This is a genomic window from Pseudomonas sp. RA_15y_Pfl2_54, assembly GCF_963971015.1.
In the GTDB taxonomy this organism is placed as follows: Bacteria; Pseudomonadota; Gammaproteobacteria; order Pseudomonadales; family Pseudomonadaceae; genus Aquipseudomonas; species Aquipseudomonas baetica_A.
This window is the reverse complement of sequence record NZ_CAXAPN010000010.1, coordinates 1-57,671: the sequence shown is the minus strand read 5'-3', so window position 1 is coordinate 57,671 and position 57,671 is coordinate 1. Positions and strand designations below refer to the sequence as shown.

Genomic DNA, 57,671 nt, shown 5'->3' with positions numbered 1-57,671 from the left:
ATGCCTATGCCGACGTGCCGAAAGTCAGTCCGGATGCCTCGGTCGCTACCTTCTGTTCCTCCAGCGGTGGCTGGTTGCCGCTGATCTGCACCATGAACCTGACCAACGCCACCGGCGCCATCCGCGAGTTGTTCGACCTCGATCTCGATCAGTTCAACGAGCTCGTCGCGCAAGCGCCCATCGGCGCCGAGGGCGTGAGCATGCTGCCGTTCCTCAACGGCGAACGCGTCCCCGCCCTGCCCCATGCCACCGGCAGCCTGCACGGCTTGACGCTGGATAACCTCACCCAAGCCAATCTGTGCCGCGCTGCCGTCGAAGGCACCACGTTCGGCCTGCGCTATGGACTGGATTTGCTCCGGCACAATGGTTTACAAAGCCGCAGCATTTGCCTGATCGGCGGTGGCTCGAAAAGCGCCGTGTGGCGGCAGATCGTCGCCGACATCATGGACACCCCGGTGATCTGCACCGAACAAAGCGAAGCCGCTGCCCTTGGCGCGGCGATTCAAGCGGCATGGTGCAAATCATGGTCGAACGGCCACGAAGACACACTTGCCGACCTGTGCGAGCGCTGCGTGAAGCTTGACCTGAGCAGTGAAACCCTGCCGATTGCCACCAACGTCACAGCGTTCCAGCAGGCCTATGAACGCTATCAACAACATGTCGCAATCCTATAAAGAGCTAACAATTATGTATTTGGTGTGTGGCGAAGCCCTGTTTGATTTCTTCAGCGAAAACGATGCCAGCGGTCTGGCCTCGAAAGTGAATTTCAAGGCGATTGCCGGCGGCTCGCCGTTCAACGTCGCCGTCGGCTTGCGCCGCTTGGGCGTGGATTCGGCCTTGTTTGGCGGACTGTCCACCGACTACCTCGGCCGCCGCTTGCAGCAAGTGTTGCAGGAGGAAGGTGTGCGACCGGACTATCTGGTGGACTTCGCCGCGCCGACCACCCTGGCGATGGTCGCCGTCGGAGCCAATGGCTCGCCGCATTACAGCTTTCGCGGTGAAGGCTGCGCGGATCGGCAACTGAGCCTGACGCACCTGCCGACGTTGGGCCCCGAGGTGCGCGGCCTGCATGTCGGTTCGTTCTCACTGGTGGTGCAGCCGATTGCCGACACCCTGCTCGCCCTGGTCCAGCGCGAAAGCGGCAAACGCCTGATCACGCTCGACCCCAACGTGCGCCTCAATCCCGAGCCGAATATCGATCTGTGGCGCGCACGCATCGCCACACTGGTGCAACTGGCGGATCTGATCAAAGTCAGCGATGAAGACTTGAGCCTGCTGTACCCCGGGCAGGACCCGCAGCGCGTCATCGAAGGCTGGCTGGAGCATCGCTGCCAAGTGGTATTCCTGACCCGGGGCGGTGACGGCGCGACGGCCTTCAGCCGCGTCCATGGTGCATGGTCGGTGCCGGCCAGTTCGGTAAAGATCGCCGATACCGTTGGCGCCGGCGATACCTTCCAGGCCGCGCTGATTACTTGGTTGACCGAACAAGGCCTGGATTCGGTGGACGGCGTGCAACAGCTTGCGCGCGAGCAGATTGACGCGATGCTCAAGTTTGCCGTGCAAGCGGCGGCGCTGACGTGCAGCAAGACCGGTCCGGATTTGCCCTATCGTCACCAATTGAGCTGAGCGCGTAGACTGTCGCCCTTTTTACGCGCAAGACGGGATAACGGCTTTTGAATTCAGGGCAGACGATTGGACTACTGATACTCGCGGCGTTATTGACGGGTTGCGGCACCTCGCCGCCCCGTTCGCCAGAAAACATCTGCGAGATCTTCCGCGAGAAAAGTGATTGGTACGACGCAGCGCAAGTCACGCAAAAACGCTGGGGCGTGCCGATCCAGGTGCCCTTCGCCATCATGTATCAGGAATCCGGCTACCGCTACGACGCCAAGACCCCGCGCAAATACCTGCTCTGGGTAATCCCGTGGGGCCGGGTGTCGACCGCCTCGGGCTACGCCCAGGCCAAGGATGAAGTCTGGTCCGACTACCAGAAAAGCACCGGCCGCAACTGGGCCGACCGTGAGGACTTTGATGACGCTATCGATTTTGTTGGCTGGTACATGGACAAGACCACGTCGATCAACGGCGTATACAAATACGACGCTTACGGCCAGTACCTCAACTACCACGAAGGCTGGGGTGGCTATCGGCAGAAAACCTATGCCAGCAAGGCGTGGTTGATGGCCACGGCGGGCAAGGTGCAAAGTCGTTCGAATGTGTATGCCCAGCAATATGCCGGCTGCAAGGAGGACTTGAATCGCGGGTTCTGGAGCCGATTCTGGCATTGGCTGTAACAACGCCTTCGCGAGCAAGCCCGCTCCCACAAGGATCTCTGTTTATGAACACCCGAGAAACCTGTGGGTGGGGGCTTGCTCACAAAAACGCCGGATCAAACACTACAAATCTGAGGTTCACAACACCCAAAAGTTGTAACTCACCATCAACCGGGTCTCATCCACATCCCAGGCAAACTTCTCGTATCGGGTGCGGTAAGTCGTTGACCTGCACACAGTTGACCAGATACGGGTTGCTGCCATCGAAGTAAGGCATCGAGTTGTCGTCGTTCATGCGCGGCCAACCGCCACTGAGCGTGTGGCCGTCGATGGAACCGACTCTTTCGGCGCCGCTGTCGGCACTTTTGATCAGACGTACATCGGCCTTTAACACGCGCGGTGTACTTGTCCCGTCGCGACACCACGAGGGTCAGATCTTTCACGTCGTTGGACGTCAGCATTGCACCGTTGAACATGGTTGATGGCCGATGGCTTTGACGTGCTACAGGCAACTCTAGTCTGAAACTGACTGGTAATTCTCATGCGCCCGGTCAGTTGAATACGCGTAACCGTCGCGGGCATATCGGCTAAAACGCCCGATTTCATTAGGCCAAATGGCCCAGCTAAGGGTTTCCCCCATACGCTGCCACGCCCCTCACTACGGCATTTGCGCCTTGAACGAGTCAGCCTAATCCGACATCATCCGTCACCTGCTTATTCAACGGACGGAACTCTAGGCATGCTGGACGCCAACGCAACCCACATCACCCTCACGCTTGAAGGCGCCAACGCCGACCTGCAAGTCCTCAGCTTCACCGGTCGCGAAGCCCTCAACGAACCGTTCCGTTTTGACCTCGAACTGGTCAGCGCCCGCCCCGATCTGAAGCTCGAAGAGCTGCTGCACAAGCCCGGTGTGCTGACCTTTGGCGCCACCGGCGAAGGCAAGATCCACGGCCTGGTGTACCGCATCGAGCAAGGCGATTCCGGCAAAACCCTGACCCGATACAGCATCAGTCTGGTGCCGCAACTGGCCTACCTGCGCCACAACCACGACCAGCAGATCTTTCAGCAACTCACAGTGCCGAAGATCATCGCTCAGGTGCTGGAAGATCGCGGCATCCTCGCCAACGCCTACAGCTTCCAGCTCGGCGCCGAGTACCCCGAGCGTGACTACTGCGTGCAGTACGACGAATCAGACCTGCACTTCATCCAGCGCCTGTGCGAAGAGGAAGGCATTCACTTCCACTTCCAGCACAGCAGTAGCGGCCACAAACTGGTGTTCGGCGACGACCAGACCGTGTTTCGCAAACTTAAAGCCGTGAGCTACCAGCAAGACTCCGGCATGAGCGCTGACAAACCGGTGATCAAGCGCTTCAACCTGCGCCTGGAAACCCGCACCACTCGCGTCAGCCGCCGCGACTACGACTTCGAAAAGCCGCAGATCCTCCCCGAAGGCACGGCAACCAGCCCCTTCGCCCCGGACCTCGAAGACTACGATTACCCCGGCCGCTTCACTACCCGCGAGCGCGGCAAGCACCTCTCGACCCGCGCACTGGAACGCCATCGCAGCGACTACAAACTCGCCGAAGGCAAAGGTGACGAACCGACCCTCACCAGCGGCCACTTCCTCACCCTCGCCGAACACCCGCGCGCCGAGTGGAACGATATGTGGTTGCTGCTCGAAGTCTTCCACGAAGGCAAACAACCGCAAGTGCTCGGCGAAAACGTCACCAGCGACGTCACCGACAACAAAAGCGATTTCCACCAGGGCTACCGCAACAGCTTCCTCGCCACCCCGTGGGACGCGCACTACCGCCCTGCCCTCGAACACCCGAAACCCAAAGTCCTCGGCAGCCAGACCGCCATCGTCACCGGCCCGGCCGGCGAAGAAATCCACTGCGACCAGTACGGCCGCATCAAAGTCCAGTTCCACTGGGACCGCGACGGCCAGGCCGATGACAAAACCACCTGCTGGATGCGCGTCGCCAGCGGCTGGGCCGGCGCCGCGTACGGCGGCATCGCCATCCCGCGCATCGGCATGGAAGTCCTCGTCACCTTCCTCGAAGGCGATCCCGACCAGCCACTCGTCACCGGTTGCCTGTACCACAAGGAAAACGTCGTCCCCTACGACCTGCCGGCGAACAAGACCCGCAGCACCTTCAAGACCCTGAGTTCACCGGGCGGCAAGGGCTACAACGAATTCCGCATCGAAGACAAAAAAGGCGTCGAGCAAATCTACATCCACGCCCAGCGCGACTGGGATGAAAACATCGAGCACGACCAGAAGATCCGCGTCGGCAATGAACGGCATGACACCGTTGAAGCCAATACGCTGAGCGAATTCAAGGTTGAAGAACACCGCATCACCCATCTGGACCGCATCAGCGAAATGCGCGCCGACGAGCACCTGACCGTCGGCGTGACCCAGCACGTAAAAATCGGCACCGCTCAATTCGTCGAAGCCGGCAGCGAAATCCACTACCACGCCGGCGACAAGGTCGTGGTAGACGCCGGCATGGAACTCACCGCCAAGGCTGGCGGCAGTTTCGTCAAGGTCGACGCCGGCGGCGTGACCATCAGCGGCGCTGAAGTGAAGGTCAATACCGGCGGCGCGCCTGGCGTGGGCACCGGGATCGGGATTTTGGTGCCGTTGATTCCGGGGTTGGCAGCGGCAGACATCGCCGGAAGGCTGATGGAAAAAGCCAAGGCCAACCCGACGTGGCTTGAGTTGAATTTGCACTACGACAATCTGGAACCGGTGCCGGGCGCGTCTTATCGCGTTGATTTCGCCGATGGCTCGACCCGCGAAGGCGTGCTGGACGATGACGGCTTCGCCCGGTTGGAAGACGTGCCGAAAGGACCGGCCAAAGTCTATTACGGCGAAGATCCGCGGCCTTTTGATCGCGAACCAGTGAAAATCGTCCAAAGTAGCGATGCAAAGGTCAATGAGGACATCCGAAAACTTGGACTCGATCCAGACAACGTTGATTTACAAGCACTAGTGGAGAAAGCCGCAGGGAGGCTGACATGAGTGAAGAAGCGCAAACTGAAGACCGTACAGCAGCTTATAAAGAGGCAGCAGTCGAACTTGCGAAGGGTATTGCCTTAGGAGCCGTACCCTTTCTAGGTCAAGCGATCGACGCGTACGACACAGTAGAGTCCTCTATCGTCCTCTACAATGCGGAAACTGCAGACGGTAAAGATGAAGCAAAATTTGATTTGCTCCTTGCAGTTATCGGCTGGATTCCTGGACCAGGTGATGGTCTGAAAAAAAGCATGCGCATAGTCAATAAAGATCCTCAGCGTTATGCCCCGGTTCTATTTGATTTGTTGCGTTTTGTATTGCAAGAGTGTGGTATCAAAACAAGTCCGGAGGAGTTGCTAAAAGAAGTATTCAACGCGTCGAAGCTCCGAGGTGAGCTTGACGACATCATTAGCGCAGTAAAAGGTTCTTCAGCTTTCCAAAGCCTGCCCAACTGGACTCAATCCGCAGTTGTCACCGTACTCGCGACCGCTCGCGACAACATGCCAGAAATGATCGGCATTGTGGAAAGGCGCTTAACAAAATGGAAAGGGATGCAACGCAATAGTTCCGCATTATCTTCAGGATCTACCCACCCCAAGAGGGTAGAAAAACCTGCTGGCAAGGACGCGACCGTAGCAAAAAATGGCAAAGACGGTCCAAGTTCCGCTCACTCTAACCAGCCTGCTAACACGAAGCTAGCCGTTGCCACCGCAGACATCCTCAACGAGGGCTTAGGTGTGTGCGGAGAGCACATCGCAGACTATATATGCGCAGAGAAATTTGGCTGGGGAAAAAAGTGGGACGGTCATGATAAAGGTTCAGAAGGCAAATGGCTGGACGGGAAACCGAACGGCGATACGCTTGGAAAGTTGTCAAAAGGTGGCAACCCCAAAGCTAGACATGTTCTATACAAACTTACAGATGGGGCAAATGGAACCGGAATCGACTCCATCTGGCGAGCGAATCCAAGTACAAACAATAATAAAAAATTCGCTATAGTTGAAGCGAAAGCTAGCAAGCGGGAAGACGCGCCTAAGTTTCTTCAAAAAATTGAGGGTTCAAAACCAAAAATTGCTTCCAAGCTAGGACTTTCCGGGGTTCTGGATCCTTCTGAACTTCTCGAACCGATTACGGATGACGCAGATCAGAATAAACCCGCTAAACAAAAGGCAGGTGGAAAAGCTGGCGGAAAAGCCGGAGGTAAATCAGGCGGAAAAACCTCAAGTGACAATGCGAAAGCTACTAACGACAAGAACACTCCGAGTGGCAAAAAAAATAAAAAAACAGATGAAAAGTCAAAGAAGCACATAGTTCAGATGAGTCGCGCATGGATAACATCAAAGCTACCATTGGCGATAAAAAATATTGAACTACGAGAAAGCATCATGAAGTCCTATAGTCGCCACTTATTTTTTACTCCTCTTTATCATAAGAGCCTCAGCCCCAAAGCGCATGCCGACGCTCAGCTGGCAAATTCACATGAAGAAACTCACCGCGATCACGACGGGTTTCATTATGGCGAGGAAGAAGTAAGAGAGGCCGTTAATAAACGATTAGCCTCATTACGAAAAAAATATGGGAATTTGGACGTATTAAAAGAAGAGGCTAGAATACCAGCATGAACAGACGCCAAAAATTCATTTTCGACTCTTACTATCAAAAATCCATAAAACTTTATGACGAAACAGAATCCCGCTGGAAAAATGAAACCATGCAGGCAGATAACCCTGCGCAGGAAAAGGCTCTTCGCACAGGCTACTTTAAAGAATCTGCATTCAATGCACTACTGATAAGCTATACCGCAGGGGAACCAATAGAAACACTACTCCCAAGGCTAGAAAAGCTTATAACTTGCTATGAAATCTATCAGAATGCTTTAGCTTTGGAAGACGGCGAACCTGACATTTCACCATTAGCAATAGATGATTGGCCTGAGCAATACGAAGAGTGCGTCCAAGTTATCAGCCTGTGTATATTGCTGCATCAAACAGATTTGCTTATCCGCTTTGTTAACTTAATTGATCGCGCAGGATATGCACACGAAGATACTTTATACGAAGATCTTCTGCGCAAAATTCTTCCTGGCCGGTCAGATCTTGATGAATGGTATCACGAACTTTATTCGCCGCTAGTGAAAGCAATTTACGCTGATGACGAAAACGAAGCGAGCGACCTGCTACTTGAATACTGTAAAGAATGGTACCCCGCTTTCGGAAAACTACAAACCAACTGGCATGATAGCCACTTAGACATAGAAGATGATGATGGAAACTATGTTGGGTATTGGGCTTTCGAAGCCGCTGCTGTCGCATTTCTTTACGGAATAGATGATCGCAAGATCAGTCATATGGTCTACCCTAAAGATCTAGTCGAATACGCTAGAAACTATCAATCATCAAGCTCCTCACAAACATCTCGAGTGGATGCGGGAAAACCGTGCATAAAGTCAGGCTTTTGGTTCACTCCCGCTCAAAAGGATTCTCGCCGTTACTTCAACCAAGGAGAAATCATGCCAAAGTTTGATAATTCTGCTTGGGGCGACACGATCTGGTATTGGTCTGGCGAAGAATAAGCTGCTCTACCGTTCGCTCGGCGCTAATTTTCCGGCGCTGAGCGAAGAATGCAAAAGAGCAAAAACACACTTGGACATAGTCTCAGAACCATCTTGCACACGACATCTACACCCCCCTCGTCCTAGCCATCTACGAAGAAGATAAAGACGAAGCCTCAAATCTATTAAAAAGATACTGCGAAAGTTGGTATCCGGCATTCAAGCAAGCTCCATGGCATGATTCGCACAAACAAGGTGACGAAGGGAGTTACTGTGGTTATTGGGCTCTGGAAGCTGGGGCTGTAGCGTTTCTGTATGGCATTGACGACAGCAAAATTGATCACATGGTCTACCCCAAGGATCTCGTCGAGTACGCGAGATCGCAAGCCAAAAAGCCTTAAATCTAAACTACGATATTCGTCACGGACATGACACTTGAAAATACGGCAGAAATATCTTACTGAATTACATTACGAAAACTTCCTGACAAACTACGAAGAAGAATTCGAATTCTGGAAGGACAAACTATTCACAGCAGACTCTCCTGAACAAGAGAAGTCTCTACGAGCCAGGAATTTTAAAAACCTCCACTTGGAGCACGTCTTTATGCTCTACACCGCTGGAGAGGACATACAAAGTCTGGTTCAGCCTCTGAAATTGCTGATTGCCAGTTATGAAGAACTCCAAAAATATCAGGCCACTTATGAACAGATACCTAACATCACTCCTCTGATTATTGATGACTGGCCAGATGAATATGAAGAATGCCTGCAAGTCATAAGTTTGTGCATCTTGTTGCACCGCACTGATTTGCTAAAACGTTTTGTCTTTTTAATCGACAGTGCAGGATATGCCGGCACGGACACTCTTTACGAAGACTTGCTGATCAAGGTTTTACCTGAGCGGGCGGATATCGATCAGTGGTATCACGATGTTTCCACGCCGCTGATACAGGCCATTTACGCTGAAGATAGGAATGAGGCTTCCAGTTTTCTAAGCAATTACTGCGAGAACTGGTATTCCGCCTTTGAGCAGGCGCCATGGCATGACACGCACCACGACGGCGAGGAAGGCAGTTACGTCGGATATTGGGCTTTCGAAGCGGGTGCCATTGCTTACTTATACGGCATCGATGACAGCAAAATAGACCACATGATCTACCCTAAGGATTTGGTCGAATATGCCAGAAACCATCAACTTTCTAATAATCCAAGGGCGCCCGTTTAGATGCTGGCCTACCCTGTAGTCATGACAGGAAATTGGTTTACGCCGGCGCAAACCGACTAAAGCAAGTGGAGGTGTAGAGGCATGAAAAATAGACAAAAATTCTTCAGCGAGACTCATTACAAGAACTTTCTGAGAGAGCACGACGAAGTTATAGATTTCTTGGGAACAAACACCTTTGAGTCAGACTCCCCTGAGGAAGAGGCAGCACTTCGCTCTCGGCATTTGCAAAAGTTCGCGCTTGACCGGCTTTTGGCGGCTTATACTGCGGGCGAAGAGATCACTTCATTACCTCCCCTCCTAAGTGACTTGATTGACAAGTACGAGACCAGACAAGCAAAACTTGCGATATTCGAAAACACTCCTGAAATATCACCACTCGCAATTGATGACTGGCTCTACCTATATGAAGAGTGCGTACAAGTTATAGGCTTCTGTGTGTTACTGCATCGTACCGACCTTCTTAAGCGCTTTGTAAAACTAATGGACGATGCGAGCTATGTCGGCAGTGATACTTTATTTGAAGACCTGCTAATTAAATTATTACCCGACAGAAAAGATGTGGACCAATGGTTTCACGATATCTATACCCCTTTAGTTCAGGCCATCTACGCAGAAAGCAAAGAGGAAGCATCCTCGCGCCTAGAGCAATACTGCTGCAAATGGTATTCAGCATTTGAACAAGCCCCATGGTACGACTTACATCTGCAGGGAGAAAATGGAAACTACGTCGGTTACTGGGCTATAGAGGCTGGAGCTATTGCATTTCTATACGGGATAGACGACAGCAAAATCGACCACATGATCTACCCCAAAGATCTGGTCGAATACGCTCGCAGCCAGCAACCACAATGAGCTTTTCGAATGCCGCAGCCCCTCAGCCTGCCCTCTTTCGACGGTAGGCTTTTTTGAGGGGTGAACTCAAGCAGGCGCTTTCCAGTTCAACATTTGCTGCTGCGCGACCTGGAGCAAGTCATTGCCATCCTGCGTCAGCAGGTAAAGCGCATGGGTAATGTGTGGGATGTCCTGCACGTCGGCGTGCTTGAAGCACAGGCAATGCATGGTTTCGAGCAGGTCGGCGGCGGCGCGGATGCGCTGGACGGCGGCTTCGAGGATGTCTTTCGGGTTGGCTTGGGTGTCGATGAGCAGTGCCGGGGTTTCGGTGACGTTGCTGCTGAGGGGGAGATAGCGGTTTTGTAGCATTTTAATTATTGGCATTCTGAGTTACTCAACTGTATTAGAAGGTAACCGCCATAGCCGTGACCAAACGGTGGGAGGCGGCCGTGTACAGGCTTGGTCAACCGAGAACAGTTCAAACTCAGCTCGCCCGAAGGCGTCCTGCACACAGCCGCCACAGCAATGCACTTCACGGATCGTGAAATCCGAACGGTGCAAATGATGGCACATATGCAATGAACTTTTCTCAGGTGACCAAACCCGAACCACTGATTTTGCAGCGGCAACCGACAATAACTGTCCCGCTCCAGCCGCCGAAAGCAGACAAGGCACCAGCCTTTGTAGGAATTCGCCAAACGTTCCTGAGAAAACCGCCGCACTCCCTGACAGCCGGCGTTCAGCTCGGTTAACCATCTCTTAACGCCGTGGTCAAAAACTCTACTGAACTGCACGCCCTCAGCCGTTTTGGCTGTCGCCCAGTGCGGCAGGTTCGGGTGCATCACGCCGAACTCTAGAACCGCCACTCGGGAGTCCTTTCATGAACATTTGTCCTTTATTGCTCACTGCCGCCCTCGCCTGCACCGCGTTTGCCGGGCTGGCCCAGGCCAATGACACCTCTGCCACTTCCAAAGCCGTGCCGTATGAGTACGGCATGCCGCTGCATGTGGCCAAAGTGGTGTCGTTGACCGAGCCGCCAACGCATCTGTGCAAAGTGGTCACGGCCGATATGAAGTACATCGACAATGCCGGTAAGCCTGAGGAAATCAGCTACCGGAAATTGTCTGACGCATGCAACTTCCAGAACTGACAGAAACGTCTGATTTGCGGGTTTGCGGTAGGCGTGGGGAGTTTCGGCGGGTATGCTCGGAGCCCTCCCCACTGCCGCAAGGATTCGCCATGCAGTTGTCGTTTCGCACGTTGTCGGGCTTCACGTGTTCGTTGTGTTTTTTGCTGGCGCTGGCCTGGGGCGTTTTCCCGCAGAGCCTGCTGGCGATCTGGAGCATCGAGTACTCCGAAGGTGCCGGATTTGTCGCACGGCGCAGCGCGGTGCTGTTTGCAGCGTTGGGCGTGATGTTTTATCTGGTGCGCAAAGCGCCGGTGTCACTCGCGCGTAATGCCCTGAGCAACGGGTTTATCGTCGGTTGTTTTGGTTTGGCGGTGCTGGGTTTTGCGGAATGGCTGAACGGTCATGCCGGCCCCGGGATTTTGCTCGCGGTGCTGGTCGAGTTCGCGCTGGGCCTTGGTTTTTTGCAGGCCCGGCGCGTGACGGTCGAACTGGGTGAAACAGTGCGTTAAACGGCTTTTGATCGAGGACTGTAATGATGTGGCGTCGCTTGTTGCGCCAGATCCGAGCGCAATCCGGCAATGAGGTCGTTGATTGCGCGAGCGCCATTGAGGTGGCTGGCATCGATGCCGCTGACGAGCAGGTCGACCTGATCGGTCTGGTGATCGCCGAAGACCTTGACGGTCATCGACAACTCCGGCGACAGCGTGCATTGGCAACGTTTCGGCAGAAAACTGCTTTCAATGATATTGCGTAGTTCCAAGGCAGACAGAAACATGGTGAAACTCTCCTTAATAATGAAACCGCCAATCAACGCTTCACGCTGACCGTTTTTACTGCCCCTGCACGGGTGGATCCCCGCTATTTCCCTGGGCGCGGCAAACGGTTGTACGGCGAAATGCCTCTTGGAGTGTAGGCGCCCGAAGCCGGTGCGCCGCACCAAACAGAGGCATAAAACGTGCCTTTCATCGGATCGTTTTGCCCCTATATAAATCAAGCACTTGGCGAAGAGGCCAGTATTTGGCCAGTTGCAAAATGCAAGAAAAGGCCTGCCAGGCCCTGCAAATTGCAACTCGGCGTCGGTTTGCATTCGACGCGCGTGAGGGTAAGAATGCCGCTCAACCACACTACACCCGCAAGGAGGCTCCCATGGTTTCTTTCCGCGCCTGCGCGACCACCGGCCTGATCATCGCCAGTCTGTCCACGTTTGTTCACGCCGCCAAACTGGAAGATGTGGCGCCGTATCCCAAGGCAGAAACCGGCTTCACCCGCCAGGTCATTCATCTGCCCAAGCAGGATCAGGAAGAGAACTTTCAGGTCGAAATCCTCGCGGGTAAAACCCTTGAAGTGGACTGCAATCGCCAACACCTGGGCGGGGTGCTTGCCGAGAAAAACCTCGAAGGCTGGGGCTACCCGTTCTATCGACTGGAAAAGGTCAGCGGTCCGATGAGCACGATGATGGCCTGCCCTGCCGGGATCCCGAAGAAACGCGCGTTCGTGCCCGTCGTCGGTGACGGCTTCCTGCTGCGTTACAACAGTAAACTGCCGGTCGTGGTTTATGCGCCCTCGGACGTCGAAGTGCGCTATCGCATCTGGTCGGCTTCGGACAAAGTCGGCACTGCCATTCAGGAATGACCTGAGCAAGGAGCGACATCTGTGATTACCTGCCACGTCAGATACGTGATCGACCCTTACCAATTGACGGAGTTCGAGGCCTACGCCAAGGCTTGGCTCGGCATTGTCGAGCGACTGGGCGGCACCCATCACGGTTACTTCCTGCCGTCAGAGGGTGCGAGCAATATCGCTTACTGCCTGTTCAGTTTTCCGTCGCTGGCGGATTACGAAAGCTACCGGCATATCACCCTGACTGATCCGCAAAGCAGCGCGCTGGTGCAATCACTGCTCGAGAAGAAGTTCATCGTCAGCTACGAGCGCAGCTTTCTGCGCCCCTTGCTGGCTTGAGCGCTTACGCCGGAACGCCGCATGCAGCGGCGCGCTCGGCGACGTGGCGCAGGCTGTCGAAGTTGATGTTGGCACCCGAGTCGATCGCCACGAAGGTCTGATCCCGCACACCGCTTCGCGCCACGTACTGTTTGATCCCGGCCACCGCCAATGCACCGGAAGGTTCGGTGATCGAGCGGGTATCGTCGTAGATATTCTTGATTGCCGCACAGAGGTCGTCGTTGCTGACCGTGAGCACCTCATCCACGCAAAAGCGGCACACCTCAAACCCATACTCACCGATCTGCGCCACGGCCACACCGTCGGCGAAAGTACCGACATTGGGCAATACAACCCGCTCTCCGGCGTGCATGGCCGCTTTCAGGCACGCTGAATGTTCGGACTCGACGCCAATAATGCGCACTTGCGGGCGCAGGTATTTGACGTAGGCGGCGATCCCGGCGATCAAACCACCACCGCCTACCGGGATGAAGATCGCGTCCAGCGCGCCTTGATGCTGACGGAGAATTTCCATCGCTACGGTGCCTTGCCCGGCAATCACCTCCGGATCGTCGAAGGGCGAAACAAAGGTACGCCCGGTCTGCTCGGCCAATTGCAGCGCATGGGCCAGGGCAAACGGGAAGCTTTCGCCATGCAGCAGCGCTTCGGCGCCGCGACTTCGCACACCCAGCACTTTCAACTCCGGCGTTGTCGACGGCATGACGATGATTGCAGCGATCCCTAACTCCCGCGCCGCCAGCGCCACACCTTGGGCATGATTGCCGGCCGATGCGGTGATCACCCCGCGCGCCTTTTGTTCGTCGCTTAGCTGCACCAGTTTGTTGTAGGCGCCGCGGATCTTGAAGGAGAACGTCGGTTGCAGGTCTTCACGCTTGAGCAGGATGCGGTTGCCCAGTGCTTCAGACAACGCCGGCGCGGCCTGCAACGGCGTGCGTATGGCAATGTCGTAGACCGGCGCGGCAAGGATCTTTTTCACGTATTGCTCAAGCAAGGCTTGCTGGTCGGGGCTGTGCGGCATGGTCGTCTCCTGACGTTTTGATCAGAACCCCGGAGACAGAAAGTAAAAACCCGCCTCTAGGGCGGGTTGGGTGCTGCAGTCGTGAGCTAACCCGCCAAATGAGGAATGGCGGTAATAATGCTTGGCTGGCAGCGCAATACGATGGAAATCATGGCCTGAAAATTAGCCCGGACGTTGCTCACAAGTCAATGGTCAATTCTGCGTGGCAACGCTAGGCTGTCGATTGCACTCATCACTTCAAGGAACGAACGCATGATGTCTATCGCCCTGCCTCTCACCGCTTTGCTCGCGTTTACCGGTTATACGGTTTCGGTGATGCTTCAGGCTGAACAGTCGTTGATCGACTTCGGGATCAGCCTGATGTCGCGCCCCGATACCGCGCAGGTGGTGATTGATTTGTACCTGCTGGCGACGCTGGCCGGCGTCTGGATGGTCAAGGATGCCAAGGCGCGTGGGCAGTCAGGTTGGTCGGTGGTGCCTTACTTGCTGTTGACGGCGGTTTTCGTGTCCGTTGGGCCTTTATTGTATTTGGTGGTTCGTGGGGTTCGGGAGCGGAAGAAAATTGACGAGGCGGCTCAACTGAGCTGAACCGGATTTGGTGTTGATGCTCAATCAGCGTTCGCGGGCAATTCCCAAAGGTTTCAGTGTCAATTGCGGTGTTATGCCCATCAAGGCCCGCCGTCGCGGTCAGCCATTCACTGACTTGCCGCTTGCGGCGCAGTGATGCGCCCTGATCTTTCCTGGCAACTCTCCTGCGCCAAAGCTTCGGATCAACGGCAGATGCCCATAAGCATAGCGCCCGAATTCAGGCCTGCCTTGAACAGTCACTGACAAAGCAATGAATAAAATTTCGCTCTGTGGTGTTCAAAGTCAGACACAACCCTCTGTGGAGCCTTGCCCATGACTATCCGTTCCGTTATGTTCGCCGCCCCGTTGCTGCTGGCCGCAGCCCTGTCCAGCCATTTGGCGTTTGCCAATGGCGATGAGGGCGAGCCGGTCAAGAAGCCCGAATGCCCCAAAGGCCAGGTCCGGGACAGCAAAACGCAGAAGTGTGTGTTGCAAACCAGCAGCCTGTTGCCCGACGCCGATCGTACCGATTACGCCTATCGTCTCGCCAAGGACGGTCGCTACGAGGAAGCACTGGCGCTGCTCGACACCCTGCAACAACCGAACACCGCCAAGGCTCTGAACTATCGCGGTTACGCCACACGCAAACTGGGCCGTACCGATGAAGGTATTGGCTATTACCTGCAATCGGTGAAACTCGATCCGCACTACGCGCAAGTGCGCGAATACCTCGGCGAGGCCTATGTGATCAAAGGTCGCGTCGATCTGGCGCAGGAACAGTTGCAGCAGATCAAATCGATTTGCGGCACGTCTTGCGAGGAGTACCAGGACTTGGCTGAAGCCATCAACGATTCATCGAAAACCTGAGCATCAACTAGCGGAGGCGATCATCGTCAGCGATCAGGCATTCAGAACAGAACTCGGGCAGCACCTGGCGCGATTGTGGCGTTACGGTTTGTTGCTGTCGCGCAATCGGCATGTGGCCGAGGATCTCGTGCAGGCCACATGCGTGCGGGCGCTTGAGCGTTCTGCGCAGTACGTGACCGGCACGCGGATGGATCGCTGGCTGCTGAGCATTCTGCATTCGATCTGGCTTAACGACGTGCGCGCCCGACGTGTGCGTCAGGGTTCGGGTCAGGTCGATGCCGATGGGCGATTGGCGTTCGATGGCGAGTACGCAGCGCAGACTCACGTCATGGCGGCGCAGGTGATCCGCCGGGTCGATGCGTTGCCGGAAACCCAGCGCGAGACGGTGTATCTGGCCTACGTCGAAGGCCTGTCGTATCGCGAAGTCGCCGAGATTCTACAAGTGCCAATCGGCACGGTGATGAGCCGCCTGGCGACCGCACGCCTGAAACTCGCCGAATACCCGCCGTTGCAATCAGTGCCGAAAACCACCGAAGGAGACCGCTCGTGAACACACCTTCGGATGAGCAACTGGTGGCGTATCTGGACGATGAACTCGACCCGGATTATCGCCGCCAACTGGACCACGCCATCGCCGACGATCCGTTGCTCAACCTGCGCGTGCAGTGGCTGAGCCGCAGCAGCCTGCCGTTCAGGAATGCTTACGATGAACTGGCGCAACAGGCGCCACTGGATCGACTGCAAGCGCGGCTCGACGCCATTGCTTCGCCGCAAAAGCCAGGGCTGAGCCGACGCTGGTTTACCGGCGCGGCAGCCGCTGCACTGGTCGCCGGTGGCGTGCTGGCGGATCGTTTGTTTCTCGGCTGGCAGACGCAGCAAGCGCATAACTGGCGCGGTGTGGTCGGCGACTATATGGCGCTTTACGTGGTGCAGACGCTGGAGCACTTACCCACTGATGAGGCCTCACAACGCGCGCAGTTGCGCAGTATTGATGCAAGGCTTGGTCTGAGCCTTTCGCCAGCCGCGTTGAAACTGCCCGGCGCTGAACTCAAACGCGCACAAATGCTTGAGTACGACGGTGTACCGATTGCGCAGATCGTTTATCTGGATGCGGAACATGGGACGCTGGCGCTGTGTGCCACGCGTTCGAACAGCGGCGCCCGGCCGCTGGCACATGAACGTCGACATGAGATGAACGTGGTGTTTTGGACCGAGCAGGAACATGCGTGGATGCTGATCGGCCGCGAAAGTAGCGCAGGACTGGAAGACAAAGCGAATTTGTTGAGAAGTCGTTTAGCGGTATGAGAAAAACCGCTTCTATGCTGGAAAGTCATCTTCCAAGGAGTATTTAACCGATGCCGATTTCGTCTCGCACTGCGTTACTGGTGATCGACGTTCAAAACGACTTCATCCCCGGCGGTCACTTGCCGGTGCCTGAAGGCGGCCGGATTGTACCGCTGATCAATCGCATTGCCGGCAGTTTCAAACAGGTCGTCATTGCCCAGGACTGGCACCCGAAGGGTCATGTCTCGTTCGCCTCCAGCCATCCTGGCCATCAACCCTTCGAGGTCATTGAACTGCCTTACGGTGAGCAGACACTGTGGCCCGACCATTGTGTGCAAGCCACACCCGGTGCCGACTTCCACCCGGAACTGGACCTGCCCCACGCCCAATTGATCATCCGCAAGGGCTGCAATCCGGACATCGACAGTTATTCAGCGTTTCTCGAGGCAGACCGGCGCACCACCACGGGTTTGTCCGGTTATCTGAAAGAGCGCGGTATCGATACGGTGTACATGGTGGGCCTGGCGCTGGATTTTTGCGTGATGTTCTCGGCACTGGATGCGCGGGCGGCGGGGTTCAATACTTTTGTGGTGCTGGATGCCTGCCGGGCGATTGATCTGGATGGATCACTGGCGTCGGCGATGGATCGCATGAAAGGCGCCGGCGTCGGGTTGATTCAATCGACCGACCTGTTATGAACGGTAGGAGCTGCAGCACGCAGCGCCTACAGGCATTCGATGATCAGGCGTTGGTGGGTAGCCACAGGCGGAATCGCGCCCCACCCAACGGCGAAGTCTGGACGGTCAATGTGCCGCCCTGCGCTTCCAGTGCGCGGCGACTGATCGCCAGCCCAAGGCCGAAGCCACCTGTGGCCCGATCTCGGCTGCGATCGAGCCGATAGAACGGTTCGAAAACCCGCTCACGCTCATCGTCGGGAATACCGATGCCGTCGTCATCCACCCAGATCTCACAACCGGCAGCGCTAACCTGCACGCCGATCTGAATACGCTTTTCGCAATAACGCATGGCGTTGCGCAGCAGATTCTGAATGGCCCTTGCGGTCAATCGAGGATCGAGCGAAAAACGCTCCAACTGGCCGTGCAGCAACACATCGATGACGATATCCGGCGACTCCAGTTCTTCGTCGACGCTGCCCAAAATGCTGTCGATGAACTCATCCAGCGATACCTCGACCTGCTCGGGCAACTGCGCCGGGTTTTGCAGCCGACTGTAAGACAGCAACTCCAACACCAGCTCGTCCAGCTCACGAATGTGCGCAACCAATCCCTGCAAACGCTCGCGGCTCGTGGCTGGCAATTCGTCGGACAGCGCCAGCGCCAGGCCGAAATCCAGGCGCGTCAACGGCGTGCGTAATTCGTGGGAGACCGCATTGAGCAAATCGCGCTGCTGGTTGAGCAGGTTCTCGATGTCGCCGGCCATGGTGTCGAACACATTGGCCAAGCTGCCGATGTTCGAACTCGGGGCGATTTTTGTGCGTTCACTCAAATGGCCTTTACCAAAACGCTCAGCGGTACCTTTGAGGCGCTCCAGATCACGCCAGTGAGGGCGCAACCACATCAACAGGCAGGCGAGCAACGTCGCGCCGACCAATACGTTGATGCTCCAGTACAACAGATTGACGTCCAGTGGATCCGGGGGCACGACCATTTGCACCACAGAGGTGTCGTCAAGCGGCGTGACGGCAAGCGTACGCCAGCCCCAGTCGCCGATGCGGACCACGTTCTCGCCGCGCTGCAATCGCTCTCGCTCAATGGCGGTGAAGTCGGCATCGTCGATGCGCGCCAGTACGATGTGCAGCGGCTGGAAATCTTTGTCCATGGATGCCGCCACAGCGGGCCATTGTTCCTTGGGCACCGCATGAAACTGTTTGGTGATCAGCGTTTGCAAACCACGGGAAAAATCAAGGTTATAGGTGACGAAGCGCTCCCTGAAAGCCATGACCACCAGGTCCGGCACCAGATAGATCGCTGCGCTGTACGAGACAATCGTCACCAGATAGAGACGAAACAGGATGCGAAACATCAGCTCAACATTCCCATTCAGAGCGACTGAACAAGTAACCCTTGCCCCACACGGTCTTGATCTTGCGGGCCTCACCGGCATGGTCATCGAACTTGCGTCGCAACTTGGAAATCGCCACGTCCACGGAGCGGTCAGTGCCGTTGAACTCTATGCCGCGCAGACGTTGCAGAATCTGGTCGCGGCTGAGCACTTCGCCGGCGTGTCGCGCCAGCACCACCAGCAAGTTGTACTCGCCGCTGGACAACTCGACGGGCTGCTCGCGCCAGGTCACGGTGCGTTCGGACAGGTCGATGCACAGGTTACCCATGAGGATGCGATCGTTGGCCGTCAACGGCTCGCCAAGGCTGCTGCGGCGCAATAACGTGCGCACCCGAGCCAACAGCACCCGTGGTTCACAGGGTTTGGTGACGTAATCGTCGGCGCCCATTTCCAGGCCCAGCACCTGATCGTGGCTGTCGTCGCGTGCGGTAAGCATCAGGATCGGTAGCGTCGCCGAGTCGGCGCGCAGCAAACGACAGACTTGCAAGCCGTCGAGCCCTGGCAGCATCAGATCGAGGATCACCAGATCCGGCGGATTGACCCGCGCCCGCTCGCGCACATGGTCGCCACGGCCAATGACGCTGACGGAATAACCGTTGCGCTCAAGGTAGCTGGAAATCAGTTCGGCGAGGGCGGTGTCGTCTTCGACCAGGAGGATGTTGGGCATGGGGTGTTCCAGAAAGTGCTGTGGCGACCGGGTGGGCCTCATCGCGAGTTTGCTCGCGAAAGCGGTTTATCTGTCGCAATAAATTTCAAGGCCTGAAGGATATACGCCCTCGCCCATTCCTGAGTAAAACCCTTACACAATTTCACACAGCGCCTACAAAGCTTCACCGCTACTCTCGGCAACTGCCCGTAGGATGCGGGCATCTATATTGGGGGTGGTAAATGTCGAACAAACTGCTGGCCGGTCTCGGCCTGATCGCGATAGCACTGACGCTGGGCGCCTGCGATTCTTCCTCGAACGCCGAAGAACAATCCCCGCCAGCCACCGTGCGCATCGAGACCATCGAAGCCCACCCCCTGTCGATCAGCAGCGAACTCAGCGGTCGAATCGCCGCGCCGCGTATTGCCGAGGTGCGCGCCCGGGTCGCCGGCGTGGTACTGCAACGCACCTACCGCGAAGGCAGCGACGTGAAAAAGGGCGACGTGCTGTTCCGCATCGATCCGGCACCGTTCAAGGCGGATCTGGACAGCGCTCAAGCCTCATTGCGCAAAGCGGAAGCCAATGCATTCCAGGCCAAACTGCAGGAGCAGCGCTACGCCCAGTTGATCGACGACAACGCCATCAGCGCTCAGGACTACGACAACGCCCGCGCCAACACCCGGCAAACGGCCGCCGATGTCGCCGCCAACAAGGCCGCGGTGGAGCGCGCGAAGCTGAACCTCGGCTACGCCACCGTCACCGCGCCGATTTCCGGACGTATCGGCCGCGCGCTGGTCACCGAAGGCGCGCTGGTCGGGCAGAACGAGACCACCCCCTTGGCGCTGATCCAGCAACTCAACCCGATCTACGCCGACCTCACCCAGTCGACCCGCGAGCTCAATGAATTGCGCCGCGCGTTCCGCTCCGGGCAATTACAGGAAGTCGGTCAGGACGAGGTCAAGGCCACGCTGATTCAGGATGACGGCAGTCTGTATCCATTGCCGGGGAAACTCTTGTTCAGCGACATCACCGTTGATCCGGGCACCGGCCAGATCATCCTGCGCAGCGAATTCCCCAATCCCGACCTCGACCTGCTGCCTGGCAGCTTCATTCGCGTGCGTCTGGAACAGGCAACCATCGCGAACGGCATCACCGTACCGCAACGCGCCGTGCAGCGTGACAGCGCCGGCATTGCTCAGGTGCTGACCGTCGATGAGCAGATGCGCGTCGCTGAGCAACCAGTGCAACTGGGCGCGGTGCAGAACAATCGCTGGATCGTCACCGGCGGCCTCAAGCCCGGCGACCGCATCGTCATCGAAGGCCTGCAACACGCCCGCCCCGGCGAGAAAGTACAGATCGACGACACCCCTCTTCCACTTGCCCAGACCTCTGGTCAGTAAGCAGGACGCTTCTATATGCCGCAGTTCTTTATCGATCGCCCGGTGTTTGCCTGGGTGGTTGCACTGTTCATCCTGTTGGCCGGCGCACTGGCCATCCCGCAGTTGCCGGTGGCGCAGTACCCCGATGTCGCGCCGCCACAAATCGAAATCTATGCCGTGTACCCCGGCGCGTCAGCGCAAACCGTCGATGAAAGCGTGGTCAGCCTGATCGAGGAAGAACTCAACGGCGCCGACCACCTGCTTTACTTTGAATCGCAAAGCAGCCTCGGTAGCGCGACGATCAAGGCCACGTTCCAACCGGGAACCAACCCGGAACTGGCGCAGGTCGACGTGCAAAACCGCCTCAAAGTCGTCGAATCGCGTCTGCCGCAAGCGGTGACTCAGCAGGGTTTGCAGGTGGAGAAAGTGTCCTCCGGCTTCCTGTTGCTGATCAGCCTGACGTCCAGCGACGGCAAGCTCGATGACGTGGCGCTCAGTGATTATCTGGCGCGCAACGTGATGAACGAGATCAAGCGCCTGGACGGCGTCGGCAAGGCTCAGCTGTATGGTGCCGAGCGGGCCATGCGTATCTGGATCGATCCGCAGAAACTCATCGGTTTCAATCTGACCCCGGCCGACGTCAACGCTGCCATCGTTGCGCAGAACGCCCAGGTGTCGGCAGGCAGCATCGGCGATCTGCCGAACCCTTCCAGCCAGGAAATCACCGCAACGATTCTGGTCAAAGGTCAGTTGTCGACGCCTGAAGAATTCGCCGACATCGTGCTCAAGGCCAACCCCGACGGCTCCACCGTGCGCATCGCTGACGTCGCGCGGGTCGAGATCGGCAGTCAGGAATACCAGTTCGGTACGCGTCTCAACGGCAAGCCGTCCACGGCGGTGGGTGTGCAGTTGTCGCCGGGGGCCAACGCGCTGAGCACCGCGACCCTGGTGCGGGCGAAGATGGATGAGCTGTCGCGCTACTTCCCGGCCGGTGTGGAATACAAGATTCCGTACGACACCTCGCCGTTCGTCAAAGTCTCGATCACCAAAGTGATTTACACCTTGGGCGAAGCGATGCTGTTGGTGTTTGCGGTGATGTTCCTGTTCCTGCAGAACGTACGCTACACGTTGATCCCGACGCTGGTGGTGCCCGTGGCGCTGATGGGCACGTTCGCGACCATGCTCGCGCTGGGCTTCTCGATCAACGTGCTGACAATGTTCGGCATGGTCTTGGCCATCGGTATTCTGGTGGACGACGCCATCGTCGTGGTGGAGAACGTCGAGCGGATCATGGCCACCGAAGGCCTGTCGCCCAAGGAAGCCACACGCAAGGCGATGACGCAGATCACCGGCGCGATCATCGGCATCACGCTGGTGCTGGTCGCGGTGTTTATTCCGATGGCGTTCATGCAAGGCTCGGTCGGGGTGATTTACCAGCAGTTCTCGCTGTCGATGGCGACGTCGATTCTGTTCTCGGCGTTCCTCGCCCTGACCCTGACGCCGGCATTGTGCGCGACGCTGCTCAAGCCGATTGCCAAGGGTGAGCATCACGAGAAGTCCGGGTTTTTCGGCTGGTTCAACCGCCGCTTCGAGCGCCTGACTGATCGCTATCAGGGCTGGGTCGGCTATGCGTTGAAACGCAGCGGCCGTTACCTGCTGATCTACGCTGTGCTGCTGGTTGGACTGGGCCTGTGCTTTGCGCGTCTGCCCTCCTCGTTCCTGCCGGTGGAAGATCAGGGCTACACCATCACGGATATTCAACTGCCGCCCGGTGCGACCAAGAATCGTACGGTGGCCGTGGCTGAACAGCTTGAGGCACATAACGCCGGCGAGCCAGGGATCAGTGACACGGTGGTGATTCTCGGTTTCAGCTTCTCCGGTAGCGGCCAGAACGCAGCCTTGGCGTTCTCGACGCTGAAGGACTGGTCGCAGCGCAGCAGTGATGATGCCGCCAGCTCGATTGCCGATCGCGCCAATATCGCACTGACTGAAATCAAGGACGCCATGGCGTTCTCGGTGCTGCCACCGCCCGTGGATGGCCTCGGCACGTCCAGCGGTTTCGAGTTCCGTTTGCAGGATCGCGGCGGCCTCGGCCATGCGACCTTGATGCAAGCGCGCACCGAACTGCTCGCCGCCGCCGAGAAAAGCCCGGTACTGATGAACGTGCGAGAAAGCGCGCTGGCCGAAGCGCCGCAGGTGCAGTTGGTGGTCGACCGCAAGCAGGCCAATGCCCTTGGCGTATCGTTCGCCGATATCGGCAACGTGCTGTCGACTGCCGTCGGCTCCAGCTACATCAACGATTTCCCCAATCAGGGGCGCATGCAGCGTGTTGTCGTGCAAGCCGAAGGCGATCAACGCAGCCAGGTGGCCGATCTGCTGAAAATGCACGTACGCAACAACACCGGACACATGGTGCCGCTGTCAGCGTTCGTGCAGGCCAACTGGATTCAAGGCCCGGCGCAGTTGACTCGTTACAACGGCTATCCGGCGATTGCGATTTCCGGCGAACCGTCGCCGGGACACAGCACCGGTGAGGCCATGGCGGAGATTGAACGTCTGGTGGCGCAGGGGCCGAAAGGTCTGGGTCAGGAATGGACCGGGTTGTCGTTGCAGGAACGCTTGTCCGGCAATCAGGCGCCGATTCTGCTCGGTCTGTCGCTGCTGGTAGTGTTCCTGTGCCTGGCGGCGCTGTACGAGAGCTGGTCGATTCCGACTTCGGTGTTGCTGGTGGTGCCGCTGGGCGTGCTCGGCGCGGTGCTGGCGGTGACCTTGCGCGGCATGCCCAATGATGTGTTCTTCAAGGTTGGTCTGATTACCATCATCGGTCTGTCGGCGAAGAACGCGATCCTGATCATCGAATTTGCCAAGAGCTTGTACGACGAAGGTCACGATCTGATTGATGCGACGTTGCAGGCTGCTCGCTTGCGCTTGCGGCCGATCGTGATGACTTCGCTGGCATTCATTCTCGGCGTGGTGCCGCTCGCGATTGCCACTGGCGCAAGCTCGGCGAGCCAACAGGCGATCGGTACTGGTGTGATCGGTGGGATGATCACCGCCACGCTCGCAGTAATTTTCGTACCTGTCTTCTTCGTCGTCGTCATGAAGCTCGTACAACGATTCACCAAACCCCACTGATAGCAGGCTCGCGCCCATAGGAATTTTGCAAACATCCAACGTTGTGGTCACAACTGTCATCGCTGGGCTAAGGTGTCTGAACCACCCTGGCCCATCGAGTCCTCATGCGCTTCCTCGCCCGCACCCACCCTCGCCTGTCCGCCGCCGCCCTCCTCGGCCTCGCCAGCGGTTTGCTGGTCCCCGCCGATTCCATCGTCAGCAAAATCCTCATCGGCTGGAACGCCGGTGTCTGGACTTACCTGATCCTGATGTTCTGGCTGACCGTGCGCGCCAAGGCCCCGGACGTCAAACGCATTGCTGAAGTCGAAGACGAAAATGCCGGGCTGGTACTGTTTGTGGTGTGCATCGCCGCGCTGGCCAGTCTGGCGACCATCACCTTCGAACTGGCGGGCAGCAAGGATCTGGAAACCACGCGCAAACTCATGCATTACGGTTTTACCGCGCTGACGGTGATCGGTTCATGGCTGCTGATCGGGGTGATTTTCTGCGTGCACTACGCGAGGTTGTTTTACACCTGGGATGGAAAGGAGCCGGCACTGCGATTCTCCGAAGGACTTACTACCCCCAATTATTGGGACTTTCTGTACTTCTCGTTCACCATCGGGGTGGCTGTGCAAACGTCGGATGTGGGTGTTGCGACGCGGGAAATTCGAAAAATCGTGCTGGCGCAGTCGTTGATCGGTTTTGTGTTCAATACGGCGATCCTCGGGTTCTCGATCAACATTGCAGCAGGGTTGTTCGGCTGAAAAACACGGCAGGTTCCTGCCGTTCAAAGATCACAAAAAAGCACGCCTGTAAACTGTCAACACTGACAGTTTACAGGCGTGCTGTATTCAGGCTTCCATACAACATCCAGAAGTAGGACGGGTCAGTCTTTGGATGTCCCCCACCATATCGTATGGAGATAAAACTCATGAGCTATGCAGCCCGTGCCTACGCGACAATCTTTCCGGCTTCAGCGCATACCTATTTGTCAGCCACGATCAACGGCGATGCCAATCCACGCTATAGGTTTGTAAAAGTCCCTCAATTCATGGAGTTTCGATCTACCTCTGCGCCTACCTTCGGGCCGAAGCCCTACCCGGAAGGCACGCGTTACGTCCTGAGCGCTGGATACACGGTGAATGGTGTGACGCGAACGATTGATTTTGTGTTCCCTTCCAAACCCCAATCAATGAAATATGACCTGTCCGAAGATAGCGATGATGTCAGAAGCACCTACTATTCCAATCCCGCGACGGGTGATCTGCACATCTCTGTGAGCGGGAGCCTGACAGTGAGATATGACGACATTGAAAAAACACTGAGTGGCACCTGGTCCGGCGCCTTTGACCATGGTGGAGAGAACGGCAACGAAGAATTCCCGATCACAGGGGAGTTTGTCGCTGTCGCCGACCTGAGCAAAAGAAAAAACGCTTAATGACTACGGAAAAAGGAAGCTGCGAAGCTTCCTTTTTTTAATGCTGATGCGATCAGAAATTGAAGCTCAACCCGACACTCGCTCCTAGCTCCTGGTCAGCTTTGCTGCCCCTGCTAGTCCCTATCTCACCATACATCTGCCATTTGTTATTGGCTGGCACCCAGTTCAGGCCAGCGGTCAGCTCAAGACTGGTGCTGGACAAATCGTTGTTGAAGTCAGTGTCATTCACGCTGACACGATTGTTGTTGACGAATTCATGACTTACCGCCGCGTGCAGCCTGGGTTGCAGTTTGCCGCCATTGTTCAGCACCACCTCGCGGCCAACTGTCATTCCGACCTTGCCGAGCAATGAGCGGGTCTCGTTGCTGTCTACCTGCAGTCCATTGTCCAACTTGTAGTCTTTGCCTTTCACAGTCGCGACACCAAACTGAGCAGAGGGCTCGATGAAGTAACCTCGGTTCAAGACGATATGCTTACCCACTTCGACGGTTCCACTGATGCCGATATTATCGAAGTCTCCCTTTGTTCGAGTGTCATCGCTCAAGGTGACTTTGACGTCATTACTAAAACGGTTGATTTTGCCAACGGTATCCACGTAGTACCCGGTCATTTCGTCATACCACGACAGATACATCCCGCCATAGGTGCTGTCGATCGTGCCGGCGCTGCCACGGGCAAGGTTAAGTCGAGTGGTGCTGTATCCACCAAAAACTCCGATCAACCATTGGCCATCACCTATCGGTAGTGGCGTATCCACCCCCAACGAGACGCCAGTCTGATTTTGTTTATAACCATCACCGTAGGCATTCTTGACGTTGTACTGATTGGCATGTGTCCGTATCCACAGGCCAGATGTCGCGTTCTGATTATTTGAGTCCAGTGCAGCAACCGATCGCGACCGGGGTTGAGTGCCGGCCATGCGACGGTCGCCGAGGCGGGTATTGAGAGTGGTCATTTCCGAATAGATAACCGTCGGTGCGGTACCGGCAATAGCCAGTGCTGTTTGTGAACCTGTGCTCGGCGTTGTCCCATCCGTTCGTAGGAAAATACCTTCGCCCTCTCGCACCAGTTTGTACGCCAAAGCACCAAGATCAACCTGACCGTTTCTCAGATCGAACTGAGCATCCCCGCCAGCGATGTTAGCCACTTGAACGGGTGCACCAGTGACAGGTTCGCTGGCGCTTGCACCGACCACCAGCTCATGACGGCCACTGGCTGACTCCGTGACATTGAGAAAGTCGGTTTCACCGGTGGACACGTCAGCATCCAAAAAAAACCGGCCATTGCCTGACAAGTTGGCAACGTCCAGGCGGACGAACTCGGCGGGCGTGCCGAGTCTCACGTTCCCGCCATGCATTTGGACATTCGATAACGAATTGTTGCCAACCAGGTTCCATTCAGCACCACGCCCGATGGACATAGTACTGACGCCGGTAACCGAACCGTGCAGGATCGAGTCGTTGTCCAGCGTCACGACGCCAGTCCCCGAGCCCTGAATGTTACCGGTGAGTATGCTTCGGGTATCGAGCGAAACAGAGGCAACGTTGAGCAAATTGCCATCAAGGCTGGCATTGTTTTGCAAGAAAACGGCGGCGGTTCCACCGTCAGCAACCTCTACATTGCCCGTCAACTGGCTGTTGTCGACCTGAAATCGCGCCGCTGCGCCATCGATGACTTCGAGGATATTGCCGTTGCCGCCGATCAGGTTCGAACGGTTGGCTATTTCGATCAATACCGGTTGATCGTCCGGCGTCGCAAAATCGACTTTGATCGCTGCGCCGGTGCGGCCCTGCACGGTTGACCCATCAACCTTCAATACGCTCTGTGCGGTGACATCGCTCGGGTTCAAAACGGTGTCCTCGCCGAAGATGATCCCGTTCAGTTCTCCGATGACCCGGCTGTCTGCACTGATGTTGGCGTTGCCGCCATAAAGCTCGAGGCCAACACCACCTGCGTCGGTCCCTTCAACCCGGCTGTCCACCAGATTCAACGTACTGAGGGATGTCACCGCGGCACCCGAGAAACCTCCTGTCAGCGTACTGCCAGTGACGGTCGCTGTTGAGCCAACGGGTATGTTCAGGTCGCGCGCAAGCAACATAGCTCTGCCATCGCTGGACAGCGTACTGCCGGATACCACTGCCGAACTGTCGGTCAAGCTCAGCGCAGTGTCAAAATTGCTACCGGTCACCGTCGCCCCATCCAGAGTCACGAGGGCATCTGCGGAGGCTTCAATCTGTGAAGTGTTGGCGGAAATCGCGTTTAACGTCCCACCGCCGACAACGATGTTAAGCGCATCACCACCATTGAGGTTGAGCGTGGCAGTGGCAGGGATGAACCAGGCCTCTGGCGTAGCACCGACGGATACGGTTTCGACCTCGCCAGGGTTGAGATTTCGCGAAAAAGAAACCTCCGAGAACGCAACTAGCACTGCCGCGTACGAGAGCGTGCCAGTAATTTTTAAAACTGTCGGCCCCAGTCTTTTTTCAATCGTCATATTAACTTCTCATTGAGTTTAATCGGGACTGAAAAACGGCGGCTCAGATAATCAAGCCCCTTCAGTCACCCGCGGTTGAGGGGGGGCAGAGGATACCTGCAGGCCCGAACCATCTCTGTAGGAACAATCCTCTTTGTTAGTGGGTTTAATCGTCCAGAATCGAGATGCAACGTACGTTTTTAGTCGTCAACGAGGTTGCATTGCCGGAGGAGTTTCGCTCTCCCGGCAATGCAATAACACCGATTGCCGATTAAGGAGCAGGCGCAGGATCCCAACCCGGTTCCGTCTCGCAGTACTTGAGGTCACCGTTGAGCAAGTAAACCACCATTTCTTCAACTTCCGATGTAGGCACAGTCGGCGTGGAGTACCAGATTTTCACATAGCCCGCATAAAAATCGGCTGGATCAGCTGGGGTAGCAGGAGGACGAGGAAGATTGCGAATATTAGGTGTATACGGAATGTCCCAGATCATGCCATCCGTTAGTTCTGTATCGGTGATAGCACGAGTCTCACTAAACACGCTATCGGCCGGCGCATCTATCGTATAAGCTTCGTCATGCCAGCCTTGCCAATTGAATGTGATTTGCATCCCATCGGTGAAATGATCATTTGGCTGGATCTTGAAGCTCGCAACGTGTTCATCTCCCGTCAAACTTCCGCAAATGATGTACGGGTATCCGGTGCCATCGGTCGGTGGACGTTGGAATTCCGGTTTATCGAGGACGATGACTACAGTATTGACAGTTACCGTCTCTTTTTCCGACTTTTGAGTATTATTTCGAGCCGGGTTTTCATATACCCACCAAGCGTCTTTAGATCCAATACCACCCGGGCCGACAACGCTATATGGCAAATCTACCTCAATGATTGTATTGATATTCGATATAGTCATTGGCATTGAATTAACGATAATTTCGCCTTGATCCCCGAGATACATCAGAGTGACCAGATCGCCCGGCTCGGGATCGGGAAATGTCGTCCCGACTGTGACAGGCGATACATCGATGTGAGCCTTGGCTGTTTGATTGACGTCATGAGGGCCGAGCACGTTGTCCGTAACAGGGGCCTGTCCGCGGACAATAAGTTTCTTGAACTCGGGATTAACCTCAAGGGGCGGGTTCGCCGGGTCGACGGTATAAGGCGGATGCGTCGAGAAATCTGTTTTGACAGTTATCGTTCCATCGTCGATCGATAAATTGCTACGCATCAAGTCAGCTTTGACGACCACGTCCAGCTCAAAATTCGTCCCCGTCTGGTTATCAAAGTATTGTTTGCTCAGACTCGCCCAAGGAATGGTGAACTCCAGCTCCTGGAGTGCATTGAATTGGAGATCCTGGGCAGGTTGAGTGCCATACGTCAGGCTCACTCCATCGGTGTCGAGCGTATCTACCAACCGGCTGACTTTTACCTTCACACCTGTACGCGCATCTTGTAAATCGATCAGACCATCTTCGTTTGCCGGGACGGTAATTACGCCCAATTTAGGAAGTGGCAGAAAACGTACGTTTCTGTAATACGCACCCCATGCGCTCTGGTTGCTGGCAGCGTCAGATATGATGAACCAGATGAACACCCGGCCGCTCGTTACCTTGCGCAGCTCTGCGGTCGGGATGGACAGCTTGCCATCGGTGGGCATTGGCCCTTCGAAAAAAGGCGGCACTTGCGGAGGGTTGGTACGTATACCTGCCACGTACAGGGTCAACGTGTCATCCGGCTGAGCGTTGGGGTAGGACGTATCAATTACTACCTGCAATCCCCCTGAGTTACCTGGCAGGTTCGCCCATGTGTCATCGAGATCGCCGGGGGCATTTGGAAACGTGGCTGGTGGAATTGTTTTGGCGCCAGGGATTTGCCCGGGATTTGTACCTGTTTGTGCAGGTTTAGCCTGCCAGGCACCGGTGCGGTCGATAAAAAACTGCATCACAGTGCCGACCAGCGGGTTGAGCCCCCGCTCATACAGCACGCTACGAACCCAGATCGGCGTCGGTCCGTCAGGGGTTGCATCTTCGCCCAGATATTCGGTAGGCACTGTGATCGGAATATCTACAGGGCGGCTGGCCAGGTTACCGAGTTTCACCCGTGGTAGCCGCGTGAAGTCTGTCGGCAACGGGGTGGCGGGAGGTTGGGTTCGCGTGACATCAAGGGTGATCTCATCCAAGTCGTGGGGGTTCAACCACACATTAGTCTTGACCATAAGTGTCAGCGGGCCGCCCACAGGAATCGCGGCTATCGGAATAATGTTCTTGTTTGGACCGCGCCCATCCGGTAACTCCGGGGTCGGCGCAGCCAAAATGCCCACTGGTGACCCTGACGCCGCTGTTTGAATACTTGTCATGTGCTTTCTCCATTGCGTAGAAAATGTCTTCAACCCATGCATCTTCGACAATGGCGAACGGCGCCAACTGCAGTCGTGATATCGCTGCCACTATTACGCTCTGATCAAGTCATCCAACTTGAGTCAGCGCAATATTCGGTTTCTCCCGGAATCACCCTGTCTACTTTCACCAGCCCGGGAAAAGAGCGAAATATAGCAACTCCATTTCGCAACAACTGGTAATTGACGGTCGCTGAATGCTTGTTTCGCATCGGCTCTATATGTGAGGCAAATGGTTTTATCACCAATTTTACCGGTTGCTTGCTTACAACATCAGTTACAACCTCAGTGAATTCGAACTCTGGCGTTAATGGTTCTACTAATTCTCCTGGTCCGTTTAGAGAGTTCCATGCTTGCCAATACACCATGAGAACATCTTTTGGTTCAAATAAATCATCAAAGGGGATCTCGACGCGAATCCCTTCCCAGATAAACAAGGACTCCGGATCGTCGGGATAATTTTTATGACAACCGATGTATCCCCAAAGGTCTGCGTCGGGAAAACCCGCCTCTTTCAAACGTTGCGGTGGCGCAACGATTGCGTAGGTGAGGCGTCGTTTATCCGACGTCGTAGGGTTGATCGAACGGACCGTATAAAACAACTCAAACGTCGCCACATCCGGTAGTTTCTCGGGAGCCACTGAAATACGAAATTCCACAGCGTCGTCCGCGGCCCCATATTCGCCCCAGGCGACAAAATCGGGATTACCGGCAATGAAGATCTCGACACGGTCTTTGCGCGCGCCAGAAACAGGAAAATTCAGCCAGCGGTCAATCACGCAGACGATGCCGACTTGTTTTGCGTCCGGCGGCAATGTTCCCGCCGGATCTTGGGGGTCAACTCCGTCCACTCGCGGAAGGCTCAGGAGCACAGCGGAATTCAATGTGCTGCTGGCAGTAATTGGCGCTTTGGTCGGCATGGAATTTCTCACTGGATGGTCACCTTGGCCTGAAGAAATTAAGCGCTGTTATCCAGAAACTGCCTACTGTCAGATCTGACAGGTCAAGTAACCGCCTGTCGGAAATCCGGCTTGCCATGAATGCTTTTGACGTATTTGAAGGTTGACGACCCAGGGTTTGATAGTGTCTTCTGAAACCGGTTTCAGTGGTATTTCATATTGAACCGCTACCCTCCAAAAATAAGGTCTACCGAATTGAACGTCCTTTCCGCCGCTCAGCACAGCCGCGTCACCATGCTTGATGTTGCCAGACGCGCAGGCGTGTCCAAGGCCAGCGTCTCGCGCTTCATCGGCGATGACCGCGCCCTGCTCTCCGATGCCATTGCCCTGCGCATAGAGCAGGCAATTGCCGAACTCGGCTATCGTCCCAATCAGATGGCTCGCGGTCTGAAACGCGGGCGTACGCGCCTGATCGGCATGCTGGTCGCCGATATCCGTAACCCTTATTCGATTGCCGTGATGCACGGGGTGGAAACCGCCTGCCGTGCGCACGGCTACAGCCTGGTGGTGTGCAACACCGACCGTGATGACGAGCAGGAACGCCAGCACCTGGCGCTGTTGCGCTCGTACAACATCGAAGGCCTGATCGTGAACACACTTGGCCATCACCGTGACGAGTTGCATGAGTTGCGCCGCGAGATACCGCTGGTGCTGGTGGATCGCAAGGTCGACGGTCTCGACAGCGACATGGTCGGGCTGAATAACCCGCAGGCTGTCGAGATGGCGCTTACCCATCTCGAGCAGCGCGGTTATCGGGATCTGGTGCTGGTCACTGAGCCGTATGACGGCACCAGTTCGCGGATCGAGCGGGTCAGCAGTTTTCAGGCGCAAATTGCTCAACGTTCCGATTTGACCGGGGCGGTGCTGGAAACCGGCAACGATCTGGCCACTCAGCTTCACATTTTTCTAAACACGCCAGATACCAGGCCGAAGGCGCTGTTCTGCGCCAACGGTGTGGCGGCGCTGGCGGCGACCCATGCGTTGCGGACGATCGGTTCGCGGCTGTTCGAGGATGTCGGGCTCATCGCCCTGGATGATCTGGATTGGTATCCATTGGTGGGCAGCGGGATCACTGCGCTCGCCCAACCGACCGAGGAGATTGGCGCGCGGGCGTTCGAGTGTTTGCTCAAGCGTTTGCGTGGGAATGATGAAGCGGCGCGGGTGCTGGATTTTGCGCCGGTGCTGGTTGAGCGGGGTTCGACCCTCGGGATTTTGCGGTGACTGATCTGGCCTCTTCGCGAGCAAGCCCGATCCCACAATGGGATCGCATTCCAGGGTGGCAGCGGGCTTGCTCGCGAAAGGGCCCGAAGGAACAACAGAGAAACATCTGAAAAAAAATTAAACAAAAATGAAACCGGTTTCAGAGGTACACAACAATGAATAGACCTGCTGTTTCCATCAGCCTGTCCAGCTACGGCGCCGAGCTTGTACGTCTGCGCGGGCAAGATTTTTTTATCGACGTATTGGCTGCCGCCGGAGCTGATCGCATCGAGTGGCGCGAGGAATTGCTGACCCGAGAAGTACCCGCGCAGTTGAGCGCCGCCACTCAGGCGCTGGGTTTGCAAAGCATCTATTCGTCGCCGACCGAACTGTGGCTGGCCGGCCAGTCCCATCCCAACCCGGAGTTGATTACTGCCCTGCAACACGCCGAGGCGTTCGGTTCGAAGTGGCTGAAGGTTTCACTCGGCTACTTCACCGACAACTGCGATCTGTCAGCCCTAAAGCCATTGCTCGGCAATATCGAGGTGCAGTTGCTGGTAGAGAACGACCAGACTCTGCACGGCGGGCGGATCGAGCCGTTTCAGCGGTTCTTCACTGCCATCGAAGCACACAACCTGCCGATCAAAATGACCTTCGACATCGGCAACTGGCAGTGGCAGGACCAGTCCGCCACCAACGCCGCGCGCCTGCTCGGTCGCCACGTCGGTTACGTGCATTGCAAAGCCGTGGCCCGCCGCGCCGACGGCAAACGGGTGGCAGTGCCGCCCGCCGCGAGCGATCTGCATTTGTGGGAACAACTGCTGAGGCACATGGCTCAAGGCGTTATGCGCGCGGCCGAGTATCCATTGCAGGGTGATGATCTGGTCGAGTTGACCCGCGAACACGTCACCACCCTCGCCCGTCTCGGCCAATGCCGTCTGGAGCCTGCTCATGTCTGAGATCGATATTCTGTCGTTTGGCGAAACCATGGCGATGCTGGTGGCCGAGCAATGCGGTGATCTGGCGGCGGTCGAGCACTTCCATAAACGTATTGCCGGAGCCGATAGCAACGTGGCAATCGGGCTTTCGCGGCTGGGTTTCAATGTGGCTTGGCTGAGTCGGGTCGGCAACGATTCGCTCGGACGCTTTGTGGTCGAGACCTTGATCAAGGAAGGTCTGGATTGCAGCCATGTTGATGTCGACAAGGCGCACCCCACTGGTTTCCAGTTCAAGTCCCGCACCGACGATGGCAGCGACCCGCAAGTCGAATATTTCCGTCGAGGCTCGGCGGCCAGTCATTTGTCGCCACAGTCGATTACGACCCATCTGCTGAGCGCTCGCCATCTGCATGCGACGGGCATCCCTCCAGCGCTCTCGGCCTCGGCGCGGGAGATGTCCTCTGAGTTGATGACCCGCATGCGCAACGCCGGGCGCAGCGTATCGTTCGACCCCAATCTGCGCCCGAGCCTGTGGGCCAGCGAGCGCGAGATGATCAGCCAGATCAACCGCCTCGCCGCCCTCGCCCATTGGGTACTGCCGGGGTTGAGTGAAGGTCGTTTGCTCACCGGTTTCGACGACCCGGCGGACATTGCGGCGTTTTATCTGGACCAGGGTGCTGAGGCGGTGGCGATCAAGCTTGGCCCAGAGGGTGCCTATTACCGCACGCATCTGGATCAGGGATTTGTCGCCGGGGTGCCGGTGGCCAATGTCATCGACACGGTGGGTGCCGGCGATGGCTTCGCAGTGGGGATGATCAGTGCCCTGCTTGAGCACCAGAGTTTTGCCGAGGCGGTGCAGCGCGCGAACTGGATTGGTAGTCGGGCGGTGCAGAGTCGCGGGGATATGGAAGGTTTGCCGACCCGCCAGGAGTTATCCGCTGAATTTGAAGCCGCCTTCGCGAGCAAGCCCCCTCCCACATATGAAACGCATTCCACTGCCGGAGCGGGCTTGCTCGCGAAGAGGCCCGCTTGATCAGCGTCAAAATTTGAACCTGCTGCGACAAAAACAACAAGCTCAGGAGCAAGACCCATGAAAACCGCAACCCTCGCCACCCGCCGCTGGTGGTACATCATGCCCATCGTGTTCATCACCTACAGCCTGGCGTATCTGGATCGCGCCAACTACGGTTTCGCCGCTGCGTCCGGCATGGCCGCCGACCTGATGATCACCCCGGGCCTGTCCTCGCTGCTCGGCGCGCTGTTCTTCCTCGGCTACTTTTTCTTCCAGGTCCCGGGCGCCATCTACGCGCAAAAACACAGCGTGAAGAAACTGATTTTCGTCAGCCTGATCCTTTGGGGTGGCCTCGCCACGTTGACCGGCGTGGTCTCCAACGCCTATTGGCTGATCGTCATCCGCTTCATGCTCGGCGTTGTCGAAGCGGCAGTCATGCCGGCGATGCTGGTGTACCTGTGCCATTGGTTCACCCGCGCCGAACGCTCGCGGGCCAATACCTTTCTGATCCTCGGCAACCCGGTGACCATGCTGTGGATGTCGGTGGTTTCCGGGTATCTGGTGCAGCATTTCAGTTGGCGCTGGATGTTCATCATCGAAGGCTTGCCGGCGGTGCTGTGGGCGTTTATCTGGTGGCGTCTGGCCGATGATCGTCCGGCCCAGGCCAAGTGGCTCAACGACCAGGAAAAGCAGGATCTGGAAAGTGCCCTGGCCGCCGAACAGGTCGGGATCAAAGCGGTGAAAAACTATGCCGAGGCATTCCGCTCGCCGAAGGTGATCATTCTGGCCCTGCAGTTTTTCTGCTGGAGCATTGGCGTCTACGGCTTTGTGCTGTGGCTGCCGTCGATCCTCAAGGCCGGCGCGCAAATGGACATGATCGAGGCCGGCTGGCTGTCGGCGCTGCCGTATCTGGCGGCGGTGATCGGCATGCTCGTCGTTTCGTGGGGCTCGGACAAACTGCAAAAACGCAAACGCTTCGTCTGGCCGCCGCTGCTGATCGCCTCGATTGCGTTTTATGGCTCCTACGCGCTCGGCGCCGATCATTTCTGGTGGTCGTACACGCTGCTGGTGATTGCCGGCGCCTGCATGTACGCACCTTACGGGCCGTTCTTTGCCATCGTCCCGGAAATTCTGCCGGCCAACGTTGCCGGCGGCGCGATGGCGCTGATCAATAGCATGGGTGCGCTCGGTTCGTTCGGCGGCTCCTATCTGGTCGGTTATTTGAACAGCTCCACCGGCTCGCCTGGCGCTTCGTACCTGCTGATGAGTGGTGCGCTCATGCTGTCGGTGGTACTGACGATTTTTCTCAAGCCCGGCGCCAGTGATCGCGTCGTCGCCAAAGCCGTCGCCAAGCGGGCCGTGCCAGCTCATTCCTGAAGAGACTTTTGCCATGAAAAAACAGGTCGTGTTGTACAAGAAACTTTCGCCCGCGCTAATGGCGCGTTTGCAAGAACAGTGCGAAGTGACGCTGATCGACAGCCTCGATGCCGACGGCCTCATGCAACTGCGCGATGCCCTGCCCCGCGCCCAAGGCTTGCTCGGCGCCAGCCTGAAACTCGATGCGCCGTTGCTCGATCTGGCGCCACAACTCGAAGCCATCGCCAGCGTTTCGGTGGGCGTCGACAACTACGACATCGACTACCTGACGCGGCGCAAGATCCTGCTGACCAACACCCCGGACGTACTCACCGAAACCACCGCCGACACCGGTTTCGCCTTGATCCTGGCGGCGGCCCGGCGCGTGGTGGAACTGGCCAACATGGTGCGCAGCGGCCAATGGCAGCGCAGCATCGGGCCGGCACATTTCGGCACCGATGTGCACGGCAAGACGCTGGGCATCATCGGCATGGGCCGCATTGGCGAAGCATTGGCCCAGCGCGGACATTTCGGCTTTGGCATGCCGGTGATCTATCACAGCCAGTCGCGTAAGCCGGCAGTAGAGGATCGCTTTGATGCGCAGTACCGCAGCCTTGAAGACTTGCTGAAGCAAGCCGATTTCATCTGCCTGACCTTGCCGCTGACCGCGCAAACCGAAGGGCTGATCGGCGCTGAGCAGTTCGCGCTGATGCGCCCGCAAAGCATCTTCATCAATATCTCCCGGGGCAAGGTTGTCGATGAGGAGGCGCTGATCGATGCACTGCGCCATAACCGGATTCGCGCGGCGGGCCTGGATGTGTTCGAGCGTGAGCCGTTGAATCAGGACTCGCCGTTGTTGCAGCTCAATAATGTGGTGGCGACGCCGCATATGGGATCGGCGACCCACGAGACACGCGAGGCGATGGCACGCTGTGCCGTGGAGAATCTGTTGCTGGCGTTGAGTGGGGAGAAGCCTTTGAATCTGGTCAATCCATTGGCCTGGCAAGGCTGAAAAACCGTCGCCTGACAGACCGTTCTCGCGAGCAAGCCCGCATTTGAAATGCACGCCACTGTGGGAGCGCGCTTGCTCGCGAAGGGGCCCGTTCAGGCAACACAAAACCCCTCAGGCACGGCGCATCTGTAACAACTGCGCCGCACACAGGGCAATCCGCGCACAGGCATCGGCCAGTTTCACCCGGTCGACCACCAACCCGATGCGAATATGCCCCGCCGCACTCGGCCCGAAGGCTTCACCGGCCAGCACCGACACGCCATAGCCCTCCAGCAACCGCTCGGCAAACGCCTGCGCGCCGAGCCCGGTCTGGCGGATATCGACCATCACGAACATCCCGCCATCCGGCCGGATCGGCTGCAAACCCGGACAGCCGCGCAACCGCTCGCACACCAGATCGCGACGCAGGCGATACTCCTCGCGCATCTGCGTCACTTCGGGCAAATCCGTTTCCAGCGCCACTTGCGCGGCTTTCTGGACGAAATCCGGCAAGCCGAACAACATGCTCAGCGACAGGTTTACCAAGTGCTCAGCCAATGATTTCGGCCCGATCATCCAGCCGATGCGCCAGCCGGTCATGGCGTGGGATTTGGACAGGCTATTGATCGTCGCGGTGCGCTCGGCCATGCCCGGCAGGCTCGCCGGGCTGACGTGCTCGCCCTCGTAAAGCAGTTCGCTGTAGACCTCATCGCTGATCAGCCACAAATCGTGACGAATGCACAAGGCCGCCAGTTCCTGCCAGATCAGCAGCGGCAAACTAGCCCCGCTGGGATTGTTCGGACTGTTGAGCAGCATGGCGCGGGTCTTGGGGGTGATGCGCGCGGCGACATCGGCGGGGTCTACGCGAAAGCCGTTTTCCGGCCGTACCGGCACCGGCACCACCGTCGCGCCACAGGCGCCAAACACGCCTTCGTAGGTCACGTACATCGGCTCGGCGACAATCACCTCGTCACTCGGATCGAGCAGGCATTGCGCCACCGAATACACCGCGCATTGCGCGCCGGGCATGACAATCACATGGTCGGCATCGACCGTTTGACCACTGCGCCGCCGATGGCGTGCGGCAATCAACTGGCGCAGCGCCAAACGGCCGCGCACTTCGGAATAATGGGTATCACCTGCCAGCAAACTGTCGATGGCGCCGTGGATAATCGGCAGCGGCGTATCGAAATCCGGATCGCCCACGCTCAGCAGCAATATATCGACACCCTCGGCGCGCAACGCCAGCGCTCGGTCGTGAATCTGCCAGGCCGCTGCACCCTCCCCGGCGATTCGTTGGGTCAAGGCTGAATAGCGCATGTACGTCTCCTGATGGCGCGGTCTCCAGCCTTCACCCTATCTCAAATCACAAAACGCGCCACCATGGCGTTCAAATCCGCCGCCAGACGCGACAGTTCGTGGGTCGCGGCGCTGGTCTGGTTGGCGCCTGCGGCCGATTGCGTGGCCAGGTCGCGGATGTTGACGAGATTGCGGTCAACTTCACGGGACACCTGCGCCTGCTCTTCCGAGGCGCTGGCGATCACCAGGTTGCGCTCGTTGATCTGGTGGATCGACTGAGTGATTTGCTCCAGTGCCACACCGGCGGCGCGGGCCATTTCCAGCGTGGTTTGGGTGCGCTGGTTGCTTTGCTGCATCGACGAAACCGCTTCGCCAGTGCCGTTCTGGATGCCGGCAACCATTTTTTCGATTTCCTGCGTCGACTGCGCCGTGCGATGGGCCAGCGCTCGCACTTCGTCGGCAACCACGGCGAAACCGCGTCCGGCCTCACCGGCACGTGCCGCTTCGATGGCTGCGTTGAGAGCCAGCAGGTTGGTCTGTTCGGCGATGGCGCGGATCACGTCGAGCACTTTGCCGATGTCGCGCCCCTGCGCTGCGAGGCCTTCGACCATGTGCGCGGTGTTCTGCACGTCGTGGGTCATGGTCTGGATCGCGTCGACGGTTTTCACCACCTGATCGCGACCTTCGCGCGCGGCGTGGGTCGATTGGTTCGAGGCTTCGGAGGTCGACACGGCATTGCGCGCCACTTCTTCAACAGCGGCGGTCATCTCGTTGACAGCGGTAGCCGCTTGTTCGATTTCGTTGTTCTGCTGTTGCAGGCCACGGGAGGCCTCTTCGGTCACGGCGCTGAGTTCCTCGGCGGCGGCCCCCAACTGTGTGGCGGAGCCGGCAATCTGCTCGATGGTTTTACGCAGGTTCGTTTGCATGGCCACAAGGGCTTCGAGCAGGCGCGCCGGTTCGTCCTTGCCATCGACTTCGATGAGGGTGGTGAGGTTGCCGCCTGCGATGGTTTGCGCGGCCGCCACTGCGCGGTTCAGCGGTGTGACGATGCTGCGGGTCAGCAGCCAGGCCAGCAACACGGTCGCCAGCGCGGCAACGACCGCGACGATGATGATGCCGGTGATGGCGCTGTCGTAATAGTCACTGGCCTGCTCGGAGGCTGCTTTCGCCCCTGCACCGTTGATCGCGATCAGTTTGTTGAGCTGCTCGCCCATCCGGTCGGTGCCGTCCTTGATCCGCGTGTTGATCAGCGTGCGCAACTCATCGAGCTTGTCCTGACGGGACAGCTCCAACATCTGGTTTTGCGCTTGCAGATAGTTGTCCAGCGTCGCCGTGAAGGTCTGATACAGCGCTCGCTCTTCTGTGCCTGCCGGCAGCGCAGCATAGGCGGCCTGGGCGCTGCGGACTTTATCGACCAGTACAGCAATGCGGGTCTGTGCTTCCTGTAGACCGGCGGGTTCGCGATTGACCAGCACGCGAAACGACAGAATCCGCAGGCGCAGAACGTTTTCCGTCATGACACCAAGCTGCGTCACGCTCGGCAGTTGGTTGGTGTCCATGTCGATGGAGGCCTGGCGGATGGTCGACATGCGATTGACGGCGAACATGCCGAGCACAATTACCAGCAAGGCGATAAAGGCAAAACCGAGGAAAGCACGGGGCGCGATATTCAGGTTACGCAAGGACATAGTGGACTCTCGAAAGATAGAAACTACGAGCGTCCTTGCCGTGATCATTGGCCTGTGGAGCAGGCTTCAGTCCGGCGTCACGGGGGTTGATGTTCTTGTGCGCGCCTATTGGTTGTATCGGCCAGGCTTTAGGAAGTTTCTGGGTCAAGCGCAAATATTTTTCAGGGTGTTACACAATTGGAACAATGTGCACACCCTGATTGCGGAGCAGCCGAAGGTGGCTCCAGAGTGGGTCAGCGTTGGCTGGAGAGTTGCCAGACACGCGCGATATCAGTGGCGCGCTCACGCAACAGTCGAGGCGCTTCGGCGCAGGCCTGTTCCAGCGTCATCGGGCCACTGGTCACAGCGAATGCTGCATCGATGCCATGGGCGTAGAGCTCCTGATAACCCTCGCCCAATGTCCCGGCGATGACGATCACCGGCACCTTGTGCTGTTTGGCAATCCGCGCCACGCCGAACGGGGTCTTGCCGCGCAAGGTCTGCGCGTCGAAACGCCCTTCGCCAGTGATGACCAGATCGGCGCCTTTTACCGCTTCTGCCAGCCCCACCAACTCGGCGACCACCTCAACGCCCGCCTGAAATTGCGCGCCGAGAAATGCCTTGGCGGCAAAACCCAAGCCACCCGCCGCCCCGCTGCCCGGTTCATCACGAACGTCTTTGCCTAACGCCTGCGCGCACAGTTCGGCGTAGTGCCCAAGTGCCTGATCCAGTTGTTGAACCTGCGCAGGCGATGCACCTTTCTGCGGACCAAAGATCGCCGAAGCACCGTGGGGGCCGCACAGCGGGTTGTTGACGTCCGCCGCGATGTCAAAACGCACCTCGGCCAGACGCTCGTCCAGGCCAGTGAGATCCAGCCGCGCCAATTGCGCCAACGCCAGACCGCCCGGCATTAGCGTCTGCCCTTGTGCATCAAGCAGTTTGATCCCCAACGCCTGCAGTGCCCCGGCGCCGCCGTCATTGGTCGCACTGCCGCCAATCGCCAGGATCACCCGCTGTGCCCCGGCATCCAGCGCGGCGCGAATCAGCTCGCCGGTGCCGAAGGTGCTGCTGATACAGGCATTACGCTGCCCCGGCGGCACCAGTTGCAGGCCGCTGGCCTCGGCCATTTCGATGATCGCCGTGTGGTTGTGCGGCAACCAGCCCCACGCCGCGTCAACCGGTGCGCCCAACGGGCCACGCACGCGGGTGCGGCGCAACTCGCCTTCGCACGCGGCGAGAATCGACTCGACCGTACCTTCGCCGCCGTCAGCCATGGGGCATTTGACCAGCGTGGCGTGCGGCCAGACTTGCCCCAGCCCCAGCGCAATGGCCTCGGCGACGCCTTGGGCACTCAGGCTGTCCTTGAACGAATCGGGGGCGATGACGATCTTCATGTGAATTCTCCAGTTCCAATGCCCCTCATGCTGCCAGTCGGCATGAGCATTGACGCCTGTCCGTCGCACAATTGTTGCGGGCGTTTATTGTTCATTTCTACAAAAGCCATGAAGACGTGCTCGCGAAGGCGTCATTGAGATCAGCGACTAACCCGGGTCTGTCTGCGGCAAAAGCTGCACGCCAAGATACAGCGCCAGCATCCCCTCCAGCCGTAACGGGTCCACTCCACTGATCTCGGCAATCCGCTCCATCCGATAGCGCAGGCTATTGCGGTGAATCCCCAGCGCATCGGCACACGCCTGACTCTGCCCATCGTGTTCACACCAACTGCGCAGCGTCGCCAGTAATTGACCGTTACCGTCCTTGGCGATGACTTTGCGTAACGGTTTGAGCAACTCGTCCAGCGCATCATCGTTACGATGGCGCCACAGCATGACCGGCAGCCGATAACGATTGAGGATCAGCAATCGCGAGTGCGGCAGCACCTCACGGCCATAAGCGAGCAAATCGCCTACCCGTCGATAACAACGGCGCAACCCGGCCAGCCCATCCGCCTGTCCGCCGACGGCGATGCGCAGAACATTCCAGCCCAGGCCATCGAGTTTCTCCAGCAAACGATCATGCTCCACGCTCTGACTCGCCGGCCGACACCAGAGCAGCGACGACTTCGCCGAACTGACGCACCAGCTATCCGGGTAACGCGACATCAACCAGGCACTCAGCGCCTCGACAGTTTGCCCCGGCCCGTGTTCCTGCCCCAACTCGAACAGATACGGCACGCGGGTCAATTGCGGCTTGAGTCCCATCTGCTGCGCTTCGTCGACCAAGCGCGGCGAATCCCCTGCTTCGCTCAGCAACAACGCCAACAGATCATCGCAACGCTGACGGCGCCATTGCTGTTCGGCCTGCTGATTGCGCTGGCCCACCAGCATTTCCGCCGTCATGCGTACCAGTTCGGCGTAGGTGCGCAATTGCTCCGGTTCGCCAGTGATGCCAAGCACGCCGATCAAGCGTTGATCGAGCAGCAGCGGCAGGTTGATGCCAGGCTGCACGCCTTTCAAATGCAGGGCAGTCGGGCCGTCGATCTCCACCACCCGACCATTGGCCAGCACCAGTTGCGCACCTTCATGACGGGTGTTGATGCGCTCCGGTTCGCCGCTGCCAAGGATCAACCCCTGGCTGTCCATGACGTTGACGTTGTAGGGCAAAATGGCCATGGCCCGGTCAACGATGTCTTGGGCGAGGTCGTGGTCGAGTTCGAACATAAGCGCTGAAATCCTTGAAAACAGGTGCGGACACGTTGTTCAGCCGCACAGGGTCTGGCGGTAAACCCTGTGCTCAGGCACAAAGACAATCCGGCCACAGGTGGCCGAGACTCTCGGGGCGATCAACGTTACCCGTTGCATCGCAAAAAATCATAATAAAGAGAGAGCCGCTATGTCGCAGAGCGCCGCAGCTACCCAGACCATCGAAGACGTAAAGAATGCCGTTTATAAACGCGTCACCTTGCGTTTAATCCCCTTCATTTTCATCTGCTACTTGTTCAACTACCTCGACCGGGTCAACGTTGGATTCGCCAAACTGCAGATGCTCGATGCACTGAAATTCAGCGAAACCGTGTACGGCCTCGGTGCCGGCATCTTCTTCATCGGCTACGTGCTGTGCGGCGTACCGAGCAACCTGGCGCTGAGCAAATTCGGGCCACGGCGCTGGATCGCGCTGATGATGATCACCTGGGGCGTCTTGTCGACCTGCCTGTTGTTCGTCACCACACCGACCGAGTTCTACACCTTACGTTTGTTTACCGGTGCGGCTGAAGCCGGGTTCTTCCCGGGCGTGGTGTTGTACCTCTCGCAGTGGTTCCCGACCTTGCGCCGTGGCCGGATCATGGCGCTGTTCATGTCGGCGATCCCGGTCTCCGGGTTGCTCGGCAGCCCATTTTCGGGTTGGATTCTCAACCATTTTGGCGCCGGACAAGCTGGTTTGGCCGGTTGGCAGTGGATGTTCCTGCTGCAAGGCATTCCGACCGTGGTGCTGGGCGCGCTGGCGTACTTCCTGCTCAGCGATAACTTCGCAACGGCCAAATGGCTGACCGCGCATGAGCGCTCTGTACTGGAAGCGGATCAGGCCGAAGACCTGGCGAACAAGCCGAAAACCACTTCGGATTCGCTGATCGCTGTGTTCAAGAATCCGGCGATCTGGGCGTTTGGCCTGATCTATTTCTGCATCCAGAGCGGCGTCTACGCGATCAACTTCTGGCTGCCGTCAATCATCAAGAACCTCGGTTTCAGCGACAACCTGGTGATCGGCTGGCTGAGCGCGATCCCGTATCTGCTGGCAGCGGTGTTTATGCTGATGGTCGGTCGCTCGGCAGACTTGCACAAGGAACGTTGCTGGCATCTGGTGGTGCCGATGCTGATGGGGGCTAGCGGTCTGATCATCGCGGTGAATTTCGCCGCTAACCCGGCGATTGCGATTCTAGGGCTGACCATCGCGACCATGGGCGCCCTCACCGGCCTGCCGATGTTCTGGCCAGTGCCGACGGCGATGCTCAGTGCAGGCGAGGCGGCGGGTGGTCTGGCTTTGATCAACTCGATGGGGCAGATGGCCGGGTTCCTCAGTCCGTATCTGGTGGGTGGGGTCAAGGACAGCACCGGCTCGACCGATTTGGCGTTGTACCTGCTGGCGGGGGTGATTGTTGGCGGGAGTTTGCTGGCGCTGCGGATGACGCGCACGCTGCGGGCCTGATCACGTCAGAACGTTCCCCCGACTCAATTAAGTGAACACAGCGCCCTGCTCTACTTGCGTAATGGCGGGCTCTATAACACTTGGCACTTCAGTCGCGGCGATCAAATGCTGGACGTCGATGTGGATGGTGATTACCTCAGCGACGACGGCGAAGTCGCCCGCCGCTGGGCATTGGCCGGCCATGGCATCGCCTACAAGGCGTGGCTCGACGTCGCCGAAGACGTGCGCGCCGGGCGACTGGTAACGCTGTTTGATGACTGGCAGGGTGAAAGCGTGCCGTTCAATTTACTGTGCCCGCATCGGCTGCAGGTATCGGAAAAGGTCAGGGTGTTGCAGGCGTTTTTGCGCGAGCGCTGCCTTGTGTTGAGTCGATAATTCACTTTGCCGCATCCGATGATTCTGGTATTTGATTAGCGCTTTCCCACTGACAAAAGGATTTCGGCATGAGCTATCGCACACTGGGTCATTCGGGGTTGCAGGTGTCCACCCTCACCCTCGGCACGATGATGTTTGGCGAACAGACCAGCACCGAGGAGTCGCTGCGCATCATCGACAAGGCGTGGGATCAGGGCATCAATTTTATCGACACCGCTGACGTCTACACCCAAGGTCGCTCGGAAGAAATCGTCGGCGAAGCGATTGCCCGCCATCGGCATGAATGGGTAGTGGCGAGCAAGGTCGGTTTTGGCCCGGTGGACGGTGTGCCGAACCGCAGCGGTTTAAGCCGTAAACACATCTTCAACGGCCTCGATGCCAGCCTGACGCGGCTGGCCACTGACTATCTCGACATCTATTACCTGCACCGCGAAGACCACAACACGCCGCTGGAAGTCACCGTCTCGGCGATTGGCGATCTGATCCGTCAGGGCAAGATTCGTTACTGGGGCCTGTCGAACTACCGGGGCTGGCGGATTGCCGAGGTGATTCGCATCGCTGACAACCTCGGCGTCGATCGCCCGGTGATCAGCCAGCCGCTGTACAACATCGTCAACCGGCAGGCCGAGGCTGAGCAAATCACGGCTGCGCAAACCTATGGCCTGGGCGTGGTGCCCTATAGCCCGCTGGCCCGTGGCGTGCTCAGCGGCAAATACGCGCCGGACGTGAAACCCGACGCCAACAGCCGCGCCGGGCGTCAGGACAAACGCATTCTGGAAACCGAATGGCGCGTGGAATCGCTGCGCATTGCCCAACAGATTCACCAGTACACCGAACAGCGCGGGGTCGGGATGGTTGAATTTGCCATTGCCTGGGTGTTGAACAACAGCGCCGTGACGTCGGCGATTGTCGGGCCGCGCACTGAAGCTCAGTGGGATGCGTACACCAAGGCGCAGGCGGTGAAGATCACGGCTGAAGATGAGGCGTTTATCGATTCGCTGGTGACGCCGGGGCATTCATCGACACCAGGCTTCAATGATGTGAGCCATTTTGTGTCGGGCCGTACACCGCGTCAGGCCTGAAAGCATCGCAGGCAAGCCAGTTCCCACCATGCTCTGTGTTGAAACGCAAGCTATCGTTCAACATGCAATCTGCGGGAACTGGCTTGCCAGCGATAGCATTCACGACCATGTCCTGAATATTGAACATCCGGCCAATATTCAGCACAAAAACCACGTATCCTTCGCGCCCCGTTCGATCACCCACCCGCGAGGACAGTTTGTCTAAAGGTATCGCTCTATCGGTTTCAGCCTCGGTGCTGTTTGCCGTCATGTATTACTACACTTCGCTGCTCACCCCGTTGAGTGGCGTGGAGATTTTTGGCTGGCGAATGCTGCTGACCGTGCCATGCATGACCGTGTTCATGCTGGTGTCCGGCGAATGGCGTCGGGTGCTGGAGCTGGTTCGCCTGATGGCATCGAAGCCGAAACTGATCACCGGGCTGTTCGTCTCGGCCGCCCTGCTCGGCGTGCAGTTGTGGCTGTTCATGTGGGCGCCGCTCAACGGCTACAGCCTCGACGTATCGCTGGGCTACTTCCTGCTGCCTCTGGCGATGGTGCTGACCGGCCGGATCGCCTACGGCGAGAGCCTGTCGTACCTGCAAAAGGTGGCGGTGTTCTTCGCAACACTCGGCGTGTTGAACGAGCTGTATCAGGTCGGCGGTTTTTCCTGGGCGACGCTGGTGGTCGTGGTCGGTTATCCGCTGTACTTCGTGCTACGCAAATACCTGAACACCGACAACCTCGGCGGGCTGTGGGTCGACATGAGCCTGATGCTGCCGATTGCCTATTGGTTCGTGCACGGCGGCGAGCAGGGTTTTACTGTGTTCGATCAATACCCGGGGCTGCTGTGGCTGATTCCGTTGCTGGGCCTGATCAGTGCTTCGGCGTTGGTGGTGTACATCATCGCCAGCCGTTTGTTGCCTTTCAGTCTGTTTGGGTTGTTGAGTTATGTGGAGCCGGTGTTGCTGCTCGGTGTGGCGCTGTTGCTCGGTGAGAGCATCAAGTCGGGTGAGTGGCTGACGTACATTCCGATCTGGCTGGCTGTATTGGTGTTGATCTTCGAAGGCTTTAAACACCTGATGCGCCAACGCAGATCTTAAATCCAGCACAAAAAAAACCCGGCCCTGCATCACTGCAGGCCGGGATTTTTCATTTCAGTTGCGTATTACTCAGTGGCGAGCACACCACGACGCACCTGATCACGCTCGATCGATTCGAACAGTGCCTTGAAGTTACCCTCGCCGAAACCATCGTCGCCTTTGCGCTGGATGAATTCGAAGAACACCGGGCCCATCAGGGTTTCCGAGAAGATCTGCAGCAGCAAACGCTTGTCGCCCTGCTCCGACGAACCGTCGAGCAGAATGCCGCGCGACTGCAATTGATCAACGGGTTCGCCGTGGTTCGGCAGACGGCCTTCGAGCATCTCGTAGTACGTTTGCGGCGGCGCGGTCATGAAGCGCATGCCGATTTTCTTCAGTTGATCCCAGGTCTTGATCAGGTCGTCGGTGAGGAACGCGACGTGCTGGATGCCCTCGCCGTTGAACTGCATCAGGAACTCTTCGATCTGCCCGGCGCCCTTGGACGACTCTTCGTTCAGCGGGATGCGGATCATGCCGTCCGGCGCGGTCATGGCTTTGGAGGTCAGGCCGGTGTATTCGCCCTTGATGTCGAAGTAGCGGATCTCGCGGAAGTTGAACAACTTCTCGTAGAAGTTCGCCCAGTAGGCCATGCGACCGCGATACACGTTGTGGGTCAAGTGGTCGATGATCTTCAGGCCTGCACCAACCGGGTTGCGATCAACGCCTTCGATAAACACAAAATCGATGTCATAGATCGAGCTGCCTTCGCCGAAACGGTCGATCAGGTACAGCGGCGCGCCGCCAATGCCTTTGATCGCAGGAAGGTTCAGCTCCATGGGACCTGTTTCGATGTGGATCGGCTGAGCGCCGAGTTCCAGTGCGCGGTTGTAGGCTTTTTGCGAATCCTTGACCCGGAATGCCATGCCGCACACCGACGGGCCGTGCTCGGCCGCGAAGTATGAAGCAACGCTGTTCGGTTCGTTGTTGAGGATCAGGTTGATCGCGCCCTGACGATACAGGTGCACGTTTTTGGAGCGGTGGGTCGCGACTTTGGTGAAGCCCATGATCTCGAAGATCGGCTCCAGGGTGCCGGGTACCGGCGACGCGAGCTCAATGAATTCAAAGCCCATCAGGCCCATTGGGTTTTCGTATAAATCTGCCATGGTGACGCCTCATCATTCTTATCAAATTAACCAGAGTTATTTGTCAGTAATGCTGAGAGCGGTGGGCGGAGCGCAGGAGATGCCACGCACGCTGCGGGCGAGGAAGTCACCGTAGATCAGTTGAAACCCGAATATCTTCATTGTCGACCCAAGGCTCTTGCGGGCGAGGCTTCTGCTGCCAGAAGACGATTATTATTGTATGCGTAAACCGATTCTACACAGCGTAAATAAGGTTGTCTGCCCTCTCTATAAAATCCGCTTTTCTGCGGGCGATGCAAGGGGTCTGTTGCGGCGCACAGAACAGCACTGGCTTTACCGGGCAGGCTACTGATCGGCTGCACAAGCGTTATCCGCCATCTATCATCCCCCTGAACGAACTGTTTGTAAGCGTTGCACCGGTGCCCGGTCTGCATTCGAGAGCCCCATTTTTCAGCCACAGGATGCGCCTATGCCGCTAACCGTCAGATCTCGCCGCAAACGTAGCACCCGTATTGCCGTGACATTGCTCTGCGGCCTGCTTCCAATGTTGCTGGGCAGTGTGATTCTTTACCTGCAGGCCGAACGTACTCTCCAGCAGAGCTCACAGCAGACAGCCGTGGAGGCATTGCGCCAGTTTGAACTGATGCTCGACAACACCGCCCAAGCGGCCCGCGAGTTATTGCCGCTGGCCGGCCAGCGTTGCGAGGACGTCAAACTGGCCCTGCGCGAGCAAGTCACCCGCCGCCCCTTCGTGCGCTCGACCAATCTGGTGTGGGATCACAACCTCTATTGCAGTTCGTTGTTCGGCAACTACAAGGAAGCCGTCAACGCTGGTGATTACACACAAGGCAAGTTGTGGTTGATGAACGGCAACCCGGTAACACCGAATACTGCGTTGCTGGTGTATCGACTCAGCGAAGGTCGTGGCAGTGCATTGACGACACTGGACGGCTATCACCTGAGCAACGTGCTGCGGTTGATTGGCCCGCAAAGGTTGCTCTTGCTGCAAGTGGGCGACAACTGGCTGTCCGCCAATGGCGAGGTACACAAAGGTGCCCTCCCCGTACTGCCGATAGCGCAGAGTACGCTCGACTCTTCGCGCTACGCATTCAGTGTGTCGGCGGGCTATCCCAAGGGTGAAGTCTGGCGCTACATGACCCACGAGTATCCGCCGCTGTTCAGCCTGCTGGTTTTCTTTGGCGTGGTCTCGGCCGCGATCAGCCATGTCCTGCAAAAACGCGCCACCTCGCCGAGCCACGAAATGCTCCGGGCCTTGGATGCCGGCGAATTCATTCCGTACTTCCAGCCGGTGGTTCATGGCGAGAGCAAAAAGTGGTCGGGCGCCGAGGTGCTGATGCGCTGGAACCATCCAAAAGAAGGCCTGGTGCGTCCGGACCTGTTTATTCCGTTCGCCGAACACTCAGGCTTGATCGTGCCAATGACCCGCGCCTTGATGCGACAGACAGCGGCGTTGCTGGGACCACCGTCATCGACCTTCACCACACCGTTTCACATCGGTATCAACATCACGGCAAGCCATTGTCAGGATCTGGAACTGGTGGAAGACTGCCGCGAATTTCTCACCGCCTTCGCACCCGGGAGCATCAACCTGGTGCTGGAGTTGACCGAACGCGAGCTGATCGAGCCCACCGAGACAACACGGCAACTGTTTGAACAACTGAACGCCATGGGCGTGATGATCGCCATCGACGATTTCGGCACCGGTCATTCAAGCCTGGGTTATTTGCGCAAATTCAATGTGGATTTCCTCAAGATCGATCAGAGCTTCGTCGCCATGATCGGCGTCGATGCGCTCTCACGGCATATTCTCGACACCATCATCGAACTCTCGGCCAAGCTGGATCTGGGCATTGTTGCCGAAGGTGTCGAAACTCAGGCGCAGGCCGACTATCTGACTGCCCACAACGTCAACTTCCTGCAGGGCTATCTTTACGGCAAACCCATGCCGGCGGCAGACTTCATTAGTGCATTAAGTCACCATTAACTAACCAGAGATTAAGCGTGGCGCGCCCACAAGGCGCACCAAATTGATACAAAAGACCACTGTTGTTACATAAGTACAACGTCAGGATTTACTCCTGAGGCATTAACAACTACAATTTTTCTTGCATGTGCAAGATTGGCAGGTGAGCCAATTATCACCGAGTCGCTACAAGGCTCTTGGCTTTTAGCTTTGTTTGCGGTTGGTATCAGCCAAACACACTATTGGAGTAAAGATATTGTCCAGACTCGCTGAATTTCGTGCAGCTGAAAAGGCCCTTCAGGAACAGCTCAAGCAGCTGGAATCGCTGAAGAACGATGCCGGGCTCAAGAAAGAAATCGAATTCGAAGAAAAGCTCCAAGGGCTGATGAAAACCTACGGCAAAGGCCTGAGAGACATCATCGCCATTCTCGATCCGAATCCGGCAAAATCCGGTCTGCAAACTACTGCAGCCCCTAAAACCCGCCGCGCTCGCGTGGTCAAGGTCTATCAGAATCCGCACACCGGCGAACTGATTGAGACCAAGGGCGGCAACCACCGCGGCCTTAAAGCCTGGAAGGAACAATACGGTGCAGCCACCGTTGATTCCTGGTTGCGCGGTTAATCCCACGCCAACAAACAAGCCCTGCATCAAGCAGGGCTTTTTTATTGACAATATCTAACAAATGAAATGAATTTCATCGTGCAAGTTGAGCGCTTTCTGTAGCCTCCCCGACTCATGAGACCTAAACATTTTGCCGCGCAATGTTGCGAAAATGGCCATCATTAAACTTTGTGCTTAATCCCTTCAGGTATCTAACCATGCCTTGAAAAGTACAGGCACTTAAAGTTTCAAGCTGTTTCTCACCGCCACGATCTCCTCCGCGCTTGCTTTATAAACCTCGGCCTGGCCGGCATAGGAAAGTACATAAGCCTTATCCGCATCAACCGCCGCCACCAGCGTTTGCGATAACACATGCCGGCCGTTTTCGGTCACTGTGCAAGTCGTCTCCAGTGCAGACAAAGCACCAAGCATCGTCGGATGCACCTTATTGCAGACACTCTGATACCCCCCCTGGAAAAAGTCCTTTTGTATCGACTTGCGCATTTCCAGCAACACACCCTGCAAGTTAACCTGATGACCCGATTCGACCCGAGTCATCGTGAGTTCCATCACCATCACCTGATTGCCATCGGCATCGTTCTTGACCGCCCGCTGACGGGAAACCTGCGGCGCCACATCAGTCAGCGCTTCGACCTCCCAGCCTGCGGGCCAGGTGATATCGGGCTCGCCGGCGAACACGCTCATGGCGATTAGCGAAAAGACAAAGTAAACAAACAGGGATTTGAACAGTCGGATCATTGCCGCAGACACTCGCAGATTGATCGGCAAAGTCTGAGGCTCGCCCGCGTGGAGGGCAAGCCTGCCCTTTCGTTTGGCGATGCCGACAGGCATGCGTATCATTGCGTCCATTCACTCGCCCCATCGTTATTGGAGGGCCCATGAGCCTCAAAGAACTGAACACCTTCCCCGGCGTCACGGCCACGCCAGACAGCGCAACCCGCAACTTCGTGTTCAACCACACCATGCTGCGTGTAAAAGACATCACCCGGTCGCTGGACTTTTACACCCGCGTGCTGGGTTTTTCGCTGGTTGAAAAACGTGATTTCCCGGACGCCGAGTTCAGCCTGTATTTCCTCGCACTGGTCGACAAGGCGCAGATCCCTGCCGACGCCGCCGCCCGCACCGAATGGATGAAGTCGATCCCGGGCATTCTGGAGCTGACGCACAACCACGGCACCGAGAGCGACGCTGACTTTGCTTACCACAATGGCAACACCGATCCGCGTGGCTTCGGTCACATCTGCATCTCGGTGCCGGACATCGTTGCTGCCTGCGCGCGCTTCGAAGAACTGGGCTGCGACTTCCAGAAACGCCTGAGTGATGGCCGCATGAAAAGTCTGGCGTTCATCAAGGATCCGGACGGCTACTGGGTCGAGATCATTCAGCCAGCACCTATGTAATTCAACACTCCTACGCTGTTTTTGTGTAAGGCACAAAAAACCCCATGATCACTCATGGGGTTTTGTGTTTTCAGGCCGGACGTTTACGCCGGAGCCGAAGTGCGGATCAAGTGATCGAAAGCACTCAGCGAAGCCTTGGCGCCCTCGCCCACCGCTATCACGATCTGCTTGTACGGCACGGTGGTCACGTCGCCCGCAGCGAAGATGCCGGGAATCGAGGTTTCACCACGGTTATCGACAATGATCTCGCCACGCGGTGACAACTCGATGGTGCCTTTGAGCCAGTCGGTGTTGGGCAACAGACCGATCTGTACAAAGATCCCTTCCAGCTCGACAGTACGCAACGCGTCAGCCTGACGATCCTTGTAACGCAAGCCATTGACCTTCTGCCCATCGCCTGTCACTTCAGTGGTTTGCGCACTGGTTATGACGGTCACGTTCGACAGACTGTGAAGTTTGCGCTGCAACACAGCGTCAGCACGCAGTTGTACGTCGAACTCCAACAGCGTCACATGAGACACGATACCGGCCAGGTCGATGGCTGCCTCAACACCGGAGTTACCGCCACCGATTACCGCTACGCGCTTGCCTTTGAACAGAGGGCCATCGCAGTGCGGGCAATAAGCCACGCCTTTGTTTCGGTATTCCTGCTCGCCCGGTACGTTCATTTCACGCCACCGTGCGCCGGTCGCCAGGATCACACTCCTGGCTTTGAGCGTCGCACCGCTGGCGAAACGGACTTCATGCAGCTCGCCGTTTTTGCCGGCAAGCAACTTGTCGGCGCGTTGCAAGTTCATGATATCGACGTCGTACTGTTTGACGTGCTCTTCCAGGGCCGTTGCCAGTTTCGGGCCTTCAGTCTCCTGTACGGAAATGAAGTTCTCGATGGCCATGGTGTCCAGCACCTGACCGCCGAAACGCTCGGCGGCAACGCCGGTGCGAATACCTTTACGCGCAGCATAGATAGCCGCTGAAGCACCGGCCGGCCCACCGCCAACCACCAGCACATCAAAGGCTTGTTTGGCGCTGATTTTCTCGGCCTGACGCTCGATGGCTCCGGTGTCGAGTTTGGCGAGAATTTCTTCCAGGCCCATGCGGCCCTGACCAAAATTTTCACCGTTGAGGTAGATGCTCGGCACCGCCATGATCTTGCGATCATTGACTTCATCCTGGAACAGCGCGCCGTCGATGGCGACGTGGCGGATATTCGGGTTGAGCACGGCCATCAGGTTCAGCGCCTGGACCACGTCCGGACAGTTCTGGCAGGACAGCGAGAAATAAGTCTCGAAGCTGAACTCGCCTTTGAGCGAACGGATTTGCTCGATCACTTCAACACTGGCTTTCGAAGGGTGGCCGCCGACTTGCAGCAAGGCCAGCACCAGCGAGGTGAATTCGTGGCCCATCGGGATGCCAGCGAAACGCAGACTGATGTCTGCACCCGGGCGGTTGATCGAGAACGACGGTTTGCGTGCGTCATCACCGCTGTCGATCAGGGTAATTTGGCTCGAAAGACTGGCAACGTCTTTGAGCAGTTCAAGCATTTCACGGGATTTCGCACCGTCATCGAGAGAAGCAACGATCTCGATCGGCTGGGTGACCCGTTCCAGGTACGATTTCAACTGGGCTTTAAGATTGGCGTCCAACATACGGGCGATTTCCTTTATTTAAGGCGAAAAAAAGCCCGAGCGAATCTCGCCCGGGCTTTTCTATTGGGCGGTGCAGCTTACTTAAGTAGGTGCGGAGTCCCGCCCTGAGTTGCGTGTCACAGACTTAGATCTTGCCGACCAGGTCCAGGGACGGAGCCAGAGTGGCCTCGCCTTCTTTCCATTTGGCTGGGCAAACTTCGCCTGGGTGAGCAGCAACGTACTGCGCAGCCTTGATTTTGCGCAGCAGCTCGGAAGCGTCACGGCCAACGCCGCCATCGTTCAGCTCAACGATTTTGATCTGGCCTTCAGGGTTGATCACGAAGGTGCCACGGTCAGCCAGGCCAGCTTCTTCGATCAACACGTCGAAGTTGCGGGAGATAACCTGAGTCGGGTCGCCGATCATGGTGTATTGGATTTTGCCGATGGCTGGCGAGGTGTTGTGCCAGGCCGCGTGGGCAAAGTGGGTGTCGGTGGAAACGCTGTAGATCTCTACGCCCAGTTTCTGGAAGGCAGCGTAGTTGTCAGCCAGGTCTTCCAGCTCGGTTGGGCAAACGAAGGTGAAGTCGGCTGGGTAGAAGAACACGACCGACCACTTGCCTTTCAGATCAGCGTCCGAGACTTGAACGAAGTCGCCGTTTTTGAACGCGGTAGCTTTGAACGGTTTTACTTGGCTGTTGATGATAGGCATTGATGACTCTCCGTCAGGGGTTATGAAGTTGATGGGGTGAATCCTACCCACTCACTCGACGGATGGCTCATTGGCAAACCTGATGCTGCTGATTTGTTTTCGCTATTAGCGGGCTGTATTAATAGAAGAAAACGATATCTAGGGCGACAGCGGCTTATCCGTAATCCGGGCCATCCCTTGAAAGGGGCTGGCTTCAACATAGCGCATGGCTGACTTCATGTCCTTCCAGCCGACGTAACTCATCAAAGACTTCAGATCCCAGCCACTTTGGTGAGCCCAGGTCGCAAAACCGCGACGCAGCGAGTGACTGGTGTACCCCTCGGCAGCGATACCGGCGCGCTCAAGCGCCTGACGCAACAGCGGTATCACACTGTTGGCGTGCAAGCCCTCCTCGCACAGATTGCCCCAGCGGTCGATGCCACGGAAAACCGGGCCGCGCACCAGAGCGGCTTCGTTGAGCCAATCGATATATGCCTGAACCGGGCACAACTTCAAAAGTGCCGGGGTTTGATACGTTTGCCCGAGGTTTTCCCGATCACTCTTGCTGCGTGGCAGATACAGCGTAATGCCGCTGCCGGCCTGCGCCTGCACATGTTCAATCTGCAAGCGGCACAATTCATCACTGCGAAAACCACGCCAGAAGCCAAGCAGAATCAACGCGCGATCGCGGGATGCCTTGAGCAACTGCGGTCGATCCTGTTTTTCCTTCGCGGCTTTGGCCTCCTGCTCCAGCCAATCAACGACTCGCTCCAGATCCCGTAACTGCAGAGGTTCGGCTTGCTTCTCCTGGACCGGGTGCAAAGCGCGGATGCCCTTAAACACCTTACGCACTACGGGTGCTTTGGTCGGGTCGGCAAAACCTTGGCTGTTGTGCCACTGCGCCAGCGCCGACAACCGCAGCTTGAGCGTATTGATCGACAGCACGCCTGCATGCTCGACCAGATACCGCGCAACGTTGTCGGCCGTGGCCGGCAGAAATCCGCCCCAGCTCACTTCGAAATGTTCGATAGCCGCACGATAGCTGCGGCGGGTGTTGTCACGGGTGGCGGCTTGCAGATAGCGATCCATATCGCTCATGGGCTGTTTTCTCGCTGACGTACTGATTCGCAGATCAAAAAGCGGATTTAATCACCTGACACTGGGTAATACCAGAATATACCGCGTCTTAAATATCAAAGATTTATCTTTATTTTTGACATGGTACACTGCGTACTTTAGTGGCATGTACCACAGTACATAACCGTAGGAGCTCACATGGCCCGTGGCGGCATTACCAAAGCGCTGGTTCAGATCGCGCGCACAGCGATTCTGGCCCGAGGCGAACACCCGAGCATCGATGCCGTACGCATTGAAATGGGTAACACCGGCTCGAAAACCACGATCCATCGCTATTTGAAGGAGCTGGATGACGGCGCCCAGCCGATCGAGGCATCGGCGCAACCGATTGATGACGAGCTCACAGCACTGGTTTCACGCCTGGCGCAACGCCTGAAAGAGCAAGCCCAAGAGCCCATCGAGCAGGCCCGCGAGGCGTTTGGGCAGCAGCGTGAGGCATTGGAGTCGGAGCTTAAGCAGACCCGCCAGGCGCTCGAGCAGTTGGAGCAACAGCACGACATTCAGGGCGCTGCACTGGAGCGCGAATCCGAAGCACTGAACAACACCCGCTCGATGCTGCAAACCGAGCAAACCCGCAACGCCGGTCTGAATCAGGCATTGGCCGACTTTGAATTGCGCTTGCAGGACAAGGACGAGCAGATTCGCTCGCTAGAAGAAAAACACCTGCATGCCCGCGACGCGCTGGAGCATTACCGCAACGCCAGCAAAGAACAGCGTGAGCAGGAACAGAGCCGCCACGAAGGCCAGGTGCAGCAGCTGCAGGCGGAGTTGCGCCAAGCACAGCAAAGCGCACTGGTTCGACAGGATGAAATCACTCAGCTGCATCGCGACAACGAGCGCCTGCTCACCGAGAACCGTGGCACCCAGCGCGAATTGAGCCTGATGCAGGAGCAGCTCAAACAGAGCAATCAGCGTCAGGACCAATTGCTGGAGCAGGCCACCCGGGTCGACAGCGAACGCACCCTCCTCCAGGAACGCTTGCGTGTGGCATCACTGGAAAGTCAGACACTCAAGCAGAGCGTCGAAGAACAGACGTTGCTTAATCAGTCACTGGAAAAGGAGTTGACCAAGACTCAGGCGAGCCTGGAAGACAGCCTGCGCCTGGCGGCTACCGTTGCGGCAGCGCCAGACCCGGCCAAACCGAAAGACGCTTAAGCGCCGACCGGTGTACGCATGGTGACAAACTCTTCGGCGGCCGTCGGGTGAACCCCGATCGTGTCGTCGAAGTCACGCTTGGTGGCGCCAGCCTTCAACGCAATCGCCAGCCCCTGCACGATTTCCCCGGCATCCGGGCCAACCATATGGCAACCGAGCACTTTGTCGGTCTTGCCGTCGACCACCAGCTTCATCAGCGTACGCTCCTGACACTCGGTCAGGGTCAGCTTCATCGGCCGGAAGCGGCTTTCGTAAATCACCACAGCGTGCCCCGCCTCTCGGGCCTCCTCTTCGGTCAAGCCGACCGTACCGATGTTCGGCAGGCTGAACACCGCCGTCGGGATCATCTTGTAATCCACCGGACGGTATTGCTCCGGCTTGAACAGACGACGCGCCACTGCCATACCTTCGGCCAACGCCACGGGCGTGAGTTGCACGCGACCAATCACGTCGCCCAGCGCCAGGATCGAAGGCTCAGTGGTCTGGTACTGCTCATCGACCTTGATGAAACCCTTGTCATTGAGCTGCACGCCGGTGTTTTCCAGTCCCAGATTGTCCAGCATCGGACGGCGACCGGTGGCGTAGAAAATACAATCTGCTTCAAGGACTCGCCCATCCTTGAGGGTGGCTTTCAAGCTGCCATCAGCCTGTTTTTCGATGCTCGCGATATCGGTATTGAATTGCAGATCCAGCCCACGCTTGGTCAGTTCTTCCTGCAAATGCTTGCGCACCGCACCATCGAAACCACGCAAGAACAGATCGCCGCGATACAGCAGCGTCGTGTCTGCACCGAGGCCATGGAAGATGCCAGCGAACTCGACCGCGATATAACCGCCGCCCACCACCAATACGCGTCTAGGTAACGCTTTGAGGAAGAACGCCTCATTGGAGCCAATCGCATGTTCGTGCCCCGGAATCTGCGGGATGTGCGGCCAGCCGCCCGTGGCAATCAGGATATTTTTTGCAGTAAAGCGCTTTCCGTCGACTTCAACCTCATGCGGCCCCACGATCCTGGCATGAGCTTCATGCAGGGTCACACCGCTGTTGACCAGTAAATTGCGATAAATGCCGTTCAGGCGATTGATCTCGCGATCCTTGTTGGCAATCAGCGTTGCCCAATCGAAACCGGCCTCCCCCAGACTCCAGCCGAAACCGGATGCCTGCTCGAAGTCTTCGGCGAAATGCGCCCCGTACACCAACAGCTTTTTCGGCACGCAGCCGACGTTGACACAAGTACCGCCCAGATAACGGCTCTCGGCCACGGCCACTTTTGCACCAAAACCGGCCGCAAACCGCGCAGCCCGCACACCACCGGAACCGGCACCAATCACATAAAGGTCAAAATCGTAGGCCATTTCTATCTCCTCGGCAGGCGATCAGCATACCTGTAGGCACCCATCGGGCAAGCATTGCATTGATATAAGGGCGCAAAATGAAAAAGCCACCCGAACAGACTGTGTGAAAACACACTGATGAAGGCCCAACAAAACGCCCCGACTTGTTCGGGGCGTTTGTTTTTGTGCGGGCAACAGACGAAAAAAGGCCTTTCAGCCCATTAGCGCCATCAACTGGCGGGC

The 57,671-nt window shown here is 57.3% G+C and carries 51 protein-coding genes and 4 pseudogenes (1 of these 55 running past the window's edge); 35 read left to right on the top strand and 20 right to left on the bottom strand.

Annotated features, from left to right (window positions below):
* The 3 genes in view from xylB to AACY50_RS09670 are tightly spaced (at most 47 nt apart) and all read left to right on the top strand, a layout consistent with a single transcriptional unit that may run on beyond the window.
* Positions 1-674 carry the final stretch of a xylulokinase gene (gene xylB, locus AACY50_RS09680; RefSeq protein ID WP_339507762.1) on the top strand. It extends 823 nt beyond the left edge of the window, so only the last 674 of its 1,497 coding nucleotides appear in the window; its start codon lies off the left edge, out of view; its stop codon occupies positions 672-674.
* Positions 675-687: 13 nt separating this feature from the next.
* Positions 688-1,626, top strand: coding sequence for a carbohydrate kinase family protein (locus tag AACY50_RS09675; RefSeq protein WP_339494535.1), 939 nt, complete (start codon positions 688-690; stop codon positions 1,624-1,626).
* A 47-nt stretch (positions 1,627-1,673) separates the two neighbouring features.
* Positions 1,674-2,294: a transglycosylase SLT domain-containing protein gene (locus tag AACY50_RS09670; RefSeq protein WP_221729789.1), complete on the top strand. Its 621-nt coding sequence runs from the start codon at positions 1,674-1,676 to the stop codon at positions 2,292-2,294.
* Positions 2,295-2,411: 117 nt separating this feature from the next.
* On the opposite strand, the pseudogene AACY50_RS09665 reads toward AACY50_RS09670, so the two are convergent.
* Positions 2,412-2,752: pseudogene (locus AACY50_RS09665) on the bottom strand (hypothetical protein); the annotation flags it as partial.
* Positions 2,753-3,012: 260 nt separating this feature from the next.
* Here AACY50_RS09665 and tssI point away from each other — a divergent pair.
* The 6 genes and pseudogenes from tssI to AACY50_RS09635 all read left to right on the top strand — a co-directional run bounded on the left by tssI (position 3,013) and on the right by AACY50_RS09635 (position 9,928).
* Positions 3,013-5,304, top strand: coding sequence for a type VI secretion system Vgr family protein (gene tssI, locus AACY50_RS09660; RefSeq protein WP_339538496.1), 2,292 nt, complete (start codon positions 3,013-3,015; stop codon positions 5,302-5,304).
* Entirely contained in the window at positions 5,301-6,920 is a 1,620-nt protein-coding gene (locus AACY50_RS09655) for a hypothetical protein (protein WP_339464305.1), read from the top strand. The genes tssI and AACY50_RS09655 overlap by 4 nt, the downstream gene beginning before the upstream one ends.
* Positions 6,917-7,870, top strand: a complete 954-nt coding sequence (locus tag AACY50_RS09650; protein WP_339538495.1) for a PoNe immunity protein domain-containing protein — start codon at positions 6,917-6,919, stop codon at positions 7,868-7,870. The genes AACY50_RS09655 and AACY50_RS09650 overlap by 4 nt, the downstream gene beginning before the upstream one ends.
* 98 nt (positions 7,871-7,968) lie before the next feature.
* A pseudogene (locus AACY50_RS09645) lies at positions 7,969-8,250 on the top strand (PoNe immunity protein domain-containing protein); the annotation flags it as partial.
* 34 nt (positions 8,251-8,284) lie between these two features.
* Positions 8,285-9,076, top strand: a complete 792-nt coding sequence (locus AACY50_RS09640) for a PoNe immunity protein domain-containing protein (RefSeq protein WP_339494538.1) — start codon at positions 8,285-8,287, stop codon at positions 9,074-9,076.
* 81 nt (positions 9,077-9,157) lie between these two features.
* Positions 9,158-9,928 carry a PoNe immunity protein domain-containing protein gene (locus tag AACY50_RS09635; protein ID WP_339538494.1) on the top strand — a complete coding sequence of 257 codons (771 nt, stop codon included), beginning with the start codon at positions 9,158-9,160 and terminating at the stop codon, positions 9,926-9,928.
* Positions 9,929-9,994: 66 nt separating this feature from the next.
* On the opposite strand, the gene AACY50_RS09630 is transcribed toward AACY50_RS09635, so the two are convergent.
* Positions 9,995-10,291, bottom strand: a complete 297-nt coding sequence (locus tag AACY50_RS09630; RefSeq protein ID WP_339466505.1) for a hypothetical protein — start codon at positions 10,289-10,291, stop codon at positions 9,995-9,997.
* Positions 10,292-10,787: 496 nt separating this feature from the next.
* Here AACY50_RS09630 and AACY50_RS09625 point away from each other — a divergent pair, with 496 nt between their 5' ends.
* Entirely contained in the window at positions 10,788-11,057 is a 270-nt protein-coding gene (locus tag AACY50_RS09625; protein ID WP_339466506.1) for a DUF2790 domain-containing protein, read from the top strand.
* Positions 11,058-11,146: 89 nt separating this feature from the next.
* Positions 11,147-11,545 carry a hypothetical protein gene (locus AACY50_RS09620; protein WP_339466507.1) on the top strand — a complete coding sequence of 133 codons (399 nt, stop codon included), beginning with the start codon at positions 11,147-11,149 and terminating at the stop codon, positions 11,543-11,545.
* Here AACY50_RS09620 and AACY50_RS09615 read toward each other — a convergent pair.
* Positions 11,542-11,811, bottom strand: a complete 270-nt coding sequence (locus AACY50_RS09615; RefSeq protein WP_339466510.1) for a DUF1652 domain-containing protein — start codon at positions 11,809-11,811, stop codon at positions 11,542-11,544. The two genes, AACY50_RS09620 and AACY50_RS09615, sit on opposite strands and share 4 nt — an antisense overlap.
* 371 nt (positions 11,812-12,182) lie before the next feature.
* Between AACY50_RS09615 and eco the strand changes: the two genes are divergently transcribed.
* Together eco and AACY50_RS09605 are read left to right on the top strand one after the other, a co-directional pair.
* Positions 12,183-12,668, top strand: a complete 486-nt coding sequence (eco, locus tag AACY50_RS09610; RefSeq protein WP_339466512.1) for a serine protease inhibitor ecotin — start codon at positions 12,183-12,185, stop codon at positions 12,666-12,668.
* Positions 12,669-12,689: 21 nt separating this feature from the next.
* Entirely contained in the window at positions 12,690-12,995 is a 306-nt protein-coding gene (locus AACY50_RS09605) for an NIPSNAP family protein (protein WP_339466513.1), read from the top strand.
* Positions 12,996-13,023: 28 nt separating this feature from the next.
* On the opposite strand, the pseudogene ilvA reads toward AACY50_RS09605, so the two are convergent.
* Positions 13,024-14,013, bottom strand: a pseudogene (gene ilvA / locus AACY50_RS09600) (threonine ammonia-lyase, biosynthetic); the annotation flags it as partial.
* 252 nt (positions 14,014-14,265) lie between these two features.
* Here ilvA and AACY50_RS09595 point away from each other — a divergent pair.
* The 5 genes from AACY50_RS09595 to pncA all read left to right on the top strand — a co-directional run bounded on the left by AACY50_RS09595 (position 14,266) and on the right by pncA (position 17,429).
* On the top strand, positions 14,266-14,601 hold the full coding sequence (locus tag AACY50_RS09595; RefSeq protein WP_339466514.1) for a DUF2834 domain-containing protein: 336 nt from the start codon (positions 14,266-14,268) through the stop codon (positions 14,599-14,601).
* 312 nt (positions 14,602-14,913) lie between these two features.
* Positions 14,914-15,447: a tetratricopeptide repeat protein gene (locus AACY50_RS09590; protein WP_339466515.1), complete on the top strand. Its 534-nt coding sequence runs from the start codon at positions 14,914-14,916 to the stop codon at positions 15,445-15,447.
* Positions 15,448-15,466: 19 nt separating this feature from the next.
* The gene (locus AACY50_RS09585; protein ID WP_401161038.1) at positions 15,467-15,997 is read left to right on the top strand and encodes an RNA polymerase sigma factor; all 531 of its coding nucleotides are present in this window, start codon (positions 15,467-15,469) and stop codon (positions 15,995-15,997) included.
* Positions 15,994-16,752, top strand: coding sequence for a transcriptional regulator (locus AACY50_RS09580; protein WP_339538493.1), 759 nt, complete (start codon positions 15,994-15,996; stop codon positions 16,750-16,752). The genes AACY50_RS09585 and AACY50_RS09580 overlap by 4 nt, the downstream gene beginning before the upstream one ends.
* A gap of 50 nt (positions 16,753-16,802) precedes the next feature.
* A complete protein-coding gene (gene pncA, locus AACY50_RS09575) occupies positions 16,803-17,429 on the top strand; it encodes a bifunctional nicotinamidase/pyrazinamidase (RefSeq protein WP_339494544.1) in 627 nt (208 codons plus the stop codon).
* A 43-nt stretch (positions 17,430-17,472) separates the two neighbouring features.
* Here the strand turns inward: pncA and AACY50_RS09570 are convergent, their stop codons facing one another.
* Both AACY50_RS09570 and AACY50_RS09565 read right to left on the bottom strand, forming a co-directional pair.
* Positions 17,473-18,774, bottom strand: coding sequence for an ATP-binding protein (locus AACY50_RS09570; protein ID WP_339466518.1), 1,302 nt, complete (start codon positions 18,772-18,774; stop codon positions 17,473-17,475).
* Positions 18,775-18,778: 4 nt separating this feature from the next.
* Complete coding sequence (locus tag AACY50_RS09565; RefSeq protein ID WP_122607702.1) at positions 18,779-19,480, bottom strand: response regulator transcription factor; 702 nt, start codon at positions 19,478-19,480, stop codon at positions 18,779-18,781.
* A gap of 221 nt (positions 19,481-19,701) precedes the next feature.
* Between AACY50_RS09565 and AACY50_RS09560 the strand changes: the two genes are divergently transcribed.
* The 4 genes from AACY50_RS09560 to AACY50_RS09545 all read left to right on the top strand — a co-directional run bounded on the left by AACY50_RS09560 (position 19,702) and on the right by AACY50_RS09545 (position 25,393).
* Positions 19,702-20,859, top strand: coding sequence for an efflux RND transporter periplasmic adaptor subunit (locus AACY50_RS09560; protein WP_339494545.1), 1,158 nt, complete (start codon positions 19,702-19,704; stop codon positions 20,857-20,859).
* A 15-nt stretch (positions 20,860-20,874) separates the two neighbouring features.
* Positions 20,875-23,973, top strand: coding sequence for an efflux RND transporter permease subunit (locus AACY50_RS09555; protein WP_339538492.1), 3,099 nt, complete (start codon positions 20,875-20,877; stop codon positions 23,971-23,973).
* A gap of 104 nt (positions 23,974-24,077) precedes the next feature.
* Positions 24,078-24,719, top strand: a complete 642-nt coding sequence (locus AACY50_RS09550) for a DUF1345 domain-containing protein (protein ID WP_339466523.1) — start codon at positions 24,078-24,080, stop codon at positions 24,717-24,719.
* 167 nt (positions 24,720-24,886) lie between these two features.
* Positions 24,887-25,393, top strand: a complete 507-nt coding sequence (locus AACY50_RS09545; protein WP_339466525.1) for a hypothetical protein — start codon at positions 24,887-24,889, stop codon at positions 25,391-25,393.
* Positions 25,394-25,445: 52 nt separating this feature from the next.
* On the opposite strand, the gene AACY50_RS09540 is transcribed toward AACY50_RS09545, so the two are convergent.
* From AACY50_RS09540 to AACY50_RS09530, 3 genes are all read right to left on the bottom strand, one after another.
* Positions 25,446-27,887 (bottom strand): autotransporter outer membrane beta-barrel domain-containing protein, encoded by a 2,442-nt coding sequence (locus AACY50_RS09540; protein WP_339466526.1) that lies wholly within the window; start codon positions 27,885-27,887, stop codon positions 25,446-25,448.
* A gap of 250 nt (positions 27,888-28,137) precedes the next feature.
* Positions 28,138-30,222, bottom strand: a complete 2,085-nt coding sequence (locus AACY50_RS09535) for a hypothetical protein (RefSeq protein WP_339538491.1) — start codon at positions 30,220-30,222, stop codon at positions 28,138-28,140.
* Between the two features lie 104 nt (positions 30,223-30,326).
* Positions 30,327-31,181: a hypothetical protein gene (locus AACY50_RS09530; protein ID WP_339466529.1), complete on the bottom strand. Its 855-nt coding sequence runs from the start codon at positions 31,179-31,181 to the stop codon at positions 30,327-30,329.
* A gap of 234 nt (positions 31,182-31,415) precedes the next feature.
* On the opposite strand from AACY50_RS09530, the gene AACY50_RS09525 reads away from it, so the two are divergent.
* The 5 genes from AACY50_RS09525 (at position 31,416) to AACY50_RS09505 (ending at position 36,738) form a co-directional block, all read left to right on the top strand.
* A complete protein-coding gene (locus AACY50_RS09525) occupies positions 31,416-32,441 on the top strand; it encodes a LacI family DNA-binding transcriptional regulator (RefSeq protein WP_339466532.1) in 1,026 nt (341 codons plus the stop codon).
* A 155-nt stretch (positions 32,442-32,596) separates the two neighbouring features.
* The gene (locus AACY50_RS09520) at positions 32,597-33,379 is read left to right on the top strand and encodes a sugar phosphate isomerase/epimerase family protein (protein WP_339538489.1); all 783 of its coding nucleotides are present in this window, start codon (positions 32,597-32,599) and stop codon (positions 33,377-33,379) included.
* Positions 33,372-34,391 (top strand): sugar kinase, encoded by a 1,020-nt coding sequence (locus AACY50_RS09515; RefSeq protein WP_339466534.1) that lies wholly within the window; start codon positions 33,372-33,374, stop codon positions 34,389-34,391. The genes AACY50_RS09520 and AACY50_RS09515 overlap by 8 nt, the downstream gene beginning before the upstream one ends.
* A 57-nt stretch (positions 34,392-34,448) precedes the next feature.
* Positions 34,449-35,747, top strand: coding sequence for an MFS transporter (locus AACY50_RS09510; protein WP_339466535.1), 1,299 nt, complete (start codon positions 34,449-34,451; stop codon positions 35,745-35,747).
* A 13-nt stretch (positions 35,748-35,760) separates the two neighbouring features.
* On the top strand, positions 35,761-36,738 hold the full coding sequence (locus tag AACY50_RS09505) for a 2-hydroxyacid dehydrogenase (protein ID WP_339466537.1): 978 nt from the start codon (positions 35,761-35,763) through the stop codon (positions 36,736-36,738).
* A 111-nt stretch (positions 36,739-36,849) separates the two neighbouring features.
* Here the strand turns inward: AACY50_RS09505 and AACY50_RS09500 are convergent, their stop codons facing one another.
* The 4 genes from AACY50_RS09500 to AACY50_RS09485 form a co-directional block, all read right to left on the bottom strand.
* Positions 36,850-38,037 carry a pyridoxal phosphate-dependent aminotransferase gene (locus AACY50_RS09500; protein WP_339496018.1) on the bottom strand — a complete coding sequence of 396 codons (1,188 nt, stop codon included), beginning with the start codon at positions 38,035-38,037 and terminating at the stop codon, positions 36,850-36,852.
* Positions 38,038-38,078: 41 nt separating this feature from the next.
* A complete protein-coding gene (locus AACY50_RS09495; protein ID WP_339496017.1) occupies positions 38,079-39,704 on the bottom strand; it encodes a methyl-accepting chemotaxis protein in 1,626 nt (541 codons plus the stop codon).
* 233 nt (positions 39,705-39,937) lie between these two features.
* On the bottom strand, positions 39,938-41,077 hold the full coding sequence (locus AACY50_RS09490; RefSeq protein ID WP_339538488.1) for a glycerate kinase: 1,140 nt from the start codon (positions 41,075-41,077) through the stop codon (positions 39,938-39,940).
* A gap of 147 nt (positions 41,078-41,224) precedes the next feature.
* Positions 41,225-42,343, bottom strand: coding sequence for a sugar diacid recognition domain-containing protein (locus AACY50_RS09485; RefSeq protein WP_339466543.1), 1,119 nt, complete (start codon positions 42,341-42,343; stop codon positions 41,225-41,227).
* A gap of 172 nt (positions 42,344-42,515) precedes the next feature.
* Here AACY50_RS09485 and AACY50_RS09480 point away from each other — a divergent pair, with 172 nt between their 5' ends.
* From AACY50_RS09480 to rarD, 4 genes and pseudogenes are all read left to right on the top strand, one after another.
* Positions 42,516-43,826, top strand: coding sequence for an MFS transporter (locus tag AACY50_RS09480; RefSeq protein ID WP_339496015.1), 1,311 nt, complete (start codon positions 42,516-42,518; stop codon positions 43,824-43,826).
* Between the two features lie 15 nt (positions 43,827-43,841).
* A pseudogene (locus AACY50_RS09475) lies at positions 43,842-44,201 on the top strand (LysR substrate-binding domain-containing protein); the annotation flags it as partial.
* Positions 44,202-44,269: 68 nt separating this feature from the next.
* Positions 44,270-45,283 (top strand): aldo/keto reductase, encoded by a 1,014-nt coding sequence (locus AACY50_RS09470; protein WP_339507784.1) that lies wholly within the window; start codon positions 44,270-44,272, stop codon positions 45,281-45,283.
* 197 nt (positions 45,284-45,480) lie between these two features.
* On the top strand, positions 45,481-46,362 hold the full coding sequence (rarD, locus tag AACY50_RS09465; protein WP_339538487.1) for an EamA family transporter RarD: 882 nt from the start codon (positions 45,481-45,483) through the stop codon (positions 46,360-46,362).
* 65 nt (positions 46,363-46,427) lie between these two features.
* Here the strand turns inward: rarD and hppD are convergent, their stop codons facing one another.
* Entirely contained in the window at positions 46,428-47,504 is a 1,077-nt protein-coding gene (hppD, locus tag AACY50_RS09460) for a 4-hydroxyphenylpyruvate dioxygenase (protein ID WP_339466548.1), read from the bottom strand.
* A 448-nt stretch (positions 47,505-47,952) separates the two neighbouring features.
* On the opposite strand from hppD, the gene AACY50_RS09455 reads away from it, so the two are divergent.
* Complete coding sequence (locus AACY50_RS09455; protein ID WP_339466549.1) at positions 47,953-49,488, top strand: cyclic diguanylate phosphodiesterase; 1,536 nt, start codon at positions 47,953-47,955, stop codon at positions 49,486-49,488.
* Positions 49,489-49,723: 235 nt separating this feature from the next.
* Positions 49,724-50,089 carry a histone-like nucleoid-structuring protein, MvaT/MvaU family gene (locus AACY50_RS09450; RefSeq protein ID WP_221729758.1) on the top strand — a complete coding sequence of 122 codons (366 nt, stop codon included), beginning with the start codon at positions 49,724-49,726 and terminating at the stop codon, positions 50,087-50,089.
* 219 nt (positions 50,090-50,308) lie between these two features.
* Here the strand turns inward: AACY50_RS09450 and AACY50_RS09445 are convergent, their stop codons facing one another.
* Positions 50,309-50,827, bottom strand: a complete 519-nt coding sequence (locus AACY50_RS09445; RefSeq protein WP_339466561.1) for a DUF4946 domain-containing protein — start codon at positions 50,825-50,827, stop codon at positions 50,309-50,311.
* 140 nt (positions 50,828-50,967) lie between these two features.
* Here AACY50_RS09445 and gloA point away from each other — a divergent pair, with 140 nt between their 5' ends.
* Entirely contained in the window at positions 50,968-51,489 is a 522-nt protein-coding gene (gene gloA / locus AACY50_RS09440; protein WP_339466550.1) for a lactoylglutathione lyase, read from the top strand.
* Positions 51,490-51,572: 83 nt separating this feature from the next.
* Here gloA and ahpF read toward each other — a convergent pair whose 3' ends face one another.
* The 3 genes from ahpF to AACY50_RS09425 form a co-directional block, all read right to left on the bottom strand.
* Positions 51,573-53,135: an alkyl hydroperoxide reductase subunit F gene (gene ahpF, locus AACY50_RS09435; RefSeq protein WP_339466551.1), complete on the bottom strand. Its 1,563-nt coding sequence runs from the start codon at positions 53,133-53,135 to the stop codon at positions 51,573-51,575.
* Between the two features lie 124 nt (positions 53,136-53,259).
* Positions 53,260-53,823 carry an alkyl hydroperoxide reductase subunit C gene (gene ahpC, locus AACY50_RS09430; protein WP_007958941.1) on the bottom strand — a complete coding sequence of 188 codons (564 nt, stop codon included), beginning with the start codon at positions 53,821-53,823 and terminating at the stop codon, positions 53,260-53,262.
* Positions 53,824-53,961: 138 nt separating this feature from the next.
* Entirely contained in the window at positions 53,962-54,900 is a 939-nt protein-coding gene (locus AACY50_RS09425; protein WP_339466555.1) for a site-specific integrase, read from the bottom strand.
* Positions 54,901-55,077: 177 nt separating this feature from the next.
* On the opposite strand from AACY50_RS09425, the gene AACY50_RS09420 reads away from it, so the two are divergent.
* Entirely contained in the window at positions 55,078-56,094 is a 1,017-nt protein-coding gene (locus AACY50_RS09420) for a DNA-binding protein (RefSeq protein ID WP_339466556.1), read from the top strand.
* On the opposite strand, the gene gorA is transcribed toward AACY50_RS09420, so the two are convergent.
* Positions 56,091-57,449, bottom strand: coding sequence for a glutathione-disulfide reductase (gene gorA / locus AACY50_RS09415; RefSeq protein WP_339538485.1), 1,359 nt, complete (start codon positions 57,447-57,449; stop codon positions 56,091-56,093). The two genes, AACY50_RS09420 and gorA, sit on opposite strands and share 4 nt — an antisense overlap.
* On the bottom strand, positions 57,433-57,671 hold a 239-nt coding region (locus tag AACY50_RS09410; protein ID WP_339538484.1), incomplete at its 5' end, for a hypothetical protein. The genes gorA and AACY50_RS09410, both read right to left, overlap by 17 nt.

Excerpts from the sequence above, each read along its gene's own strand:
- AACY50_RS09675 (WP_339494535.1), top strand. The coding sequence starts at position 688 with ATGTATTTGGTGTGTGGCGAAGCCCTGTTTGATTTCTTCAGCGAAAAC.
- tssI (WP_339538496.1), top strand. The coding sequence starts at position 3,013 with ATGCTGGACGCCAACGCAACCCACATCACCCTCACGCTTGAAGGCGCC.
- AACY50_RS09655 (WP_339464305.1), top strand. The coding sequence starts at position 5,301 with ATGAGTGAAGAAGCGCAAACTGAAGACCGTACAGCAGCTTATAAAGAG.
- AACY50_RS09650 (WP_339538495.1), top strand. The coding sequence starts at position 6,917 with ATGAACAGACGCCAAAAATTCATTTTCGACTCTTACTATCAAAAATCC.
- AACY50_RS09635 (WP_339538494.1), top strand. The coding sequence starts at position 9,158 with ATGAAAAATAGACAAAAATTCTTCAGCGAGACTCATTACAAGAACTTT.
- AACY50_RS09630 (WP_339466505.1), bottom strand. The coding sequence starts at position 10,291 with ATGCCAATAATTAAAATGCTACAAAACCGCTATCTCCCCCTCAGCAGC.
- AACY50_RS09625 (WP_339466506.1), top strand. The coding sequence starts at position 10,788 with ATGAACATTTGTCCTTTATTGCTCACTGCCGCCCTCGCCTGCACCGCG.
- AACY50_RS09620 (WP_339466507.1), top strand. The coding sequence starts at position 11,147 with ATGCAGTTGTCGTTTCGCACGTTGTCGGGCTTCACGTGTTCGTTGTGT.
- AACY50_RS09615 (WP_339466510.1), bottom strand. The coding sequence starts at position 11,811 with ATGTTTCTGTCTGCCTTGGAACTACGCAATATCATTGAAAGCAGTTTT.
- eco (WP_339466512.1), top strand. The coding sequence starts at position 12,183 with ATGGTTTCTTTCCGCGCCTGCGCGACCACCGGCCTGATCATCGCCAGT.
- AACY50_RS09595 (WP_339466514.1), top strand. The coding sequence starts at position 14,266 with ATGATGTCTATCGCCCTGCCTCTCACCGCTTTGCTCGCGTTTACCGGT.
- AACY50_RS09590 (WP_339466515.1), top strand. The coding sequence starts at position 14,914 with ATGACTATCCGTTCCGTTATGTTCGCCGCCCCGTTGCTGCTGGCCGCA.
- pncA (WP_339494544.1), top strand. The coding sequence starts at position 16,803 with ATGCCGATTTCGTCTCGCACTGCGTTACTGGTGATCGACGTTCAAAAC.
- AACY50_RS09570 (WP_339466518.1), bottom strand. The coding sequence starts at position 18,774 with ATGTTTCGCATCCTGTTTCGTCTCTATCTGGTGACGATTGTCTCGTAC.
- AACY50_RS09565 (WP_122607702.1), bottom strand. The coding sequence starts at position 19,480 with ATGCCCAACATCCTCCTGGTCGAAGACGACACCGCCCTCGCCGAACTG.
- AACY50_RS09560 (WP_339494545.1), top strand. The coding sequence starts at position 19,702 with ATGTCGAACAAACTGCTGGCCGGTCTCGGCCTGATCGCGATAGCACTG.
- AACY50_RS09555 (WP_339538492.1), top strand. The coding sequence starts at position 20,875 with ATGCCGCAGTTCTTTATCGATCGCCCGGTGTTTGCCTGGGTGGTTGCA.
- AACY50_RS09550 (WP_339466523.1), top strand. The coding sequence starts at position 24,078 with ATGCGCTTCCTCGCCCGCACCCACCCTCGCCTGTCCGCCGCCGCCCTC.
- AACY50_RS09545 (WP_339466525.1), top strand. The coding sequence starts at position 24,887 with ATGAGCTATGCAGCCCGTGCCTACGCGACAATCTTTCCGGCTTCAGCG.
- AACY50_RS09540 (WP_339466526.1), bottom strand. The coding sequence starts at position 27,887 with ATGACGATTGAAAAAAGACTGGGGCCGACAGTTTTAAAAATTACTGGC.
- AACY50_RS09535 (WP_339538491.1), bottom strand. The coding sequence starts at position 30,222 with ATGACAAGTATTCAAACAGCGGCGTCAGGGTCACCAGTGGGCATTTTG.
- AACY50_RS09530 (WP_339466529.1), bottom strand. The coding sequence starts at position 31,181 with ATGCCGACCAAAGCGCCAATTACTGCCAGCAGCACATTGAATTCCGCT.
- AACY50_RS09520 (WP_339538489.1), top strand. The coding sequence starts at position 32,597 with ATGAATAGACCTGCTGTTTCCATCAGCCTGTCCAGCTACGGCGCCGAG.
- AACY50_RS09515 (WP_339466534.1), top strand. The coding sequence starts at position 33,372 with ATGTCTGAGATCGATATTCTGTCGTTTGGCGAAACCATGGCGATGCTG.
- AACY50_RS09510 (WP_339466535.1), top strand. The coding sequence starts at position 34,449 with ATGAAAACCGCAACCCTCGCCACCCGCCGCTGGTGGTACATCATGCCC.
- AACY50_RS09505 (WP_339466537.1), top strand. The coding sequence starts at position 35,761 with ATGAAAAAACAGGTCGTGTTGTACAAGAAACTTTCGCCCGCGCTAATG.
- AACY50_RS09500 (WP_339496018.1), bottom strand. The coding sequence starts at position 38,037 with ATGCGCTATTCAGCCTTGACCCAACGAATCGCCGGGGAGGGTGCAGCG.
- AACY50_RS09495 (WP_339496017.1), bottom strand. The coding sequence starts at position 39,704 with ATGTCCTTGCGTAACCTGAATATCGCGCCCCGTGCTTTCCTCGGTTTT.
- AACY50_RS09490 (WP_339538488.1), bottom strand. The coding sequence starts at position 41,077 with ATGAAGATCGTCATCGCCCCCGATTCGTTCAAGGACAGCCTGAGTGCC.
- AACY50_RS09485 (WP_339466543.1), bottom strand. The coding sequence starts at position 42,343 with ATGTTCGAACTCGACCACGACCTCGCCCAAGACATCGTTGACCGGGCC.
- AACY50_RS09480 (WP_339496015.1), top strand. The coding sequence starts at position 42,516 with ATGTCGCAGAGCGCCGCAGCTACCCAGACCATCGAAGACGTAAAGAAT.
- AACY50_RS09470 (WP_339507784.1), top strand. The coding sequence starts at position 44,270 with ATGAGCTATCGCACACTGGGTCATTCGGGGTTGCAGGTGTCCACCCTC.
- hppD (WP_339466548.1), bottom strand. The coding sequence starts at position 47,504 with ATGGCAGATTTATACGAAAACCCAATGGGCCTGATGGGCTTTGAATTC.
- AACY50_RS09455 (WP_339466549.1), top strand. The coding sequence starts at position 47,953 with ATGCCGCTAACCGTCAGATCTCGCCGCAAACGTAGCACCCGTATTGCC.
- AACY50_RS09445 (WP_339466561.1), bottom strand. The coding sequence starts at position 50,827 with ATGATCCGACTGTTCAAATCCCTGTTTGTTTACTTTGTCTTTTCGCTA.
- gloA (WP_339466550.1), top strand. The coding sequence starts at position 50,968 with ATGAGCCTCAAAGAACTGAACACCTTCCCCGGCGTCACGGCCACGCCA.
- ahpF (WP_339466551.1), bottom strand. The coding sequence starts at position 53,135 with ATGTTGGACGCCAATCTTAAAGCCCAGTTGAAATCGTACCTGGAACGG.
- ahpC (WP_007958941.1), bottom strand. The coding sequence starts at position 53,823 with ATGCCTATCATCAACAGCCAAGTAAAACCGTTCAAAGCTACCGCGTTC.
- AACY50_RS09425 (WP_339466555.1), bottom strand. The coding sequence starts at position 54,900 with ATGAGCGATATGGATCGCTATCTGCAAGCCGCCACCCGTGACAACACC.
- AACY50_RS09420 (WP_339466556.1), top strand. The coding sequence starts at position 55,078 with ATGGCCCGTGGCGGCATTACCAAAGCGCTGGTTCAGATCGCGCGCACA.
- gorA (WP_339538485.1), bottom strand. The coding sequence starts at position 57,449 with ATGGCCTACGATTTTGACCTTTATGTGATTGGTGCCGGTTCCGGTGGT.